Origin of the sequence: Streptomyces sp. NPDC006309, assembly GCF_040613095.1 — a bacterium.
GTDB lineage: Bacteria > Actinomycetota > Actinomycetes > Streptomycetales > Streptomycetaceae > Streptomyces.
On record NZ_JBEXRO010000013.1, the window covers coordinates 173,015 to 214,467 of the forward strand.

The following is a 41,453-nucleotide window of genomic DNA, read 5'->3' on the forward strand; positions in this document are numbered from 1 at the left end:
TGGGGGCCTCGGTGGTGCGGCGCGAGTCGAGCTGACCCGGAACCGAGGCCCTGTACGCGTTACTTCTGCGTCTCGCCCTGCTGGGCGGCGATGCTCTTGCGGACCTCGTCCATGTCGAGGCCGCGGGCCTGCCCGATGAGGTCCGTGAGGACCGGCGCGGGCAGGGCGCCCGGCTGGGAGAAGACCGCCACCTGGTCGCGGACGATCATCAGCGTCGGGATCGACTGGATGTCGAAGGCCGCGGCCAGCTCCGGCTGCGCCTCCGTGTCCACCTTGCCGAACACCAGATCGGGATTCTCCGCCGCCGCCTTCTCGTAGACGGGCGCGAACTGCCGGCACGGGGGGCACCAGGGCGCCCAGAAGTCGATGAGGACGAACGCGTTCTCGCTCATCGTCTGGTCGAAGTTCTCCTTGGTCAGCTCCACGGTGCTGCTCATGGCGTGATTCCCTCTTCCTGGTGTAGGGGTGTGCCGACGGCGGAAACACGGCCGCCGGTCCGCCTATTCCACGCGCGCACGCCCGTGTTCCGCGCGCGTACCCCTGTGGCCACGGCGCACACCACCCACCAGACTGACCCCATGACGGAAACGGAATCCATCGCCTACGACGTCGTGGTGCTCGGCGGCGGCCCGGTCGGCGAGAACGTCGCCGACCGCACCCGCGCGGCCGGCCTCACCACCGCGGTCGTGGAGAGCGAACTGCTCGGCGGCGAGTGCTCGTACTGGGCCTGCATGCCCAGCAAGGCCCTGCTCAGGCCGGTCATCGCCCAGGCCGACGCCCGCCGCCTGCCCGGGCTCCGCCAGGCCGTGCGGGGCCCGCTCGACACACCGGCCGTGCTGGCCCACCGGGACGAGTACGCCTCCCACTGGAAGGACGACGGCCAGGTCGCCTGGCTGGAGGGCACGGGAGCCGACCTCTACCGCGGCCACGGCCGGCTGGCCGGACCCCGTACCGTCGCCGTCACCGGACCCGACGGCACGGTCACCACCCTCACCGCCCGGCACGCCGTCGCGGTCTGCACCGGCACCCGCGCCCAGCTGCCCGACCTGCCGGGACTGGCCGAGGTCAGGCCGTGGACCAGCCGCGAGGCCACCAGTGCCAAGGCGGCGCCCGGCCGGCTGATCGTCGTCGGCGGCGGTGTCGTCGCCACCGAGATGGCCACCGCCTGGCTGGCCCTCGGCTCCCGGGTCACCCTGCTGGTCCGCGGCAAGGGTCTGCTGCCCCGGATGGAGCCGTTCGCCGGCGAGCTGGTCGCCGACGCGCTCGCCGAGGCGGGCGCGGACATCCGCACCGGCACCTCCGTCGAGTCCGTCACCCGCGAGAACGGCACCGTCGTGGCCCTCACCTCCGCGGGCGACCGCGTCGAGGCCGACGAGATCCTCTTCGCCACCGGCCGTACCCCGCAGACCGACGACCTCGGCCTGGACAGCGTCGGCCTGCGACCCGGTTCCTGGCTGGACGTGGACGACAGCCTGCGGGTCACCGGCACCGACTGGCTGTACGCGGTCGGAGACGTCAACCACCGCGCCCTCCTCACCCACCAGGGCAAGTACCAGGCCCGAGTCGCCGGCGCCGCCATCGCCGCCCGCGCCGCCGGGAGCCCCCTGCTGGACGAGCCCTGGGGGGCGCACGCGGCCACCGCCGACCACGACGCCGTACCCCAGGTCGTCTTCACCGACCCCGAGGCCGCCGCGGTCGGCCTCTCCCTCGCCGAGGCGGAACAGGCCGGCCACCGCGTCCGCGCCGTCGACGTCGAATTCTCCTCCGTCGCCGGGGCGGGCCTGTACGGCGACGGCTACAAGGGCCGCGCCCGCATGGTCGTGGACCTGGAGGACGAGATCCTGCGCGGCGTCACCTTCGTCGGCCCCGGCGTCGGCGAACTCATCCACTCGGCCACCGTCGCGGTCGCCGGCCGCGTCCCGCTCGGCCGGCTGTGGCACGCGGTCCCGTCCTACCCGACCCTGAGCGAGGTGTGGCTGCGGCTGCTGGAGGCGTACCGGGACAACTGAGCGGCGCCTACGGGAGGCGGAAGCCGAGGGCCTCGGCGGCCGTCTCCGGGGACGGCTGCGCCCACAGGGCCGCCACCGCCTCGTCGGTCGACAGGGACCGGATCTCGGCGCGGTCCAGGTACAGCGTGCCGTCGAGATGGTCCGTCTCGTGCTGGACGATCCGGGCGGGCCAGCCGGTGAACACCTCGTCCAGGGCGCGGCCCCGCTCGTCCTCGCCGCGCAGCCGTACCTCCGCGTGCCGGGCCACCACCGCCTGCCAGCCCGGCACGCTCAGGCAGCCCTCGAAGAACGCGGCCCGGGCGCTGCCGGCCGGCTCGTACACCGGGTTGACCAGGACCCGGAACGGCTGCGGGACCCGGCCCCGGACCACGGCGATCTCCTGCGGCACCGGCGCCGGATCCTCGATCACCGCGATCCGCAGCGGTACGCCGACCTGCGGCGCGGCCAGTCCCACGCCGGGCGCCGCGTGCATGGTGACGCGCAGGGCCTCGATGAACCGGGCCAGCAGGGCGGGGCCGAGCTGGCCGTCGTACGGCTCGGTGCCGCGCCGCAGCACCGGCCGTCCGGCCGCGACGAGGGGCAGGGGGCCGCCGGCGGCGAGGAGTTCCTCGACCCGCTCGGCGAGCGGTGCGTGTTCACGGGGAGGTGCCATCGCGTCAGGATGCCATGCCCGGGCACCGCTCCCCGTGGGCACACGTCACCGGGCCGGGCCGGGTTGGGAAGCCCGGGCCGGCCCGGTGAGAACGGCCGTGCTCCGTCTCGGCCGTCCGGGGCCTGGCCGTTCCCGGACGGAACGGCCGGTCCCCGTCTCCTGTCGTTCGGGGCCGGTCGCGTCATGCCTCCGGGAAGTCGCCCGCGAGCGCCGAGGCGATCCGCAGGTGCCGGCCGGCCTCCTCGTGCCGGCCCTGCCGCTGGAGGGTGCGGCCCAGCATCAGCCGGGCGTAGTGCTCCACCGGGTCCCGCTCCACGACGGTCCGCAACTCCGCCTCGGCGCGCCGCAGCTGCGCCGAGTGGTAGTAGGCGCGGGCCAGCAGCAGCCGGGGACCGGTCTGCTCCGGCGCCTCCTCGACCAGCCCGGCCAGCACCCGCGCCGCACCCGCGTAGTCCCGGGCGGCGAAGAACAGCCGCGCGCGCTCCCAGCGCTCGGCGGCGGTGCCGTGGTCGTAGTACGTGGTCTCCACCTGCGTCTCCACTCCTGGCCTCCTCGTCCCTCCTCGACGCGGCCATAACGGAGTGCAGTTGTTTAATATTCCACTACTTCGGCCGGGTGGCCCCGGCGAGGCCGCGGCAGCACGTGGCGTTCGGGGCGCCAGGTGGCGACGAGAGCCGCCGCCAGCAGCAGTTCGGCGATGTCACCCCCGTAGTACATGATCATCGCGCCGCCCTGGACCTGGGGGACGGGAGCGTGGACGTCCACCCAGAAACCGCCGTACATCAGCTGTGCGACGACCGCGTGCACGGCGATGGCGCACCCCAGGTACACCAGCCGGGTGCGCACACCGGGGCGGGCCGGGGCCGGGTCGGGGCCGGCGACGGCGTACGCGAACAGGCAGCCCGACAGCAGGAAGTGGGCGTGCAGCAGCCAGTGTCCGGCCGGGTGGGCCGTGGCGGTGCCGTAGAGCGGGGTGAAGTACAGGACCACGAGGCTGCCGGCGGACAGCAGCAGACCGGCCGCCGGATGGGCGAGCAGGCGGGCCGGGCCGCTGTGCAGGAACGCGGTGAGACGCCGGGCACGCGGTGCGGGCAGGGCGCGCAGCAGGAGCGTGACCGGCGCGCCGAGCACCAGGGCGAGCGGCGCGTACATGCCGATGAGCATGTGCTGGGCCATGTGGCCGCGGAAGTCCCGGTGGGCGAGGCCGGCGACGGGCGGCAGCAGCGCCGCCGCCAGCAGCACCAGGCCGGTGCCGAAGGCGGCGGTGCGCCAGGGGTTCCAGCCCCGGACCGGGTTGCGGCGGCGTGCCCGGCGGACCAGCAGCAGATATCCGCCCGCGCACACCACCAGGGCCAGCGCGGGCAGCACGGTCTCCAGCGGGCCGCCGCCCTCGTGGTGGTGCGGGTGACTCATGCCGGGGTGCGGGTGGAGCATCCCGGGGTGCGGGTGCAGGGTGCCGTCGTCCATCAGGCGGTGCGGTCCTCTCCGCCCGCGCGGGGGGCCACCGGATCGACGGGACGTGCACCACGTCGCAGAAGCCGGCCGCCGGCCAGCAGCAGCGCGCCGAGGGCCAAGAAGCCGATGTCCCACCAGACCTGGTACGGCCCGCCGTGCACGTGGTGGATGCCCAGGATCTGGTGATCCAGGAGGCCCTCGACCAGGTTGAACAGCCCCCAGCCGGCCAGGATCCAGCCCCACAGCACCCGTGAGGCCCACACCTGGCGCCGGCCGGTGGTCACCCGGGCGTACAGGACCGCGAGGCCGCCGAGGACGGCGAGCCAGCACACGGTGTGGAAGACGCCGTCCCACACGGTGTTCATCCGCAGCCCGGAGACGGTGTGCGGATCGTAGTACTTGACACCGATGTGATCGTGGTCGGTGCTGGTGAGCATGTGGTGCCATTGCAGCAGCTGGTGCAGCAGGATGCCGTCGACGAAGCCGCCGAGCCCCACCCCCAGCAGGATCCCCGGCAGTCGAAGGCCGGGCGGCGCGGTCCCGGTCCTGCTCTCGCGCACGATGGTCGCCATCGCTCCTCGTCTCGGTCGGTTTCCGGGTTCGTTCCCCGGGGGCCGGTTCCCCGTTTCGGCTGCCCTACCGACAGCTACCAGTTCCCGGGCTCCACCGCTGCGGCACACTCGGCCATCTGTGGGCCGCGTACGGCACCCTCGGCCCGTCCGGGCCGAGGGTGCCGTACGCGGCCCGGGTGGCGCCCTCGGCGGCCAGGGCGGTCGCGCCGGTCCGGCCGCGGTGCGACTCCCTCAGGCCGTCCGCCCGGCGAAGAACTCGCCCAGCGCGGACGCGAGCTCCTCGGGCGCCTGTTCGGCCACATGGTGCCCGGAGTCGATGCCATGGCCGCGCACGTCCTTCGCCCACCGCCGCCAGATCCGCAGCGGATCCCCGTGGAGGTACTCCAGATCGTCCCTGAGCGACCACAGCACCAGCGCCGGGCACCGGATCAGGTTCCCGGCGGCGCGGTCGGCCTCCTCGTGCCGCAGGTCGACGGTCAGCCCGGCCCGGTAGTCCTCCAGCATCGCCCGCACCACCTCGGGGTTCCTGGTGGCCTCCCGCCACTCGTCGTGGTTCTCCCGCCCCATGATCCGCGGGTCGCCGCGGTACCAGCTGTCCGGATCGGCGTTGATGACCCGCTCCGGGATGTCCGGCTGGGCGAAGAAGAACCAGTGCCACCACTGCGTGGCGAACTCGGTCGTCAGCGGCGACAGGTGCTCGCTGATCGGGAGGCAGTCCAGCAGCGCCACCCGGGAGACGGCGTCGGGGTGGTCCAGCGTCAGCCGCAGCGCCACGGCGCCCCCGCGGTCGTGCCCGGCGACCGCGAACCGGTCGTGGCCGAGCGCGCGCATCACCTCCACCACGTCACCGGCGACGGCCCGCTTGGAGTATCCGGCGTGGTCCGCCGTGGGCGCCGGACCACGCGAGCGGCCGTAGCCGCGCAGGTCGGGACAGACCACGGTGAAACCGCCGCGGACCAGCAGCGGGGCGACCCGGTGCCAGGTCGCGGACGTGCGCGGATGGCCGTGCAGCAGCACCACCGGCGGACCCTCGCCGCCCTGGCGTACGAAGACCGACGCACCGTCCGTCCGTACCGTGCTGACCTCGAAACCCTCGAACACGGACCACCCCTCCGCTCTTCCCGCCGACGCGTCGCGGAACGGCTCCGGCCGGCTCGCCGGGGCTGTTCCGCCCGGCAGGGGTACCCGCCCGCCGACGGGAAGAACCCGGCGCGCCCGCGGTACGGCGTGGACGTGCCCCGGCTCGGACGGAAGGCGGCTGATCACATGCCCGGGACCACGGACGGCCTCACCGACGACACGGTCGACCTCCATTTCATCGGCAACGCGACCGTGCTGCTGCGCTACGGCCCGCTGACCCTGCTCACCGACCCGAACTTCCTGCACCGCGGCCAGTACGCCTACCTCGGCTACGGGCTGCTGAGCCGGCGCCTGACCGAGCCCGCCGTGCAGCCGTGGGACCTGCCCCGCCTCGACGGGATCGTGCTCTCGCACCTGCACGGGGACCACTGGGACCGCCGGGCCCGACGCCACCTGGACCACGCGGTGCCGGTGATCAGCACACCGCACGCCGCACGCCGGCTGAGGGTGCTGCACGGATTCGAGCGGACGGCGGGACTGCGGACCTGGCAGGGACTCACCCTCCGGCAGGGCCGGGCGCAGGCCACGATCACGGCACTGCCCGGCCGGCACGCCGGGCATCCGGTGCTGCGCGGGCTGCTGCCGCCGGTGATGGGCAGCATGATCGAGTTCGGGCCGGTGGGCGGGCCGCCGCGGCTGCGGCTGTACGTCTCCGGCGACACGCTGCCCTACGACGGCCTGGACGAGATCACCCGCCGTTTCCCCGCCGCCGACCTGGCCGTGCTGCACCTGGGCGGCACCCGCCTCCCCGGCGGGTTCGTGGTCACCATGGACGGTGCGCAGGGTGCGGAGCTGGCCCGGCGCCTGGACCCCCGGGCCGTCCTGCCCGTGCACTACGGCGATTACACGGTGATGCGCTCGCCGCTGTCCGCCTTCCTGGCGGAGGCCGGCCGGCTCGGCCTCGGCGACCGAGTCGTCCACTGCCCGCACGGCAGCCGCGCCCGCCTGTCCGCGGAGCACGGGGCGGCCCCCGTCGTCACCTGACCGGGACCGGTGCCGCCCCGGCCGGTCGCGGTGCCGCCTCGTCCGGTCCCGGTGTCGGCCCGTCGCGGTGTCGTCCCGTCCCGGACGGAAGCCGGGACGGCACCGGGGCGGTCCGGCGCCCAGCGGGTCCTGACGGTGTTTCACGGCCCTTCCTGACGGCTCCCGCACGAGCCGTAGCGGCGCCGCGCGTGTGCTCAGCGGGGCACCACACGCGCGGCCATGCCCGTGCGCGCTCCCCGCGCGGCTCCCGTGCACGGCGACTTCACCGCGGCGATAGGTGAGCGTTCCAAGAAGTTCGGTCAGCACCGTTGACGCGGCGTACCGGCGCCCGCACATTACCTATCGGTAGTACCCGCGGTAATCCCGCGACCGCTACCTCACGGCCGTCGTCGTACGTACGCCTGCCCGGCCAGGCCCCGACGGCCGGCGCTCCCCCCGGCTCGAGCCGTCGCGTTCTCGCGCACCAGCACGCCTGCGGGCACCCCAGGCCCGCACGCTCCGTGTCCCCGCCACGAGAAGAGAGAGCACATGCCCCTGCCTGCCCTGCGCCCCGCCCCGCGCCGCCGTGTCCTCACCGCGGCCTGCGCGGTCACCGGCGCGCTGGCCCTCGGCCTCACCGCCGCCCCCACCTCCGCCCACGCGACGGCACCCCTCACGTACGCGGCCCTCGGCGACAGTTACAGCGCGGCCTCCGGCGTCCTGCCCGTCGACCCCACCAACCTGCTCTGTCTGCGCTCCACCGCCAACTACCCGCACGTCGTCGCCGCGCACACCGGCGCCAGGCTGACGGACGTCACCTGCGGGGCCGCCCAGACCAAGGACTTCACCCAGGCCCAGTACCCCGGAGTCGCTCCCCAGGCCGACGCCGTCGCCCCCGGCACCGACCTCGTCACGCTCACGATCGGCGGCAACGACAACGGCACCTTCATCAACGCCGTGGCCGCCTGCGGCACCGCGGGCGTGCTCAGCGGGGGCGCGGGCAGCCCCTGCAAGGACAAGTACGGCACCTCCTTCGAGGACGCGATCGACGCGAACACCTACCCGGCGCTGAAGACCGCTCTGCGCGCTGTACGGGCCAAGGCGCCCGACGCCCGCGTGGCCGTCCTCGGCTACCCCTGGATCACCCCCGCGACCGCCGACCCGTCCTGCTTCGCGAAGCTGCCGATCGCCTCCGGTGACGTGCCCTACCTGCGTTCCCTCCAGACCCACCTCAACGCCGTCGTCCGGCGCGCCGCGGAGGAGACCGGCGCGACCTACGTCGACTTCGCCCAGGCGTCCGAGGGCCACGACGCGTGCAAGCCCGTCGGCACACGGTGGATCGAGCCGCTGCTCTTCGGCAGCAACATCGTGCCGGTGCACCCCAACGCCCTCGGCGAGCAGCGGATGGCCGAGAGTGTCGTGAACGCCCTCGGCCTCGACTGAACGCCCTGGACCTCGTTCCCGGTTTCGACGGGCCCGACTGACGGACGCCGGCCCGCCGACAGGCGGGTCGGTCCGGCCGGCGGATCGACGGGTCCGACGGTCCGCCGGGTCCGACGGGTCCGCCGGTCTGCGGGGCGGATGGTCCGCGGCTCCGTCGGCCTGCGGGGCTGCCGGGTCCGCGGGTCCATCGGCCTGCGGGTCTGCCGGTCCGGCCGGTCAGCCGGGCCGCCGGCCCCTCGGGCCTGTCCGGTCGTTCGGTCTCCGGTCTCTCCGGCTCGTCCGGTCCGCCACCCCGTCCGGCCCGCCGGCTTCCCGGCCTCCGTGGCCGCGCCGCCGTCACTCGCCTGGTGGCGGCGCGGTCCTCCGTGCCCCCGGATGGCGGATCAGCCGCGCTATGCGGACGCGAACGGGGTAAGGGGACGGCGACCGGTCGACGAGTGTCTGTGACGAGGAGCGAACCATGACCGACGACGCCTACCTGTTTCTCGCGGACGACCCGGCCGACACGCTCGGCGTGCCGCCGGCCGCGACGGAACCGCTCGCCTGCATGGACACATCAGCGGTGCGCGCGTGGCTCGACGCGCAGGGCGTGTCGGCGACTTCCCCGCGGCTGCGGGTGGTGCCTCCGGAGGACACCACGGCCATTCCCGCGGAGGCGGAGCGGCTGCCGGTTCCGCTGAGCGAGGAGGAACTGAGCCGGCTGCGCCACCGTACGGCTCCCGAGACCCTGGCCGCGGTCGAGACCGACCTGCTCGCCTACCGCGACTGCGCGCACGGCCGCGACGAACTGCTCGCTCGCGCGGTGGCCGCGGGTGTCGCCCCCCACCGCATCGCCGAACTCACCGGTGAGGACCCGGCCGTGGTCCGGGCGGCGGCCGTCGGCTGAGCGGATGCCGCGCCGGCCGGGGGGGCCGGAACCTGCTCCGGGCACGCCTCCGGGAGCGCGTTCCGCCGCCCCGCGGTGTACCCCGTGCCGGGCAAAAGGCTGAGCAGCCATAACCTGTCCGGTTTCCCTTCCGTTTGCTCAGGTGCGGGTGAGTGCCCGCAACAGTGTCTGAAGGGCTGGGAAACCGATGAAACGGGCTACCCGTAACAGTGTGATCGCCTTCGCCGCCGTCTCCGGTGCGATGGCAGTGGCGGGGCCGGTGTACGCCGACTCCACCGCGAACGGGGCCGCGGTCGGCTCCCCCGGGCTGATCTCCGGCAACGGCATCCAGTTGCCGGTGGACGTCCCGGTGAACGTGTGCGGGAACACCGTGAACGTGGTCGGGCTGCTCAACCCCGCGATGGGCAACCGCTGCGCCAACGAGGGCGGCGCCAAGGCGGGGAAGGAAGGGGCCGAGTCGCAGGGCGGGGCCACGGCTCACGGTGCCGCGCAGAACTCGCCGGGCGTGGTGAGCGGCAACGGCATCCAGCTCCCGGTCGATCTGCCCGTGAACGTCAGCGGCAACAGCGTGAACGTGGTGGGCGTCGGCAACCCCGTCTTCGGCAACCAGTCGGTGAACGGGTCGGCCGACCGGCCCGACGAGCCGCAGCGCAGCACGCCGCCCCGTCACGAACCGCCGGTACGCTCCGAGCCCCCGCACCGGCCGCACGGCACGCCGCCGGTCCGCTCGACGCCGAGGCCGGCCCCCGTCGTACAGGAGCGCACGCCCGGCACCCTCGCGCACACCGGCACGGACGGCACCTGGGCACTGGCCGCCGCGAGCCTGGCCTCGCTGATGGGCGGAACGGTGCTGTACCGCCGCTCCCGCGTGAAGGCGTCCGGCCGACAGGGCTGACCGCACACCCGGCGAGACGGTCCGGCCGGCCGGTCCCCGACAGGACCGGCCGGCCGGACCGGCTCATCCACGGGCACCGAAACGGCCACGACCACCGGCACCCCGGGCCGTGGCCGCTTCACACCGCTACCGGGACCGTCACCTCGGCCGGGCTCCGACGACGGACGCCGGCGCGTCAGACTCCGGCGGGTGACATGAGTTCGTCCAAGGTGGGCAAGCGCCGGGCCACCGGGTCCCCGGTGAAGTCGCCGATCCATCCGTCGTCCTCCTCGAAGAAGCGGAAGACATGACCGACCTGTCGGCGGACATCGGCGTCATCGGAGGGTCAGGGCTGTACTCCCTCCTGGAGGACGCCGTCGAGATACGGCGGCCCACGCCCTACGGCCACGCCAGTGACGCCGTCACCGTGGGAGAGCTGGCGGGCCGGCGCTTCGCCTTCCTGCCCCGGCACGGAAGCCGCCACCAGTTCCCCCCGCACCGCGTCAACTACCGGGCCAACCTCAGCGCCCTGGACGCCCTGGGCGTGACCCAGGTCCTTGCGATCGGCGCCGTGGGCAGCCTGACGCCCCGCATCCGGCGGGAAGCCTGGTCGTCCCGGACCAGATCGTGGACCGCACCAGCGGACGGACCCAGACGTTCTTCGACGGCCCCGGCGCGGCTCACGTCTCCTTCGCCGACCCCTACTGCCTCACCGGGCGCAGACCCTCGCACTGCGTGGCTCCACCGAGGAGAGCCAGTTCAGCTGACCGGCGGACCCGGCCGTCCACGGGAGACGGTCCGACCGCTTCGGTCGTCCGTCTCTTCCGCCCGGCGGCGTCGTCCTCAGGCCGCCGCGCAGGGGGCCGGAAGGCCAGGGTCACCAGGGTCACGGCCGCGGTCACGAGGAACGCGGTACGCAGGCCGGAACGGTCCGCCACCGCCCCCAGCGTGGCGGGCCCGATCAGCGTTCCGATGCCGAGGGCGAGGACGGTGGCGCTGAAACCGGTCGACGGCTGCTCCGGGAAGACGCGGTAGCTCCACAGCGCGAGCAGCGACGACGTGGCCATGAAGGCCGGCCCGTACAGGCCGGCCGAGGCGACGACCGCGGGCAGGGCGCCGGGGGCCAGGCCCAGCAGCGCGATCGAGGCGGCCAGCGCCGTGAACAGCACGGCCTGGCCGAGCCGCAGCCCCAGGTGCAGGAAGAAGGCGCCGGCGAAGACACTGGTGATGCCCGCCAGCCCCATGAGGGTCCAGAAGAGCGGCGCCACGGGGGAGTCCTCGCCCGCCGCATCCGAGACGGCCTCCAGCGCGAAAGCCCAGTAGAAGGCCCCGATGACACCGTAGAACAGCGCGGTGAGATACAGCGGAACGGCCGCCGGGCGCAGGAACCAGCGCGGAGTGACGACACGCTGGTTTCCGTGGCCCGCGTGGCCCTCGTGGCGCCCGGCGGGCAGCACCCGTGCGGCGTACCAGGCCACCGCGAAGCCGAGCCAGGCGTACCGCCAGTTCGGTCCCCGGGTGAGCAGGGCGAGCGGCCCGGCCACGGTGACCCCGAAGGCGGTGCCGCTCGGGATCAGGGCCATGACCCGTTCGCGGGTGCGGTCCGGGAGCAGACGGTCGGCGGTGTCGGAGAACGGGGCCCACGAGAACCCCGACGCCATGCCCGCCACGACCAGGCCCGCGACGAGCGCCCAGGCGCTCCGGGCCAGCGCCACCGTCACCAGGCCGACGCCGGCCGACAGCCCTGCCGCGACCACCATGGGGCGGGGACCGAAGCGTGAGATGAGCGCCCCGACCAGCAGGAGCGCCACCAGATACCCGATGTAGGAGACGCTGTTGACCAGGCCCAGGACCGATGTCAAGAGGCCGAAGCGGTCACGCAGGTCGGGTAGGAACAGTCCGTAGCCGTACCGTGCGAAGCCGTACGCCACCACCTGGGCCGCTACTCCCACCCCGCCGACCTGCCAAGCCAGGGTGGGCGTCGCTGATCCACGCCGTCCGCTCACGTGGTCACTCGTCGTAGTCAGGACACGTCGGAAGCCCCGGTTATCCAGATCGCGTCCTCGTAGACCGGGCTGCGGAGGCCGGGTGTCAGCGCACCCGCCGGGCGAAGAATGATCTTCCGCCGTCCGGCCGATCGGCCGCCGCCCGGCCCGAACCCCCGCCGCGTCCTCCGTCTGCCGGGCTCCGCGCGCGCGGGGGGTGGGGTGGTGCCAGCGTGGGAGGGGCAAGGAGCGGCGCACGCGTCCGCTGACGCGGCCGCGACACCCCGGCGGGGTGCGTGCCTCGGGTCGTACGGACGGGACGGATCACATGTCGGCTGGCGATGAGCCGGGAACTCAGGCGTAGGCCGGCTCCAGCGGCTTCGCGCGACCGGGCCGCCGGTGCACCGAGAGTGCGCGCGCTCGACGGACTGCGCGGCCTGGCCGTGGCCGCGGTGCTCGCCTATCACGGCGGCATTCCCTGGGCATCCGGCGGCTTCCTGGGAGTCGACGCGTTCCTCGTGCTCAGTGGGTATCTCATCACCACCCTGCTGCTCACCGAGTGGGCGAGAACGGGCGGCATCGCCCTCGGTTCGTTCTGGGCACGCCGGATGCGCCGGCTCCTGCCCGCCTTGACGGCGATGCTGCTCTTGGTGTGCGTGCTCGGCCCGCACCTGATGCCCGCCGGAGACCTGGCAGGCACGCGCGGGGACGCCCTGGCCGCCCTGGCGTACGTCGCCAACTGGCGGATGATCTTTCACGGCACGGACTACTTCGCGCAGACGGCGGCACCGCCGCTGTTGCAGCACACCTGGTCCCTGGGCATCGAGGAGCAGTTCTACCTCCTGTGGCCGCTGCTGGCGGCCGGGGTACTGCGGGCCTGCCGCAGCCGCGGCGCCGCGACCAGGGTGCTCCTGCTGCTCACCGCGGGCGGCGTGCTCGCATCGGCCGCCGTGTGCCTGGCGCTGATCAGGGGGCCGGCCGGTCTTCCCCGGGTGTACTTCGGCAGCGACACGCGGGCACTGGCGCTCCTGCTCGGCTGCGCCGTCGCGGTCCTGCCGGCCCGCTCACCGGCCTCCACGGCGCGCGGGGCGCGTCAGCGAACCCTGGCGGGCACGGCGGCGCTGGGGGCGGTGGCCCTGGGGTGGCTGTGGTCGCACGCCGACGGCGCGGACCCCCGGCTGTATCCGGGCGGCCTCCTGGGGGGCTCGCTGGCGACGGCGGCGGTGCTGACGCACACGATCAGGGCGCCGGCCTCGGTCACCGCCCGGCTGCTGTCCCTGCCCCCACTGGCTGCACTGGGCCGCATCTCCTACGGCGTGTACCTCTGGCACTGGCCGCTGTTCGCCTGGATCGACGCCGAACGCACCGGGCTGCGCGGAGCCGCGCTGTTCGGCGTACGCGTCGTCGTCACCCTCGTGGTCGCGGTGGTGTCGTTCGTCGCCGTCGAACGGCCGGTGCAGCGCGGGCATCCGCGGTTCCTCCGCCGGCGGGCCCCCGCCCTGGCGGCCACCGCGACGTGCATGGCCGCGGTGGCCGCCACGGCCGTCGCCGCCCTTCCGCCCGGCCCGCAGCTCGCTCCGTCCACCACCGCACCGGCAGAAGCCACCGCGCCCGCCGAGCCCGGTCACCGCTCCGATCAGGTCCCCGACCGCTCGGCCGGCCGCCACCACCGGGCAGGCACACCCGTCTCCGCTGTGATCATGGGCGATTCGATCGCCTGGACCCTGGTGAACTACCTGCCGCCGACGCCGGACGTCACCCTTCACGACAGCACCCGGCAGGGCTGTGGTCTGGCGCTGGACAGCCCCTACCGCTACTTCGGCACCGAGCACCGCGTGTCCCGGGAGTGCCGGCACTGGCCGAGCGACCTCCGCCAGGCGGTGGCCCGCCACGACCCCGACACGGTCGTCCTGCTCTTCGGCCGCTGGGAAACCATGGACCGTGTGCATGACGGGCGCTGGACCCACACCGGGGAGAAGGCCTTCGACACGTACCTGCTCGCGCAGCTCGACCGGGCGGTCGGCATCGCGTCGGCACACGGCGCCAAGGTCCTGCTGGCCACCGAGCCGTACAACCACCGGGGAGAACGCCCGGACGGCGGCGTGTGGCCCGAGGACCAGCCGCAGCGCGTCGACCACTGGAACCAGTTGCTCCGCCAGGTCGCCGGCCGGCATCGCGGCACGGCCGACATCCTCGACCTGGGGCGCCGGCTGTGCCCGCACGGCGCCTTCACCTGGCAGGTCGACGGCGTACAGGTGCGCAGCGACGGCGTTCATCTCACCCCGGAGGGCGCCCGCTGGCTGCAACCCTGGCTGGTCTCCCGGATCGAGGCCGCGGCCCACTGAAGTCCGCCGGATGGGACCGCGGAAACGGGGGACACGGATACAGCGTGCCGACAGGCGTGCGGGCTGACCGGCGGGGCATACGCCTGATAGAGCCGTTGGCTCATTCACGTTGGAGGGACACCATGATCGCTCTCGGCGTTGTGCTACTCATCATCGGATTCCTGTTCCACCTGTCGATCCTGTGGACGATCGGAATCATCCTCCTGGTCATCGGCGCGATCCTCTGGATCCTCGGATCCGTGGGGCACGCCGTCGGAGGCCGACGCCACTACTGGTGAAGCAGCCGCTGCCACGGCCGGACGGCGTTCCGGCCGTGGCAGGCCGCGGAATCGGCCTGACACACCGTGCTGGCCCCGCGTCGGCGCACCGCTCAGGGTCAGTCCGTGGCGGTGCCGCCCAGCAGGCGCCGCACGGCAGTCCGGTCCACCTTCCCGCTCGCGTCGAGGGGGAGGGCGGCGACCGAGGTCAGCCTGGCCGGGACCAGGTACGGCGGCAGCCGGCGGCGCAGGGCGTCGCGGAGGTCTGCGGCTGAACCGGCCGTATCGTGGGCCGTACCGGCGGCGCCGGTGTGTGCGGACGCCAGTTCCACGCTGCCGTCCGGGGTCGGCACGGCGAGGACGACCGCGTCGAAAATCCCGGGCAGTCCCCGCAGGGCGGCCTCCACCCAACCGAGCTCCACCCGGTAGCCGTGCACCTGCACCTGCTGATCGACCCGGCCGAGATGGGACCGGGGCCGTGCCCGCGGGGAGCGGTCCGTCGGCGTTCCGAGGAGTCCGGGAGGACGGTCACGCGGTCACCGGCGCGGTACCGGTGCGCGTCGGTCAGCGGGGTCGCCGGGTCGTACGGTCCACAGTCGGCGGCCAGGAAGCGGCCGCGTTCTCGGCCGGATCGAGGCAGCCGGGGAAGCGCTGCGGGCGTGCGACGCTGGTCGTCGCCGCCCGCGCGGCCCTGCTGCGCCCGGTCCGGTTCGCCGCCACGCGTGCCCTGACGCACTGGAACTCGGTGCCGTCGGTGATTCCGCTGGCCGAACGACTGCGGGCGCTCAAGCCGGCAGCCTGCCCCGTCTGCGCCGCAGCGTGTTCTGCGGCGAGCCGCTGACCCTCCGCCAGGCGCGGGCCTGGGCCCTGGCCGCCCCGAACAGCACCGTGGACCACGCCTACGGGCCCACCGAACTCACCGTCACCTGGTGGCCGGGAGGTCCGTGGCCGCACCGGCGGAGCCGGCCGCACCGACCCCGGCGCATCGGCCACCGCCGACCCCGCCGACCCCGGCACGTGGCCCTCCTCCGCCATCGGCCCCCTGCACCCCGGGCTGGAGGGGCGCCTCCTCGGCGGCGAGCTGTGCGTCCGCGGGTAGGTGACCACCTGCTCCGGGTGCAGCACGCGAGGCTCGGGCACGAACCCCGTCCAGGGCCGCCTGATACTCGGGCAGGGCGAGTTGCGCCAGGTGGCCGTTGTGGCGGATGACGATCGGGTCCTCCGGCTCGCCGGCCGCGCCGCGCCCGGGACAACTCGGCGATCTCCGCACCGTCGTGCGCCGTGCGCGGCCGGTCGCCGTGACCGGGCGCGTCGATGACGGCGGCGTGGAAGCCGCAGCCGGTCACCAGGAGACGGGCGCGGCCGGCCGTCGCCGGGTGCTTCCTGTGGTTGCCGCCGCCATGGCCCTCAGGACCAGGGGCGCGCGCTCGGCGCCGGAAGCCGGCGACCGGAGGACTTCGGAGCCGCCGCCATAGGGGGTGAGACCCGTGAACGCTGTATCGACGGCACCCCTTCCTCCCGCCACTGATCACCACTTCGGGCAGTCCCTGGGGGGGTGGCGGTCGAAGTATTACGAGGTCAACTGCTGACGTGCGTTGCGACCGGTACCGGTGGAACTGACGGCGCGTTCGGGCCGGCTGATCTCGGCCCACACCGCGTCGAGGGAGAGGCCGAGGACATCGGCGATCGCCGCGATGGTCGGGAAGGCGGGGGTGGCCACGCGGCCCGACTCGATCTTGCGGAGGGTCTCCGGTGAGACACGTGCGTCGAGCGCGGTCTCGAGCATCGAGCGCTCTCCTCTGGCCCGCCGTAGGAGGGCGCCGAGGCGCTGTCCGCGTTCGACCTCTGCGGGGGTGAGCGGCAACCTGACCATGACTCCCATTCTAGTACCGGTATAGTATTCCCGGTATAGTTATTGGTCGCATGAGAAGGGCGCCGCATGATCGAGATCTTGAACCCCACCCTGCTGGCCCGGGCGAAAGACACAGGCGCCCTGGTCGCTGACATCCTCCAGACGCTGAAGAGCCGCAGCACGGTCGGCACGAGCCTTCTGGACATCGACCGGTGGGCCAAGACCATGATCGTCGAGGCGGGAGCGCAGTCCTGTTACGTCGACTACGAGCCGTCCTTCGGGCGCGGCCCGTTCGGCCACTACATCTGCACGGCCGTCAACGACGCCGTCCTCCACGGGCGGCCGTACGCCTACAAGCTCGCCGACGGCGATCTGCTGACTCTCGACCTCGCCGTCTCCAGGGGCGGAGTCGCCGCGGACGCTGCCATCAGCTTCATCGTGGGCGACGCGAAGCCGCCGGAGAGCGTCGCGATGATCGATGTGACCGAACGCGCGCTGGCCGCGGGGATCGCCGCCGCCGGGCCCGGGGCGCGCATCGGCGACATCTCCCATGCCATCGGCACGGTCCTCAGCGAGGCGGGGTACCCGATCAACACCGAGTTCGGAGGTCATGGCATCGGATCGACGATGCACCAGGACCCGCACGTTCCGAACACCGGGCGGCCCGGCCGTGGTTACACGCTGCGCCCCGGGCTGCTGCTGGCCCTGGAGCCGTGGGTCATGGCGGACACCGCCGAACTCGTCACCGATGCCGACGGGTGGACGCTGCGAAGTGCGACAGGCTGCCGGACCGCACACAGCGAGCATACGATCGCCATCACCGACGACGGAGCCGAGATCCTCACCTTGCCGAAGCCGGCGCGGCCGTGAGGCCGGAGTCTCGTGCTCCCCGACTCACCGACCCGACGGCGTCTCGACGTTGCTCGCTCCGTCGTCCAGGACGGGTGGCCGATCGTCGAGGCCCATCCGCGTAGGCCGCTGATACCGGTGGGGTCCCGGATGGCTGAAGGTGAGCACCCGCACGAGGTTCTACTCGTCGAGTTCGGCCCGTACGCGGCGTGACGGGCTGAAGGCGTAGAGGTCGAGGATGCCGGGTGGTTCGGTGAGGCCGGGGCCGCCGCCCTCGATCCAGGTGGCGATGTCGGCGCCGGCGTCGGAGTCGTTGACCAGGCCCAGCCAGACCGGGCGCCCGCCGGCTTCGCGGCCGGCGCGGGAGGGCTGGACCACGACCACGTTGGCGCGCTCACACGCGTCCAGGCAGTCGGTGACCCGCACGGTCGCCTTGCCGTCCAACGCCTGGCGCAGCTCGCGGAGTTGGGCGGCGTGGTCGAGGCCGGGAACCTTCGGCGTGCCGCAGCAGCAGCCGCGGCAGACGGTGACCATGGGCCGTGCCGCTCCTGCCCCGGCGGCTGGGGCGGGCGCGGCACGGCGGGAGCGTTTGCTCATGCGGCGCCTCCTCGGACGGGGTTGTGCCAGGCCGTTTCACGCAGCAGGCGCAGGCCGTTCAGGCCGACGATAACTGTAGAGCCTTCATGGCCGGCGACACCGAGCGGCAGGGGCAGGGTGGCGAGGAGGTCCCAGGCCACCAGGGCGGTGATGAACACGGAAGCGATGACGAGGTTCTGGACGACCAGGCGCCGTGCGGCCCGGGAGAGGGCGACGACCTTGGGGATGGTGGCGAGTTCGTCGCGGACCACGACGGCGTCGGCCGTCTCCAGGGCGAGATCGGAACCCGCCTTGCCCATCGCGATGCCTGTATGCGCGGCGGCGAGCGCGGGGGCGTCGTTGACGCCGTCGCCGACGACGAGCACCCGGCGGCCCTCGGCCTCTGCTTCCCTGACCGCGGCGACCTTGTCCTGGGGCAGCAGTCCGGCGCGGACGTCGGTGATGCCGACCTGGCCGGCCAGGTGCCGGGCGGCGCGTTCGTTGTCGCCGGTCAGCAGGACCGGGGTGCGGCCGGTCAGCGCGGTGAGGGCGGCGACCGTGGCGGCGGCATCCGGGCGGAGCCGGTCGGCGATGCCGATCACCCCGGCCGGGATTCCGTCGCGCAGGACCAGGACGGCGGTCCGACCGGCGCCCTCCAGGTCCGCCACGGCGTCGCGCACGCTCGCGCCGGGCTCCGCCACGGCGTCGCGCACGGTCGCGCCGGGCTCCGCCACGACATCGCGCACGCTCGCGCCGGGCTCCGCCACGACATCGCGCACGCTCGCGCCGGGCTCCGCCACGACATCGCGCACGCTCGCGCCGGGCTCGGGCAGGAGGCGGGCCGGGGAGCCGACCCGGACGGTGTGGCCGTCGATGGTGGCGCTCACGCCCCGGCCGGGGGCGGAGGCGAAGTCCAGCGCCTCCGGCAGCGGCAGACGGCGTACGCGGGCGGCGTCGACGACCGCGCGGGCGAGCGGGTGCTCGCTGGCGTGCTCCGCCGCCGCGGCCAGCGCCAGCAGCGTGTCGTCGGTCAGGCCGGTGCCCGGCAGGGGGCGGACGTCGGTGACGCGAGGGGTGCCCTCCGTCAGGGTGCCGGTCTTGTCCAGGACGGCGGCGTCGACCTGACCGAGGCGTTCCATCACGACCGCGGATTTCGCGAGGACGCCGTGGCGGCCGGCGTTGGCGATCGCGGACAGCAGCGGCGGCATCGTGGAGAGCACCACCGCGCACGGGGAGGCGACGATCATGAAGGTCATCGCCCGGAGCAGGGCGGGCTGGAGGGCGGAGCCGAGGGCGAGCGGGATCGCGAAGACGGCGAGGGTGGCGATGACCATGCCGATCGAGTACCGCTGCTCGATCCTCTCGATGAAGAGCTGAGTGGGGGCCTTGGTCCCGGAGGCTTCCTCGACCATCTTCACGATCCGCGCGATCACCGAGTCCGAAGGGTCGCGCTCGACCCGGACGCGCAGGGCACCGGTGCCGTTGACGGTGCCCGCGAACACCTCGTCCCCGTCCCGTTTGGCGACCGGCAGCGGCTCCCCGGTGATGGTGGCCTGGTCGACCTCGCTCGCCCCGTCGAGGACCTGGCCATCGGCGGCGATCCGCTCTCCGGGCCGTACCAGGATCGTGTCCCCGGCCTTCAGGGCCCCGGCCGGGACCGTCTCCTCGCCGCCGTCGGGCAGGAGCCGGGCCCCGGTGGACGGGGCGAGATCGAGCAGACCGCGCACGGAGTCCGCGGTGCGGGCGGTGGCGACGGCCTCCAGGGCGCCGGAGGTCGCGAAGATGACGATCAGGAGCGCCCCGTCGAGGACCTGGCCGATGACGGCCGCGCCGAGCGCGGCGACGACCATCAGCAGATCCACGTCCAAGGTCCTGTCCCTGAGAGCCTTCAGGCCCTCCCGTCCCGGCTCCCAGCCACCGGTGACGTAGACGGCGGCGTACAGCGGAGCCCACAGCCAGACCGGGGCGCCGAGGAGATGGAGCGGGAGGGCGGCGAGGAACAGGACCAGCGCGGCCAGCGCCCACCGGGCCTCCGGCAGCGCCAGCACCCGCGTACGCCTCGGTGCGGGCGCCGGACGCGGGTCGGCGGCGGCAGGCGCGGGCCGCTGGTCCAGGACAGAAGGCACGACGGGACAACCCTTCACCGGGGACGGAGCGATGCTCCCACAGTACAGGAACGTCTGAACAGGTCTTCATGTGTCATGGGTATGATGACCGCATGGGCCACGGAACCGACACCGCCACCAGCGCCACCACCCGCGAGCGCCTCGACGCCGTCGGCACCGCCGATGTCGCCGCCACCCTCCAGGCCCTCGCCACCCCCTCGCGGCTGTACATCCTGGCCCGGCTCCAGGAGGGGCCCTGCTCGGTCGGCGACCTCGCCGACGCCGTCGGGATGGAAGCCTCCGCCTGCTCCCACCAGTTGCGCCTCCTGCGCAATCTCGGACTGGTCACCGGCGAACGCCACGGACGCTCGATCGTCTACGCCCTCTACGACAACCACGTCGCCGAACTCCTCGACCAGGCCCTCTACCACGTGGAGCACCTGCGGCTCGGGGTCCGCGACGTCCCTGCCGACCTGCCCGCGCCCGCCGCCGCGGACTGAGGCGGGCGACCCGCCGCCGGCACTCGCCGAAGTCTCAGCCGGCCGGCGCACCGCCTGATGCCCCGGTCCGGTACACCTCGCTGACGTTCGGGCGCGGCGCCGGACGGTGTCGGGCGGCGGGGCCCCGCGCGAAGGCTCGCAGGGCGTTCTCCGTCGTGCGGGTCACGAAGGTACGGGTACGGGCATCCATCCCGTGGTCGCGGCCACCGTCGGGGGTGCCGGCCATGAGGGCCTCCACCCAGCGCATGGTGCCGGTGGCGAACACGCCCGCGCCGCTCGGGACCGTGTAGTAGGCCGAGTCGCTGTGGCTGCGGCGGCCACCGCACACCAGGGGAGAGTGGGCCGTTATCTCCAGTCGCCCGGGGACGGGCGCGGTGGGTGTGACCCGGTCGTACTCGACGCCGACCAGGTGGTCGAAGCCGTCGCCGGGCCGTACGCCCGTTCCCTCGTACAGCCAGTGGTCCGCCGCGTGGACGACGTACGGCGCGTCCGTCGGGAAGCCCTCGTAGAGGACTCCGGTGAGCGACGACTCGGGATCCGGCGCCGGAGCCTGGCGGAAGTCGGTGGTCACCAGGGCGGGCTGGGTGGTGTAGCAGGGATCGGCCCGGACGGAGGTCTTGTAGCAGACCACCGTACGGTCCGGCCGCGTCTCCCCCTCCTCGAGCCGGATCCGGCGGAAACAGGTGTTGGCACCGAGGAAGACCACGTTGGTGCCGGCGTCGCGGGCCTGCGTGACGTGCCGGCGCTGCTCGGAGGTCCAGTACTCGTCGTGCCCCAGACAGACCACGGAGGCCGCGCCCCGCAGGACCTCCGGGTCGCGGTGCACATCCGTCCCGGTGGTGTAGGCGAGGGGTATGCCGAGCCGTTCCGCCAGGACCACCGCCGTCCGTTCGTACACCATGAACTTCTCCGCGCCGTCGGCGTCGTAGGGCCGGTCGAAGCTGACGGCCAGGGAACGGGTGGCGTACGCGCCGGAGGCGCCGGCGTAGAGGCTGTAGCCGCCCCACCGGTTGTAGGCCTGCCAGGTGGCCGGGGCGTGGATCAGGACCGTCCGGCCCGCGCCGTGCGTGGAGCGCACGATCAGCGGGATGTAGCGCTGGTGGCCGCTGTCCGCCTCCAGCCGCAGCAGATACGCGCCCTCCGGCCAGCCGGCCGTGCCGAACGTGAGCGTGCGCGGCCAGTCCGCGCGGACGGTGCGGGTGTCCGCGAGGAAGCGGGGTTCGGGCTGGACGCGGCCCCGTACGCGCTCCGACGACCACACGAGCCGGGCCCCGGCCCCGCCGTACCAGCCGACGCGGAAGGCCGAGACCCGGAAGGACGACGCGGTCGTCGAGACGTACAGGCCGCACTCCTCGCCCGGCACCACGCTCACCCGGTCCGCGTAGCCGGCGACGGCCGGGGCGGGGCCCCGGGAGGTGATACGCCAGTCGGGTGTCCCCGGCCGGTCCCGTTCCGCTTCGGGCCGGTGGGGAACGGCCGCCCGGCGGGGTCCGCGCGGGGGAGCGGCAGCGTCGCAGGCGGCGGCCGTCACCGAGGCGAACCCCAGGCCGGCGCACGCTCCGAGGAAGCGCCTGCGCACCAGCCGCCCTGCGGGTGCCGTCCCCTCGTCCGGTATCCCTCGCCGGCCAGGACCCATGCCCATGTCGCCTCCCGCGCTCACCGCTAGCGTCACCCGCTCTCCGGGCCAAGGTGACACAGCGACGCGGGCCGCGCGCCCTGCTCCCGGCCGCCGGGCGTCATGGGGGGCGCGGGCCGCGGCACCCGTGACACCGCCCGGCCCGCTCCAGGGGGGGGCGGCGCCGGTCCGGCCGGGGCCCGGTGGACCTGCTGGTGTTCGCCGCCATCGCCGCCCCCGCGCAGGCAGGTCACCCCGGCCCCGGTGACTGTCCTATCGGCCCTCTGCGCTCAGCTGTAGTACGCGATCTTCTCGTCGAGGACCACCATGGCCCGGGACAGCGCCGCCACTCGCTCCTCCAGGGCGGCACGACGCTCGCGGAGGAAGGCGACCCGGTCCTGCGCGGGGTGCTCGGCGCGCAGGATGGCGACGAACCCCCGCAGATCCGCGATGCCGAGGCCGGCGTCACGGAAGCACGTCACCAGGCCGATCCAGAAGACGTCCTCCTCGGTGTACTCCCTGTGCCCGCCGGCGGAGCGCCGGATCGGGCCGATGAGCCCTTCCCGCTCGTAGTAGCGCAGCGTGTCGAGGGAGACTCCCGTGCGGTCGGCGGCCGCTGCCGGGGAGATGGTGGTCATGGGATCCCTTTCGTGACCGGCGCTACCGCGCTTCGGCGAAGCGCGCCAAGTGCTCGTCGCCGAGCGGCACATCGCGTGCGGCGAGCGCCTGCTCGATCTGCTCCACGCGGCTCGCGCCGACGATGGGATCGATCCCCTGCCGCATCAGCCAGGCGAGGACTACCTGGTTCCTCGTGGCCGAGAGTTCGCCGGCTATGTCGTCCAGGACCGACAGCACGCGGGTGGTCCCGGGATGACCGTAGGCTTGCGGAAGCGGCTTGTCCGCGCGCACGTAGGCACCCCACAGCAGCGCACTGTACGACCACACGGTGAGCCCTTCCGACCGCGCGAGGTCCATGTCCTCGGCGGTGAGCATGCGGTGACCGGCCTCCGGGAGCGGCGTGAGTGGGCGGGGCTGGACGAGTGAGTGGCGCAGTTGCAGGGCCGTCCACGGTTCCACGCCCTGCTCCCGCGCGAGCGACCTGGCGCGCTCGACGCGCCAGGCGGCATGGTTCGCCGCCCCGACCCGCAGCGCCGCCCCCTTCGCGACCAGCTCGCCGAAGGCGCCGACCGTCTCCTCCAACGGCACGGCGCGGTCCTCGGCGTGGGCCCAGAGCATATCGACGTGATCGACTCCGAGACGGTCCAGGCTCGCCTCGACGCCGGCGTGGACGGCGCGGGCGGACAGTCCTTCGGCGCTGTCCGGCCAGGAGTGCGGGACGAGCGGGTTCTGCCGGACCTTCGTCGCGATCCGCACCACGTCGCGCGCGCCCGGGCGGGCTCGGAGCCACGCGCCGATGAGGCGCTCACTGGCACCGCCGACGCCGCTGGGGTCGGCCCAGAAGGAGTAGCAGTTCGCGGTGTCGAGCCAGACACCGCCGCCGGCGACGAAGGAGTCGAGGATCGCGAACGCCTGGCCGGGGCTGACGCGGGTGCCGAAATCCATCGTCCCGAGGACGATCTGCGGGTGGGTGATGTTCATGCGCCCATGCTCGGATCTGGAGCGCACTCCAGGTCAAGCGCCATTGTGGGAACGGCTCGGAACCCGGCCTCCCGGGGGCCGGCGCCACGTGCGGCGGGCACGCGTGACGACACCCCGTGGACGGCGATCCTGGGGGAGCGGCCGAGTCACGACGGTGGTCGGGACCGGGGCTCCGTGGCGTGATCCGCCCGAGATGTACGGGCCGTTGCGCACGGCCCGGGAGCGGGTCGCCCGCTTGGGAGGCGGACGGCACTTGGCCCCGACGCTGCCGGCAGGGGGCGCCCGGCATGGCGGGCGCCGAGCGGCCTGCTGGCCGGCCCGGGGTCCGTCGGGTTCCGGGCCGGGCCTTTACGCGGGCGCGGTCTTCGTCAGTTTCCTGGTGGGCCTGCTCGCCATGCCCCCCTTCGCCCGGAGCGAGAGGGAGCCCGCGCCGGCGCTGGCCAGCGGTCTCGCCGCGATGGCCGTGGCCTTCACCCTCGTGGTGAACCTGCCGCGCGGCCGGCCCGTGCTGTCGGTGGTGGCCACGCTGCTCATCGCCGCAGGCCGGTGCGTCCGCTGCATGCCGGTGGGCCGGCCGGCCCACCGGCATCGGGGACGTGGAGGCCCGGGCCGAAGGGGCCTGACCGGAAGCGGACACACCGACCGGGAGCCGACGTACCGACCGTAAGTGAATGTACCGACCGGAAGTGTACGTATCGACCGGAAATGGACGTACTGACCGGAAGCGGTGCCGGGCGACGACTACGGAACGCGCCCCATCTCCGCGGTGAAGAGCACCGGATCGCTGTCGAAGCCCCGGATCATCTCGCGCAGCTCCCACGCTCCGGACGCGTTCCTGGTGAACTCGACGACCGTCGCGGCCGTGGCGTCGCCGACCTGCGCGAAGTCGTTCGCCAGCAGTTGCCGGTATCCCTCGACGACGACCACTCCGGCGTTGGAGATGTCACCGAACGTACGGGGGCCGCCGTCCTGGTGGATGGCCACCCCGGCCACCACCCGCCCATAGGCGGACGACAGCCGCTCGAACTCCAGCTCCATCGCCTCCACGAAGCCGAAACCCATGCCGGTTTCGCTGTGCCGGCTCATGTTGATGGTGCCGTCCGGCGACCTGCTGCCGTGGTGCACGACATACGCCGGCCGCCCGTAGAGGTCGTCCACCGGGTACGTCGCCGCGACGATGTCGAGATGCCGGGGCGGCTCCCCGTACGGACTCGGGTCCCACCGGAGCCGCACCTCGACCCTGCCCAGCCCCTCACCGACACCGCTCACCTTGCCGCTCCCCCCGCAGAACCGCCGCGGGACATTCCCGCATAAGTCAAGTATGTGTTACCGGCAGCCCTTTGAAGCATTCTCGGCGCTCTTCCCCCACCGCCCGGTCTCGCCACGCCGATCGGGTGGGAACCGCCTCCGCCGTAGCGCGGGTCGCTGCTGCCTCAGCCGAGGAACCAGGCCCTGACGGCCAGGACGGTGAGGACGAGCAGGACGGGGCCCAGGGGACGGCCGCGGTCGGGGCGCGCGGCGGGCCAGACGGGCCGCAGCTCCGGGTGCGTGGGGGAGGGCGGTGACCTCCTGGACCATGCGAACGTACGACGGATACAGGTTGAGGCGACGTTCCGCCTTGGGCAGGCCCACGCCCCGGAGCCGCCAGGTACCGCCGTCCGACATGGCTGTCTCCACGCTCCCTTCCGCTGTGTAACGGACGGCCCGCACCTGTTCCCAGGGGACGTGCTGCACCTTCCACGCCCCTGCGAACCACAACCCGGAACTGTCCGCCGTGACACGCCAGTTGAGCTGCACGGCAGCGGCGTCGGCCAGCGTCAGGGGGCCGAGCAGGAGCAGGGCTTTCCAGCCGAAGCCCTCCGTCACGAGCAAGTGGGCGCCGAAGGTGACACCCGCGATCATGAACACGGTCATGGCGAGGCCGCTCGTGCGTGCCAGAGCGCTCGGTCCCCAGCGCAGAGGAAGTTCCGCCCGGGACAGGAACAGGGACGTGGACAGGGGCGTGGGGACGCGGCCGCCGCGGACGGCTCCTGTGGGCCCATGGCCGCGGAGGCGGTTCCCGTCTCCGGGGTGGCGAGTGCCGGCCCCTTGCCGGGGCGGGGCAGCCGGACGGGGCCGGTCGTGCGGATGACCACCGGCCGGCCGTCCCTGCCGGTGGTGGCGAGTACCAGTTCGCCGCCTTCGTGCGGGGAGCCGAACATGACGGCTTCGCGCAACCGGGTGTCCACGACGGGCGGTTCTTCTTCGTCCGCTTCGTCGTCGCCCTGTTCCGCCCCGGGCTCGCCCGCGTAGGTCCGATCCGCTGCGAACCGGCCGACGAGGACCGGTGAACGGGCGGCTCGGTCATCGCCCGCGTAGATCCAGATCCACCCGTCATCGTCGATGCGTTCCAGCACCCGCAGGATTGGCGCCGGCGCACGGTGCAGTGCGGCGGCGCGGCGGCGGGCCAGGAGACCGGTGAGCAGCATGGAACCCCCGGGCAGGCCGGCGGCCAGGGTGAACAGCTGCCAGCCGAAGGCGTCGTAGGGCTCGGCCGCCAGGCGCCGCCACCTTCCGTCCTCCAGCACGGTCACCACGCCGCCCACCCGGTGATCCTCCGGGGAGGAGGCGTCGACGGTCAGGCGCCGGCCGTCGTCGGTGCGCACCCGAACCGACTCCTCGCCCCGTCCGACCACGGCCGCGGTGATGCGCGCGGCACGATCCGCGTGGTGCTGGTCCGCGCGGACGCCATCGAGTCCCTTAACGGCGGCGAAGACGGCCACCCCGACAAGAACCAGCCCTGCGGTGACCGGGATGATCCCGCGCCGCAGCCGGACGGCCGGCTGGGGCAGCGGATGCCGGACGGCCGCGGCCCGTTCCGCCCGGCCTCGTTGCCGGCGACGGGCGGCGACGCGGGCGCAGGCGGCTGCCCAGCCGAAGGCCGGCGCCACGAGGACGCAGGAGTTGGCGACCACCGCCACCGGCCCGCTACCGGGCAGTTCTCACCCGCGCGACGACGACCGCCAGGACCGGCGCGGCGGTCAGCGCGAGTTCCGGCAGCCGGACGAGCCAGTACAGGAGCCCTGCGGACAGACCCGTCTCCGTCATGCCGAGCCGGTCCGCACCGCACGGAGCGGCACCGCCGCACGGCCGGTCCGGCGTCGCCGCGCTCGCCCGGACGACGGTGATCAGCAGTGCCGCGCCGACCACAGGGGCCGCGCCCAGGGCGCGCTGCGGGCGCGCGTCCATCGGGCGGCGGCGCCGGAGGACCAGACGGCCGTGCCCGGGGGCACGGAGCCGGACGGTATCGGGACGGGAGGCTCGGACATCCGAGGATTATGCGGGTGCGGACTCCTCGCGGCACTGCCGGTGTACGGCGATGTCCCGCGCCCGGTTCGTGACGTACCGACGCGTGCTCATCCCCGGGGGATCACCACACCCACCCAGACGCTTCCTCCGCCCGCCCGCATGATCCATGTCACATAAGGATCGTGTGAGGCCCGGGCAACTCTTCGGGGTGTCCGTGGGTCATGTGTGCGAGCACATTGGTCACTTCTGCCCCTGAGGTTCGTATGAAGCTTCGCCGTTCCCTGGCCCTCGCCGCCGCGACAGCCGCCATCGCCCCGGTTGTCCTGCTGGCGGCCCCGGTCGCCTACGCGTCGGATGACAACAGCGCGTCGCCCACCGTCACCGAGACGACCCCGACCGAGGAGGAGTCCACGCCGGCGGCCGACGACACCACCCCGGCCACCGACGAGACGACCCCGGCCGGGGAGGAGTCCACGCCCGCGACGGGCGACACCCCGGGGACCGGCACGTCCAGCCCGACCGCTTCCGAGACGGCCACACCCAACGCTTCGGCCTCGATATCGGCCTCCCCCTCGACATCGGGTTCCCCCTCAACCTCCCCCTCGGCCTCGGCCTCTCCCTCCGGGTTCCCCACCGAGTGCGCCGACAGTGACGAGCCGAAGACCGACAACGATCTGCACACCACCCTCTCCGGCCTGCCGTCGAAGATCGTGGCGGGCAGTGGCTTCCACGGCTTCGAGCTGAACGTCAGCAACAGCGGCCCTCACGCCTACCAGCGCGTCGACCTCGGCGTGTTCACCGCCCAGATGGACGAGAAGAACTACTTCGTCGACACCACTCACCTCGTCCTCCAGTACAAGGACCCGTCCTCCCGCAAGTGGGTCGACATCTCCCTGGACGAGAACGACGAGGGCGCCGGTTACCTGGGTTACACCGATGTCAAGGCCAAGGAGTCCTTCTCCATCGACCTGCGCCTGGCCGTGGACAAGACCGCCCCGGCCGGCCTCGGTTACGCGATCAGCATCGGCATGTACGCCGACGACGCGGGCAACTGCGTCTTCTCCGGCGACGACAGCTTCTACGAGTTCGACATCCTCAAGGCCGGCTCCGCCCCCAGCGAGCCCGGCGACGCCAAGCCGCAGGGCGGCAACAAGCCGCTGCCGCGGAAGCCCGCGGGTGACAACAAGATCGAGCCCCAGGGCCACCTCGCCCAGACCGGCTCGAACTCCGCTCTCCCGGCCATCGCCCTCACGGGCGGCGCCGCGGTCGCGGTCGGCGCGGGCGCGGTGTTCCTCGTGCGCCGCCGCAGGGCCTCCGGCTCCGGTACCGCCGTCTGACCGACGGCATGCTGCGGGCGGGAGCGCCTGGGCAGCGGTCTCGCCTGTACGACGGTGCTGTACGACGGTGATCACGATCCTGCCCCGGCTGCCGGCCGACGGCGCGGTCACCCGGGAACGGGCTGGCCGCTCCTTCGCCTTGACCCCGGCGGCGACCAACAGGCCCAGGCCGCCCGCAGGATGCACAGGGTGCTGGACGCTGAGCGGGCCAGAGCGGCCGTGCTGACCAGCTTCGTCACCGGCCTCGGCCCCGACGACGAACGGCTGGTACGCGAACTGCTGAGCCTGCCCCGCAACGAAGGAGAGGCCTGACGCCTCCTCGGGCGCAGCACCGTGATCCGGCGCCGCACATGGTGGCCGGCACGGCCCAACTGCCCGACAGACACAACGGGCTCGCCGGGCCGGACGTCGTTCGCGCCGGCCCGGCATCCCAAGGCAGGGGTCGGTCAGAGGTCGAACTCGTGCGGCGGCAGGTCGAGCGTGAAGCAGGCTTCGCGGACCACGGCCTGCTCGGTCTTGTCGAAGTCGCCGTCGGCGCCGCCGATGACGATGCCGATCTGGATGACAGCGCGGGCCTCGGCCGGCTTCTTCTTCGCCTTGGCGATCTCCTGTAGCACGCTGACCTTGCCGAAGGCGAAGTCAGCGGTCAGCTTATTGAGGTTGTCCTCGAAACGGCGCCGCAAGTCGTCCGCGAGGAAGTTCTGGAGCACCTCATTGGTGGCGATCAGCTGGGCCACACGCTGCCGCTCGGATGGATCGATGGTGCCGTCGGCCGCTGCGACCAGCGCGCACATCGCCATGCTCGCGTCGCGGAAGGCGCCGCTCTTCAGGTCGTTCTTCCTCGCCACGAGCTGGGTCTGCATCGTCGATGCGGACTCCTTGAAGCGGTCCCACAGGGCCATTGAGCACTCCATAAGGGTTGTGAGGTGTGCCCGGCCGGGGGAGCGGCCGGAGCGGCACAATCTCGTACAACAACGCAGAAACCATCAGGAAGGGGCATTGAGCCAGGGCTCCTCCCCCTCCTGTCTACGAACGACGGCCCCTCGATGTTCCGGCTCAGCCCCGTCTTCATCGTCGCTTCCGAAGAAGTCTCCGACCGCGTCGAAGACTTCACCCGCCATCACGCCACCGACGACACCACCCGCCGGCCCGACGGCGCCCGTCGGGCCGGCGGTACCCGTGCCGGACCCCGGCTCCTGCGAGGCCGCGTGGATCTCCATGCCTGGCAGACGTCACCGGCCACCAGCCCTACACGGGGCGCGGCCGCAAACTCGGCCGACCGCTGGTCATTCCGCTCGACGAGCCTGATGTCGTTCCGGCGCGGCCGCATCGGGGATCGACCCGGTGCAGCAGGGCGCGACCGTCGGTCGCACGGTACCGGCCTGGGACCCAGGGCGCGGCGTCCCGTCGGACTCAGCGGGACAGCACGGGGACACGTGGTCCCCGTGCGGTGCAGCCCGGGAGGCGGTGGCCGGGCACCGGCCCCGCGAGGAGGCCGGCCCACCCGGCAGGACGGCCCGGCTCCGGAGCGCGGCGTCAGAGCGCGGCGTCAGTGGGCCATGCTCGGCACCGACACCTTGTCGGGGTCGTCGCTGTGGCTGTTCCTGCCCTGGTGGCCGGTGTTGATGAGCGTGAAGGCGGTGGCCGCGGCCAGGGCGAGGATGCCGGCGGCCCACCAGATGGCTGTGGAGAAGCCGTGGACCATGGCCTGGAGCCGGAGCAGGTGTCCGGCTGCGGGGGTGGTGGCGCCGCGGGCATGGCTGGTGGCGTAGTCGTGGGTGGCGCTGGTGGCGAGGGTGGACAGCAGGGCGGTGCCGATCGCGCCGCCGATCTGCTGGGACGTGTTGACCATGGCGGAGGCGATGCCTGCGTCGCGGGGCTTCACGCCGCGCGTGGCCAGGCTCATGGCGGGCATGAAGGCGGTGCCCATGCCCAGGCCCATCAGGAACAGACCCGGCAGCAGCACGGTCGCGTACGAGCTGTCCACCTTGATCTGGGCCAGGATCACGAGCGCGCCCGAGGCGAGCAGGAAACCGGGGCCCATCAGGAAGCGCGGGGCGACCCTCGTCATCAGACGGGCGCCGATCTGGGTGGAGCCGGTCATCATGCCGACCACCATCGGCAGGAACGCGACCCCGGAGATCACGGGACTGTAGTCCAGCACCACCTGGAGGTAGTAGGTCAGGAACAGGAACAACCCGAACATGCCGACGACTGCCATCCCCAGGGACAGGTAGGCGCCGCCGCGGTTACGGTCGAGGACCACCCGCAGGGGAAGCAGTGGTGCCTCGACCCGTGACTGGACGACGACGAACAGGGCCAGCAGCACGGCGGCCGCGGCGAACAGGCCTCCCGTCGTCGTGGACCCCCACCCGTCGCTCTCGGCGCGGCTGAACGCGTACACCAGCGCGGCCAGGCCACCGGAGGCCAGGAGTACTCCCGGCAGGTCGAGGCGGTCCCGGTTGCGGGCACCGGCCGGCTCCCGCACCTCCATCACTGTGCCGGTGATCGCCACCGCCGCGAAGAAGATGTTGACGAGGAGGGTCCAGCGCCAGTTCGCGTACTCGGTGAGCACTCCGCCCAGGAGCAGACCGACCGCCGCGCCACCGCCCGAGATGGCGCCGTAGATCCCGAATGCCTTGGCGCGCTCCTTGCCCTCGGTGAACATCACCGTGAGCAGCGACATGGCAGCGGGCGCGAGCAACGCGCCGAACGCGCCTTGCAGCGCACGCGCGCCCAGGAGCATTCCGGTGTTCAGTGCGGCGCCGCCCAGTGCGGACGCCAGCGCGAAGCCGGTCAGTCCGGTCAGGAAGGCCCGCCTGCGGCCCCACTTGTCCGCGATCCGCCCGCCGAAGAGCAGCAGACCGCCGAACGTCAGCGCGTACGCGGTCACCACCCACTGGCGGTTGCCGTCGGAGAAGTGCAAGGCGCGCTGCGCCGAAGGCAGCGCGATGTTCACGATGGTGCCGTCGAGCACGACCATCAACTGCGCCAGGCAGATGAATATCAGCGCCTTCCAGCGCCGGGGATCAAGGTGTGGTGTCGGAGACGACATGAGAGCGATCACCTATCGAATCGAAGAAGGGAAGGGGCCGGGGCGACAGCCCGGAGAGAACGGGTGCCGCCCCGACGGGGGCCGGCCCGGCCGCGGAGGCCGTACTGGTCACGGTGCGATCCGGTCCGCCGAGTGAGGGCGGGCGTCCGGGGCCGCCGGCGGGAACGGGGCCGTGGCCAGGGGCAGTATGACTTCCTGGATCACACGTCCGGCGAACGCGGAGTCGGCAGGCATACCGCTGAGAAGCACCCGCTGGAAGATCAGGGCGGGAAACAGCCCGGCCAGCAACTCGATGTCGCGCTGCGGGGCGACCTCCCCGCGCTCGACCGCCCGCCGGAAGACCGCCTCGAACACCCGTCGGCGCGACCTTTCGAAGTGCTCGACGAACACGTCGCGCAATCCGGTGTCCTGTACGACCGCGGAGACGAGTCCGACCATCACCTTGGTCTCGAAGGCGTCGCCGCCCGCACCGAACGCGCAGGCGATCGCCTCCAGGTCGCCGCGCAGGGAGCCCGTGTCCGGTTCGACCAGCGGGCCCTTGAGGCGGCTGACGGCCTCGACCACGAGTTCGGCCTTGCCGGACCACCGTCGGTACACCGCGCCCTTGCCGGCGTGCGCACGAGTCGCCACCGCGTCGACCGACAGCCGCTCGTAGCCGATCTCGGCCAGCAGCTCAAGGGCCGCCCGGCACAGCTCGTCGTCCCGTGACGGGTCCCGGCGCCGGCCTACAGGGCGGCGATCCGCCTTCTGCTCCGCGGCGCCGACGGCACTCGGCTCGGGGGGATGACCCACGAGACACCTCCTCAATGCGGTACGCATCCGTTCCGGAACTAGACCGTACCGTATACCACCGGACGACTAGTCGACTTAAGTGAAGGCTAAAGAAAAGCCGGTTCACCTTCTTGACCGAGTCGTGAGGGCCAGGCATGGTTCCGGAGAGCGCTCTCCCGCCCGTTCCCTCCGACTTCGCTCTAGGAGACGACTTCGTGTCCGCTCTCGGTGCAAGGCTGGTGACACCGCCACGAACAGGACGCCCCGCCCGAGTGGCAGGCGCCACCGCGGGTGCGCTGCTCACCGCACCCGTCGGCACTCTGTCCGTACGTGTGCCGGCCGCTGCCGCACAGGCCGCTCCCGTACTGCTGTCGCAGGGCAAGCCCGTGCCGGCGTCCAGTCAGGAGAACCACGGGACACCGGCCTCCGACGCCGTGGACGGGAAGCGCGACAGGCGGTGGTCGAGCGCCGTGGACGGGAACCGCGACAGGCGGTGGTCGAGCGCCGCCTCCGACCCCCAGTGGGTCCGGATCGACCTCGGCGCCGCGACCTCCGTCAGCCAGGTGCTGCCGCGCTGGGAGGCCGACTACGCCAAGGCCTGCCGGATCGCGCTCTCCACCGACGGCACCAACTGCGACACGGCGTACTCCACGACGCCCGGCGCCGGGCACCTCGACGCTCCCGTCCACCGTCGTCTCCACACCCTGATCCCGCGCCCCGGGGCCGCGCCGTCCTGAGCGCGGCCCCGTGCACCCACTCCCTCCGGGCCGGCCGAGCCCGCCCCGCACACCGGCCCGGAGGGACCGCACCCGCACCGCACCGACCCGTCAGGAGCATCAGTGTCCAGACCACCTATAACGATCACCCCCCTCCCACGCCGCGCCGGCGTGTCCCTTCTCGCGCTCGGCGCACTCCTCGTGTCCTCGCTCACCGTCGCCCTCGCCCCGAGCGCGCACGCGGCCGACGCCCTGCTGTCCCAGGGCAAGACCGCCACCGCCTCCTCGCAGGAAGGAGCCGGCTACTCGGCCGCCGCCGCGGTGGACGGCGACCTGACCGGCACCCGGTGGGCCAGCCAGTGGAGCGACCAGCAGTGGCTCCAGGTCGACCTGGGCCAGATCTCGAACCTCAGCCGTACCGTCCTGACCTGGGAATCGGCCTACGGCAAGGACTACGAGATCCAGGCATCCGACAACGGAACCGACTGGCGCACCCTGAAGACGGTGACCGGCGGCGACGGCGGCACCGACGACCTCACCGTCTCCGGAACCGGCCGCTACGTCCGCATGCAGGGCCTGGCCCGGTCCGGTGGATACGGGTACTCGCTGTGGGAGTTCCAGGTCTACGGTTCCGCCGGCGGCACCACCCCGCCGCCGGCCCCGGGCGGCGCCGTCAAGGTCGAGGGCACCCAGGGCAACTGGCGCCTGACCGCGGGCGGCCAGCCGTACACCGTCAAGGGCGTCACCTGGGGGCCGGCGGTCTCCGACGGCGCCAAGTACCTGCCGGACGTCAAGGCCATGGGGGCCAACACGATCCGCACCTGGGGCACCGACGCATCGAGCAAGACGCTCCTGGACGCCGCGGCGGCCAACGGGATCCGCGTCATCAACGGTTTCTGGCTCCAGCCGGGCGGCGGCCCGGGCGCCGGCGGATGCGTGAATTACGTGACCGACACGACGTACAAGAACAACTCGCTCACCGAGTTCGCCAAGTGGGTGGAGGCCTACAAGAGCCATCCGGCGACGCTGATGTGGAACGTCGGCAACGAGTCGGTCCTCGGACTCCAGAACTGCTACAGCGGCAGCGAACTGGAGACCCAGCGCAACGCCTACACCAGCTTCGTCAACGACGTCGCCAAGAAGATCCACAGCATCGACCCCGACCACCCGGTCACCTCCACCGACGCGTGGACCGGCGCCTGGCCGTACTACAAGCGCAACGCGCCCGATCTCGACCTGTACGCGATGAACTCCTACAACAACGTGTGCAAGGTCCGCCAGGACTGGACCGACGGCGGCTACACCAAGCCCTACATCATCACCGAGACCGGTCCGGCCGGCGAGTGGGAGGTGCCCGACGACGCCAACGGCATCCCCGACGAGCCGACCGACGTGCAGAAGGCGGACGGCTACACCAAGGCATGGAACTGCGTCACCGGCCACCAGGGCGTGGCCCTGGGCGCCACCCTCTTCCACTACGGCACCGAACACGACTTCGGCGGCGTCTGGTTCAACCTCGTGCCCGACGGGCTGAAGCGGCTGTCGTACTACGCGGTCAAGAAGGCGTACACCGGCTCCACGGCCGGCGACAACACGCCCCCGGTCATCAGCAACATGACCGTCACCCCCGCCTCCTCGGCGCCGGCCGGCGGTGAGTTCACCGTGCACGCCGACGTCCGCGACCCCGACGGCGATCCCATCACGTACAAGGTCTTCCTCAGCGGCAACTACGCGAGCGGCGACAAGCGGCTCGTCGAGGCGCAGTGGCGCTCGACCGGCAACGGCAACTTCGCCGTCACCGCACCCCAGAAGCTCGGCGTGTGGAAGGTCTACGTCCAGGCCGAGGACGGCCACGGCAACGCCGGCATCGAGACCAGGTCCGTCAAGGTCGTCGCCCCGCCGGTGGCCGGCACCGACCTGGCGCTGAACCGGCCCGCGACCGCGTCCTCCTCCCAGCAGTCCTACGGCGACTGCCCCTGCACCCCGGCACTGGCCGTCGACGGCCGCTCCGAGACCCGCTGGGCCAGCGACTGGAGCGACCCGCAGTGGTTCCAGGTGGACCTCGGAGCCTCCAAGGCCCTGCGCAAGCTCCAGCTCGTCTGGGACCCGGCCTACGCCAAGTCCTACGAGGTGCAGGTCTCCGACGACGGCAGCAACTGGCGTCCGGTGTACTCCACGACCGCCGGCGACGGTGACGTCGACACCCTCGACGTCTCGGCCACCGCCCGCTACGTGCGCCTACAGCTGACGGCGCGCGGCACGAGTTACGGCTACTCCCTGCACGAGCTGGGGATCTACAGCTGACGGCTGTGCCCCGGACGACGGCGGCGGCACCCGCACCGGTTCCGCCACCACCGCACCACCCGCGCGACGCACACCCGCGTGCGCGGGCGCCCTTCCCACCCCCCATGGGCAGGAGACCCCCATGAGATCGAGTCCGAAACGACTCCCCGCACTCCTCCTCGGCACCGCACTGCTCGCCGGCGTCCTCGGCGTGGGCACCATCGCCTCCGCCGCCACAGACACCGGCGGCACGGCAACCGCGGCCGTCGCCCGCACCGGGCACACGATGGCCGTGTCCACCCAGGCGTCCGCCGACGACCCGGACGGCGACGGCTACATACCGGCCGTCCCGCAGGTCACCGGTGTCACGCCGTCCACGGCCACTCCGCCGCCGCGCTACTTCCACGAGTTCCAGGCGAACTGCTCGGTCACGCACACCGCCCCCGACGACCCGATCGTCTACCCGGGCCAGCCCGGCAAGTCCCACGACCACACCTTCATGGGCAACACCTCGACGAACGCCAACAGCACCACGGCTTCGCTGTACGGCGGCGCCACCACGTGCAAGGCGCCCGCCGACGCCTCCGCGTACTGGATGCCCTCGCTGTTCAGGGGCGACCAGAAGATCCTCCCCGCCGGTCCGCAGACCATCTACTACAAGGCCGGCGTCACCGACTACACCAGCGTGCGGCCCTTCCCCAGGGGGCTGCGGTTCGTCGTGGGCAGCCCGATGCAGAGCGCCGACGAGTTCCGCCACCTCAAGGGCTTCGTCGAGGGCTGGGAGTGCGGTGACAGCTACTTCAACACCGACTTCCCCGCGACCTGCCCCAACCGGGCCGACGTCCAGCTCAACATCCGTTTCCAGGCCCCCAGTTGCTGGGACGGAAAGTACCTCGACACACCGGACCACCACAGCCACATGGCCTACCCGGTCGTCAAGCCCGGCACCAACGACAACATGTGCCCCGCCGACCACCCGGTCGCCGTGCCGATGATCGAGTTCAAGATGGCGTTCCCGGTCAACGGCGACATGTCGCAGGTGCACCTGGCCAGCGGCCGCGGCTACTCCTTCCACTACGACTTCTTCAACGGCTGGGAGGAGCGCACGCTCAAGGCCATGGTCGACCACTGCATCGTGGGCGGCCTCCAGTGCGACGCCCGCGGGTACGACCAGACGCACCCGGAGGCGGGCGCGGCCCTGAACCAGGACTACCGGCTGCCCTGACCGGCGGCCCGTTCCGCTCGGCCCGGCCTGTCCCCGTGCGCACCGCGCGGGGACAGGCCGGGCCCTCGGCCGTCTCCCCCCGGCGGGAGACGGCCTTCACCGTCACATCATGGGGTGGGGATGAACGACGACGTCGACGACGACATGATCGGCCGGCTGATCGACAAGCTGAGCCCGGCGCAGAAGGTGCGGCTGCTCACCGGCGCCACGACCTGGCGCACCGAGGCGGAGCCGGACATCGGGCTCAGGCAGATCGTCCTGTCCGACGGGCCGGCGGGTGTGCGCGGTGAGGGCTGGGACGAGCGGCTCACCTCCACGCTCCTGCCCTCGGCCTCGGCCCTCGGCGCGCTGTGGGACGAGGAACTGCTGACGGACCTGGGCAGGCTGCTCGCCACCGAGGCCGTCCGCAAGGGGGTGGACGTCGTCCTCGCTCCCACGCTCAACCTGCACCGCAGCCCGCTGGGCGGCCGGCACTTCGAGTGCTTCTCGGAGGACCCGGAACTGGCCGGGCGCACCGGCGCCGCGCTGATCCGCGGCGTCCAGGCGCACGGAATCGCGGCCACGGCCAAGCACTTCGTCGCCAACGACTCGGAGACGGACCGGCTCACGGTCGACGTCCGGGTCGGCGAGCGGGTGCTGCGCGAGGTGTATCTCGCGCCGTTCGAGGCCGCCGTCGAAGCCGGGGTGTGGCTCGTCATGGCCGCCTACAACAGCGTCAACGGCACGACCATGACCGCCAGTCGGCTGCTCGGGGACGTCCTCAAGGACGCGTGGGGTTTCGACGGGGTCGCCGTCTCCGACTGGGCCGCGGTGCGGACGGCGGAGGAACCGGCCCGCGCCGCGCTCGACCTCGCGATGCCCGGCCCGCACAGCCCGTGGGCGGAGTCCCTGGCCGACGCGGTGGCGGGCGGCCGGGTGCCCGAGAAGAGCGTCGACGACAAGGTACGGCGCCTGCTCCGGCTCGCGCACCGCGTGGGCGCCCTCGGCCCCGGCTCGCCCGGCCGGCCGCCGGCGACACCCGTGCGCGACCCCCGTACGCTGCTGCGTCGTGCCGTCGCGGCCGGCTGCGTGCTGGTGCGCAACGCCGACGAGGTCCTGCCGCTGGATCCGGCCGCGCTGTCGACGGTCGCCGTGATCGGAGCGCACGCGGCGACGCCCCGCGTCCAGGGCGGCGGCAGCGCCGGCGTCCATCCCTCGGGCGTGGTCACCCCGCTCGACGGGATCCGCACCCGGCTGCGCGGCCGGGCCCGGGTGCTCCACCTGCCCGGTCCGTCGCTCGGCCTTCCCCCGGCGCCCGTCGACGCGGACCGGTGCACGGACCCCAGGTCGGGCGCCCCCGGGGTGCTGGTGCGGCTGCTGGACGAGCAGGGCCGGGAACTGCACGCCGAACACCGCCTTTCCGGGCGCCAGTTGGAGCCCACGCTCGTCCCCGGCGCGCACACCGTGGAGATCAGTGCGCTGCTGCGGCCCGGGAACGCCGGTGAATGGGCCCTCGGCGTCGGTGGGTTCGGCCGGATGACGCTGAGCCTCGACGAACGGGTGCTGCTGCGCGGCGACTTCCCCTGCCGGATCGACGACCCGGCGGTCGTGCACGTCACCCCGCCCCTGCACACCGTCCGTGCCACCCTCTTGTCGAAGCGGCCCGTGCGCCTCGTCGCCAGGCGCGAACTCGCGGACGGCACCGGACGGGCCACGGTCCTCGCCGCCGCCCCGCCCGAGGAGGACCCGCAGGCGGCGCTCGCCACCGCGGTCGACGCCGCCCGGAAGGCGGACGCGGCGGTGGTGTTCGTCGGCACCACCGAGCACAGCGAGACCGAGGGCCATGACCGCACCGGCCTGTCCCTCGGCGGCCGGCAGGACGAACTCGTGCGCGCCGTGGCCGCGGCCAACCCGCGCACGATCGTCGTCGTCAACAGCGGAGGCCCTGTCGAGCTGCCGTGGCGCGAGGAGGTGGGGGCCCTGCTGCTCACCTGGTTCCCCGGGCAGGAGGCGGGCGGGGGCATCGCCGACGTCCTCTTCGGCCGTGTGGAGCCCGGAGGCCGGCTGCCCACCACCTGGGCGGCGTCCCTGGCGGACGCGCCCGTCACCGACACCCGGCCGGCCGGTGGCCGGCTGGACTACGCCGAGGGGCTGCACATCGGATACCGGGCCTGGCTGCGCTCCGGGCGCACGCCCGCGTACTGGTTCGGTCACGGCCTCGGGTACACCACGTGGGAGTACGAGAGCGTGGACGCGCCGGCGCGGGTCCCCGCGGGCTCCCCGTTCACGGTCCGGGTCGGGGTGCGCAACACCGGGCCGCGGCCGGGACGCGAGGTGGTCCAGGTCTACCTGGCGCGCCCCGACTCCGCCGTGGAGCGACCGGAGCGCTGGTTCGCCGGCTACGCCGCGGTACGCGCCGAACCGGGCGGGACGGCGACCGCCGAGGTGGTCGTGCCGGCCCGCGCCCTGCGGCACTGGTCGCAGGCGGACGGCGTCTGGCGTACGGAGACCGGGACGTACCGGCTCATGGCCGGACGCTCGGCGGGGGATCTGCGGGGGGAGACGCCGCTGACGGTCACCGAAGCACCGTGAACGGGTGGGCGGGGCGTCCGAGGAGGGCGCCCCGCCCGTCGCGCCGGCCCGGCAGTGGGCGCGGCACGGCGGACACCACGCGTGCCGTGCCGGAGAGGGCCGCCTCCGTTTGCCGCCGCGGCGCCGGGCTACCCGGGCGAGGACCGGTCGGCCCAGGTTGCGGGAGGCCCATGGGACCGAGATCTCGTGCTGCCCGACGGCCCGGACATCCCCGGTTCGCGCAGGCGCGCGTTGACACCGCGATGTCCCGGCGCCGGGGTACCGGAGAGCCGGCCGCGACAGGAGGCGACACATGACCAGCGAGCTTCCCGACGTGCCGTACGCCGAGTACGCCCAGATCCCGGGCCTGAAGGGCAGCTACTGCGACAAGCCGAACAACGTGGGGAAGGCGTGGGGGGAGGCCCTGGCCTCCGAGGTGCCGGTGGTGCTGGCGTGCAAGGCCGGCAACGAGATCGCACCCATCCCACCGCACATCGTGGGTGCGCAGGGCGAGAAGGCCGCCAAGGCGGCCGTGCACGACCCGGAACGTGCGGGCATCGCCGCCAGGGGAGCGAGCCAGAAGCCGACCGAGACCGCCGAACAGCCGCCGGGACGGCACTCGTGAGCGGCGACAGCGCGGGAGCCGGACCGGAGCTGGGTCCGCTCGCCGTCGACGCGGTCGACGTGCACGCCTTCACGGTGCCGACCGACGGTCCGGACGGGAAGGAACAGGACGGCACTCTGGAGTGGGACTCCACGACCATGGTCCTGGTCCAGGTGCACGCCGGTGGCCGCACCGGGACGGGTTACACCTACGGCGACGTGTCGGTGGCCTCGTTCATCGACTCCGCACTGGCGCCCGTGGTGCGGGGACAGAGCGTCTGTTCGCCGCCGAGCCTGTGGCAGCGCATGGGACAGCGGATACGGAACGCCGGCCGCCCCGGCGTCGGGGCCATGGCGGTCTCCGCCGTCGACGTGGCCCTGTGGGACCTCAAGGCGAAGCTGCTGGGCCTGCCGCTCATCCACCTTCTTCCGGCCTGTCACGACCGGGTGCCGGTGTACGGCAGCGGCGGCTTCACGAACTACCCCCTCGACCGCCTCGCCGACCAGCTCACCGGTTGGGTCGAGCAGGGCATCCCGCGCGTCAAGCTGAAGACCTCCCGCGAGCCTGAACGCGATCCGCGGCGCCTCGCGGCCGTACGGCAGGCGATCGGCGACGGGCCCGAGGTCTTCACCGACGCCAACGGGGCGCTCCGCCGCAAGGAGGCGCAGTACTGGGCGCGCCGGTTCCACGACGAGTGGGACGTGCGGTGGTTCGAGGAACCCGTCAGCTCGGCCGACCTGGACGGCCTGCGGATGCTGCGGGAGCGAGGACCGGACCGGATGGAGATCGCGGCGGGGGAGTACGCGTTCACCCTGCGGGACTTCGTCAACCTCACGGTGGGTCCCGCCGTCGACTGCCTCCAGGCCGATGTGACCCGGTGCGGCGGCATCACGGGCGTGCTGGAGGTGGCAGGCCTGTCGGCGGCCCAGGATCTGGACCTGTCGGCCCACTGTGCGCCGGCGGTCTCCGCCCACGCCTTCTGTGCCGTGCGCAGGCTGCGGCACCTGGAGTACTTCCACGATCACGTGCGCGTGGAACGCCTGCTGTTCGACGGCACGTCGACGCCCGACGGCGGTGCGCTGTGCCCCGACACCGGCCGCCCCGGCCTCGGGCTGGACGTCAAGTGGGCGGACGCCGAGCCCTACCGCGTCCACGGCACGCGAACCACCTGATCCTGCGGCTCCCACAAGGAGAGCAGGGACCCGAGGGCGATGCCGTCGCCGCACGTGGTCTGCCACCGGCTCGGCGTGCCCGCGAACTGACCTCGCTGGAGGAAGCCCCCTTGAGGACTGTCCAACGTTTCGACGAGCTTCGAAACGTTGGTGGGTCCTTCCGGACGGGTCCTACCTTGAGTCCACCGGGATTGACCGCCCGGGACGAAGCGCCGCTACGGCACCACTCAGCGGCACACACATGGGGAGAGAAACATGCGTTCACGTTCCCTCAAGGCTGCCATGCTCGCGGTCCTGGCGACGGCGGGGCTCTTGGCCACCACCTCCCAGGCGATGGCGGCGCCGCAGGTGTCGCGCACGCCCGCATCGGCCTCCACCTACAACCTGACCACCGTCATCGACCAGTGGACGCACTGGAGCCCCGACGCGAACACCTCGTCGCACGCGGGATGGCTGTACAAGGGCACCAGCTACTTCTACTGCTGGGGCTACGGAGCCATGTACACCAACAACGGCCACACGGACAACATCTGGCTCCTGACCGACGACGACACCGGGAACCGGGGCGTCTGGGTGAGCGACGTGAACCTCGACTCCTGGGGCTGGCACAACGACCAGAAGGTCCTGCCGCAGTGCTAGGCACTCCCGCCCCAGGGTCGCAACGTCCGGCCGGCGCGCTGCGCCGGCCGAGCACGCGACGGTCCTGACGCCGGCGCCCGCTCCAGTTCTCCGCCGGCACCTGGCGCGCGTACGGCGGCACCGCCTACGCCCCGAC

General features: G+C 73.0%; 39 protein-coding genes and 3 pseudogenes (1 of these 42 cut by a window edge). 20 read left to right on the forward strand and 22 right to left on the reverse strand.

What is annotated here, in order from left to right; all coding sequences use genetic code 11:
• On the forward strand, positions 1 to 35 hold the final stretch of the coding sequence (locus ABZ117_RS19135) for a LacI family DNA-binding transcriptional regulator (RefSeq protein WP_356822211.1). The gene continues 979 nt to the left of window position 1, outside the view; the window shows 35 of its 1,014 coding nt (coding positions 980-1,014); the start codon falls outside the window, past its left edge; it ends in the stop codon at positions 33 to 35.
• A 24-nt stretch (positions 36 to 59) separates the two neighbouring features.
• Here the strand turns inward: ABZ117_RS19135 and ABZ117_RS19140 are convergent, their stop codons facing one another.
• Positions 60 to 437, reverse strand: a complete 378-nt coding sequence (locus ABZ117_RS19140; protein WP_121785650.1) for a thioredoxin family protein — start codon at positions 435 to 437, stop codon at positions 60 to 62.
• A gap of 141 nt (positions 438 to 578) precedes the next feature.
• On the opposite strand from ABZ117_RS19140, the gene ABZ117_RS19145 reads away from it, so the two are divergent.
• Positions 579 to 2,009, forward strand: a complete 1,431-nt coding sequence (locus tag ABZ117_RS19145; RefSeq protein ID WP_356822212.1) for an NAD(P)/FAD-dependent oxidoreductase — start codon at positions 579 to 581, stop codon at positions 2,007 to 2,009.
• A 7-nt stretch (positions 2,010 to 2,016) separates the two neighbouring features.
• Here ABZ117_RS19145 and ABZ117_RS19150 read toward each other — a convergent pair whose 3' ends face one another.
• The 5 genes from ABZ117_RS19150 to ABZ117_RS19170 all read right to left on the reverse strand — a co-directional run bounded on the left by ABZ117_RS19150 (position 2,017) and on the right by ABZ117_RS19170 (position 5,789).
• On the reverse strand, positions 2,017 to 2,661 hold the full coding sequence (locus ABZ117_RS19150; protein WP_356822214.1) for a peptide deformylase: 645 nt from the start codon (positions 2,659 to 2,661) through the stop codon (positions 2,017 to 2,019).
• Positions 2,662 to 2,842: 181 nt separating this feature from the next.
• Positions 2,843 to 3,190, reverse strand: coding sequence for a tetratricopeptide repeat protein (locus ABZ117_RS19155; RefSeq protein ID WP_356822281.1), 348 nt, complete (start codon positions 3,188 to 3,190; stop codon positions 2,843 to 2,845).
• Positions 3,191 to 3,252: 62 nt separating this feature from the next.
• Positions 3,253 to 4,074, reverse strand: coding sequence for a cytochrome c oxidase assembly protein (locus ABZ117_RS19160; RefSeq protein ID WP_356822283.1), 822 nt, complete (start codon positions 4,072 to 4,074; stop codon positions 3,253 to 3,255).
• Positions 4,075 to 4,127: 53 nt separating this feature from the next.
• Positions 4,128 to 4,688: a DUF2243 domain-containing protein gene (locus ABZ117_RS19165; RefSeq protein ID WP_356822216.1), complete on the reverse strand. Its 561-nt coding sequence runs from the start codon at positions 4,686 to 4,688 to the stop codon at positions 4,128 to 4,130.
• Between the two features lie 231 nt (positions 4,689 to 4,919).
• Positions 4,920 to 5,789: an alpha/beta hydrolase gene (locus ABZ117_RS19170; RefSeq protein WP_356822218.1), complete on the reverse strand. Its 870-nt coding sequence runs from the start codon at positions 5,787 to 5,789 to the stop codon at positions 4,920 to 4,922.
• 165 nt (positions 5,790 to 5,954) lie between these two features.
• Between ABZ117_RS19170 and ABZ117_RS19175 the strand changes: the two genes are divergently transcribed.
• The 5 genes and pseudogenes from ABZ117_RS19175 to ABZ117_RS19195 form a co-directional block, all read left to right on the forward strand.
• A complete protein-coding gene (locus ABZ117_RS19175) occupies positions 5,955 to 6,812 on the forward strand; it encodes an MBL fold metallo-hydrolase (protein ID WP_356822220.1) in 858 nt (285 codons plus the stop codon).
• Positions 6,813 to 7,340: 528 nt separating this feature from the next.
• Positions 7,341 to 8,234 carry an SGNH/GDSL hydrolase family protein gene (locus ABZ117_RS19180; RefSeq protein ID WP_356822221.1) on the forward strand — a complete coding sequence of 298 codons (894 nt, stop codon included), beginning with the start codon at positions 7,341 to 7,343 and terminating at the stop codon, positions 8,232 to 8,234.
• 460 nt (positions 8,235 to 8,694) lie between these two features.
• Positions 8,695 to 9,120, forward strand: a complete 426-nt coding sequence (locus ABZ117_RS19185) for a DUF6003 family protein (protein WP_356822223.1) — start codon at positions 8,695 to 8,697, stop codon at positions 9,118 to 9,120.
• Between the two features lie 211 nt (positions 9,121 to 9,331).
• Positions 9,332 to 10,015: a chaplin gene (locus ABZ117_RS19190; protein WP_356822225.1), complete on the forward strand. Its 684-nt coding sequence runs from the start codon at positions 9,332 to 9,334 to the stop codon at positions 10,013 to 10,015.
• A 286-nt stretch (positions 10,016 to 10,301) separates the two neighbouring features.
• A pseudogene (locus tag ABZ117_RS19195) lies at positions 10,302 to 10,717 on the forward strand (MTAP family purine nucleoside phosphorylase); the annotation flags it as partial.
• Here the strand turns inward: ABZ117_RS19195 and ABZ117_RS19200 are convergent.
• Positions 10,696 to 11,946: an MFS transporter gene (locus ABZ117_RS19200; protein WP_356822285.1), complete on the reverse strand. Its 1,251-nt coding sequence runs from the start codon at positions 11,944 to 11,946 to the stop codon at positions 10,696 to 10,698. The pseudogene ABZ117_RS19195 and the gene ABZ117_RS19200 overlap by 22 nt on opposite strands.
• A gap of 443 nt (positions 11,947 to 12,389) precedes the next feature.
• Here ABZ117_RS19200 and ABZ117_RS19205 point away from each other — a divergent pair, with 443 nt between their 5' ends.
• Together ABZ117_RS19205 and ABZ117_RS19210 are read left to right on the forward strand one after the other, a co-directional pair.
• Positions 12,390 to 14,324: an acyltransferase family protein gene (locus ABZ117_RS19205; RefSeq protein WP_356822227.1), complete on the forward strand. Its 1,935-nt coding sequence runs from the start codon at positions 12,390 to 12,392 to the stop codon at positions 14,322 to 14,324.
• A gap of 122 nt (positions 14,325 to 14,446) precedes the next feature.
• Positions 14,447 to 14,602: a DUF6131 family protein gene (locus ABZ117_RS19210; protein ID WP_356822229.1), complete on the forward strand. Its 156-nt coding sequence runs from the start codon at positions 14,447 to 14,449 to the stop codon at positions 14,600 to 14,602.
• 98 nt (positions 14,603 to 14,700) lie between these two features.
• Here the strand turns inward: ABZ117_RS19210 and ABZ117_RS19215 are convergent, their stop codons facing one another.
• The 3 genes and pseudogenes from ABZ117_RS19215 to ABZ117_RS19225 all read right to left on the reverse strand — a co-directional run bounded on the left by ABZ117_RS19215 (position 14,701) and on the right by ABZ117_RS19225 (position 16,454).
• Positions 14,701 to 15,024: a hypothetical protein gene (locus ABZ117_RS19215; RefSeq protein ID WP_356822230.1), complete on the reverse strand. Its 324-nt coding sequence runs from the start codon at positions 15,022 to 15,024 to the stop codon at positions 14,701 to 14,703.
• Between the two features lie 695 nt (positions 15,025 to 15,719).
• Positions 15,720 to 16,037: pseudogene (locus ABZ117_RS19220) on the reverse strand (alpha/beta hydrolase); the annotation flags it as partial.
• Between the two features lie 114 nt (positions 16,038 to 16,151).
• Complete coding sequence (locus ABZ117_RS19225) at positions 16,152 to 16,454, reverse strand: helix-turn-helix transcriptional regulator (RefSeq protein WP_356822232.1); 303 nt, start codon at positions 16,452 to 16,454, stop codon at positions 16,152 to 16,154.
• 66 nt (positions 16,455 to 16,520) lie between these two features.
• Here ABZ117_RS19225 and map point away from each other — a divergent pair, with 66 nt between their 5' ends.
• Complete coding sequence (gene map / locus ABZ117_RS19230) at positions 16,521 to 17,303, forward strand: type I methionyl aminopeptidase (protein WP_356822234.1); 783 nt, start codon at positions 16,521 to 16,523, stop codon at positions 17,301 to 17,303.
• 159 nt (positions 17,304 to 17,462) lie between these two features.
• Here map and ABZ117_RS19235 read toward each other — a convergent pair whose 3' ends face one another.
• Positions 17,463 to 17,879, reverse strand: coding sequence for a (2Fe-2S) ferredoxin domain-containing protein (locus tag ABZ117_RS19235; RefSeq protein WP_356822236.1), 417 nt, complete (start codon positions 17,877 to 17,879; stop codon positions 17,463 to 17,465).
• Positions 17,876 to 19,984: a heavy metal translocating P-type ATPase gene (locus tag ABZ117_RS19240; RefSeq protein WP_356822237.1), complete on the reverse strand. Its 2,109-nt coding sequence runs from the start codon at positions 19,982 to 19,984 to the stop codon at positions 17,876 to 17,878. The genes ABZ117_RS19235 and ABZ117_RS19240 overlap by 4 nt, the downstream gene beginning before the upstream one ends.
• Before the next feature lie 92 nt (positions 19,985 to 20,076).
• Here ABZ117_RS19240 and ABZ117_RS19245 point away from each other — a divergent pair, with 92 nt between their 5' ends.
• A complete protein-coding gene (locus ABZ117_RS19245) occupies positions 20,077 to 20,463 on the forward strand; it encodes a metalloregulator ArsR/SmtB family transcription factor (RefSeq protein WP_356822239.1) in 387 nt (128 codons plus the stop codon).
• A 34-nt stretch (positions 20,464 to 20,497) separates the two neighbouring features.
• Here the strand turns inward: ABZ117_RS19245 and ABZ117_RS19250 are convergent, their stop codons facing one another.
• From ABZ117_RS19250 to ABZ117_RS19280, 7 genes are all read right to left on the reverse strand, one after another.
• Complete coding sequence (locus ABZ117_RS19250) at positions 20,498 to 22,099, reverse strand: N,N-dimethylformamidase beta subunit family domain-containing protein (protein ID WP_356822287.1); 1,602 nt, start codon at positions 22,097 to 22,099, stop codon at positions 20,498 to 20,500.
• Between the two features lie 269 nt (positions 22,100 to 22,368).
• Entirely contained in the window at positions 22,369 to 22,716 is a 348-nt protein-coding gene (locus ABZ117_RS19255) for a MerR family transcriptional regulator (RefSeq protein WP_356822241.1), read from the reverse strand.
• Positions 22,717 to 22,738: 22 nt separating this feature from the next.
• Positions 22,739 to 23,677, reverse strand: coding sequence for an aldo/keto reductase (locus ABZ117_RS19260; RefSeq protein WP_356822243.1), 939 nt, complete (start codon positions 23,675 to 23,677; stop codon positions 22,739 to 22,741).
• Between the two features lie 348 nt (positions 23,678 to 24,025).
• Complete coding sequence (locus ABZ117_RS19265) at positions 24,026 to 24,211, reverse strand: hypothetical protein (protein ID WP_356822245.1); 186 nt, start codon at positions 24,209 to 24,211, stop codon at positions 24,026 to 24,028.
• Positions 24,212 to 24,418: 207 nt separating this feature from the next.
• The gene (locus ABZ117_RS19270; RefSeq protein WP_356822247.1) at positions 24,419 to 24,946 is read right to left on the reverse strand and encodes a TerD family protein; all 528 of its coding nucleotides are present in this window, start codon (positions 24,944 to 24,946) and stop codon (positions 24,419 to 24,421) included.
• 641 nt (positions 24,947 to 25,587) lie between these two features.
• Positions 25,588 to 26,637 (reverse strand): hypothetical protein, encoded by a 1,050-nt coding sequence (locus tag ABZ117_RS19275; protein ID WP_356822249.1) that lies wholly within the window; start codon positions 26,635 to 26,637, stop codon positions 25,588 to 25,590.
• A gap of 7 nt (positions 26,638 to 26,644) precedes the next feature.
• Entirely contained in the window at positions 26,645 to 26,905 is a 261-nt protein-coding gene (locus ABZ117_RS19280) for a hypothetical protein (protein WP_356822251.1), read from the reverse strand.
• 323 nt (positions 26,906 to 27,228) lie between these two features.
• Between ABZ117_RS19280 and ABZ117_RS19285 the strand changes: the two genes are divergently transcribed.
• Positions 27,229 to 28,302 carry an LAETG motif-containing sortase-dependent surface protein gene (locus tag ABZ117_RS19285; protein ID WP_356822253.1) on the forward strand — a complete coding sequence of 358 codons (1,074 nt, stop codon included), beginning with the start codon at positions 27,229 to 27,231 and terminating at the stop codon, positions 28,300 to 28,302.
• Positions 28,303 to 28,363: 61 nt separating this feature from the next.
• Positions 28,364 to 28,614, forward strand: a pseudogene (locus ABZ117_RS19290) (BlaI/MecI/CopY family transcriptional regulator); the annotation flags it as partial.
• A 134-nt stretch (positions 28,615 to 28,748) separates the two neighbouring features.
• Here ABZ117_RS19290 and ABZ117_RS19295 read toward each other — a convergent pair.
• The 3 genes from ABZ117_RS19295 to ABZ117_RS19305 form a co-directional block, all read right to left on the reverse strand.
• Positions 28,749 to 29,204 carry a TerB family tellurite resistance protein gene (locus tag ABZ117_RS19295; protein WP_356822255.1) on the reverse strand — a complete coding sequence of 152 codons (456 nt, stop codon included), beginning with the start codon at positions 29,202 to 29,204 and terminating at the stop codon, positions 28,749 to 28,751.
• 647 nt (positions 29,205 to 29,851) lie between these two features.
• Positions 29,852 to 31,357 carry an MFS transporter gene (locus tag ABZ117_RS19300; protein WP_356822257.1) on the reverse strand — a complete coding sequence of 502 codons (1,506 nt, stop codon included), beginning with the start codon at positions 31,355 to 31,357 and terminating at the stop codon, positions 29,852 to 29,854.
• 108 nt (positions 31,358 to 31,465) lie between these two features.
• Entirely contained in the window at positions 31,466 to 32,149 is a 684-nt protein-coding gene (locus ABZ117_RS19305; protein WP_356822259.1) for a TetR/AcrR family transcriptional regulator, read from the reverse strand.
• 134 nt (positions 32,150 to 32,283) lie between these two features.
• On the opposite strand from ABZ117_RS19305, the gene ABZ117_RS19310 reads away from it, so the two are divergent.
• The 7 genes from ABZ117_RS19310 to ABZ117_RS19340 all read left to right on the forward strand — a co-directional run bounded on the left by ABZ117_RS19310 (position 32,284) and on the right by ABZ117_RS19340 (position 41,317).
• Positions 32,284 to 32,865, forward strand: a complete 582-nt coding sequence (locus ABZ117_RS19310) for a discoidin domain-containing protein (protein ID WP_356822260.1) — start codon at positions 32,284 to 32,286, stop codon at positions 32,863 to 32,865.
• 102 nt (positions 32,866 to 32,967) lie between these two features.
• Complete coding sequence (locus tag ABZ117_RS19315) at positions 32,968 to 35,148, forward strand: discoidin domain-containing protein (RefSeq protein WP_356822262.1); 2,181 nt, start codon at positions 32,968 to 32,970, stop codon at positions 35,146 to 35,148.
• Positions 35,149 to 35,269: 121 nt separating this feature from the next.
• The gene (locus ABZ117_RS19320) at positions 35,270 to 36,352 is read left to right on the forward strand and encodes a DUF1996 domain-containing protein (RefSeq protein ID WP_356822264.1); all 1,083 of its coding nucleotides are present in this window, start codon (positions 35,270 to 35,272) and stop codon (positions 36,350 to 36,352) included.
• Between the two features lie 120 nt (positions 36,353 to 36,472).
• Positions 36,473 to 38,923 (forward strand): glycoside hydrolase family 3 C-terminal domain-containing protein, encoded by a 2,451-nt coding sequence (locus ABZ117_RS19325; RefSeq protein WP_356822266.1) that lies wholly within the window; start codon positions 36,473 to 36,475, stop codon positions 38,921 to 38,923.
• A 292-nt stretch (positions 38,924 to 39,215) separates the two neighbouring features.
• A complete protein-coding gene (locus ABZ117_RS19330; RefSeq protein WP_356822268.1) occupies positions 39,216 to 39,527 on the forward strand; it encodes a hypothetical protein in 312 nt (103 codons plus the stop codon).
• On the forward strand, positions 39,524 to 40,678 hold the full coding sequence (locus tag ABZ117_RS19335) for an enolase C-terminal domain-like protein (protein ID WP_356822270.1): 1,155 nt from the start codon (positions 39,524 to 39,526) through the stop codon (positions 40,676 to 40,678). The genes ABZ117_RS19330 and ABZ117_RS19335 overlap by 4 nt, the downstream gene beginning before the upstream one ends.
• Before the next feature lie 255 nt (positions 40,679 to 40,933).
• Positions 40,934 to 41,317 carry a hypothetical protein gene (locus tag ABZ117_RS19340; protein WP_356822272.1) on the forward strand — a complete coding sequence of 128 codons (384 nt, stop codon included), beginning with the start codon at positions 40,934 to 40,936 and terminating at the stop codon, positions 41,315 to 41,317.
• The last annotated feature ends 136 nt before the right edge of the window (positions 41,318 to 41,453 follow it).

Bases quoted from the DNA above. Each gene is read 5' to 3' on its own strand.
- ABZ117_RS19140 (WP_121785650.1), bottom strand. From the start codon at position 437: ATGAGCAGCACCGTGGAGCTGACCAAGGAGAACTTCGACCAGACGATG.
- ABZ117_RS19145 (WP_356822212.1), top strand. From the start codon at position 579: ATGACGGAAACGGAATCCATCGCCTACGACGTCGTGGTGCTCGGCGGC.
- ABZ117_RS19150 (WP_356822214.1), bottom strand. From the start codon at position 2,661: ATGGCACCTCCCCGTGAACACGCACCGCTCGCCGAGCGGGTCGAGGAA.
- ABZ117_RS19160 (WP_356822283.1), bottom strand. From the start codon at position 4,074: ATGAGTCACCCGCACCACCACGAGGGCGGCGGCCCGCTGGAGACCGTG.
- ABZ117_RS19165 (WP_356822216.1), bottom strand. From the start codon at position 4,688: ATGGCGACCATCGTGCGCGAGAGCAGGACCGGGACCGCGCCGCCCGGC.
- ABZ117_RS19175 (WP_356822220.1), top strand. From the start codon at position 5,955: ATGCCCGGGACCACGGACGGCCTCACCGACGACACGGTCGACCTCCAT.
- ABZ117_RS19180 (WP_356822221.1), top strand. From the start codon at position 7,341: ATGCCCCTGCCTGCCCTGCGCCCCGCCCCGCGCCGCCGTGTCCTCACC.
- ABZ117_RS19185 (WP_356822223.1), top strand. From the start codon at position 8,695: ATGACCGACGACGCCTACCTGTTTCTCGCGGACGACCCGGCCGACACG.
- ABZ117_RS19210 (WP_356822229.1), top strand. From the start codon at position 14,447: ATGATCGCTCTCGGCGTTGTGCTACTCATCATCGGATTCCTGTTCCAC.
- ABZ117_RS19225 (WP_356822232.1), bottom strand. From the start codon at position 16,454: ATGGTCAGGTTGCCGCTCACCCCCGCAGAGGTCGAACGCGGACAGCGC.
- map (WP_356822234.1), top strand. From the start codon at position 16,521: ATGATCGAGATCTTGAACCCCACCCTGCTGGCCCGGGCGAAAGACACA.
- ABZ117_RS19235 (WP_356822236.1), bottom strand. From the start codon at position 17,879: ATGAGCAAACGCTCCCGCCGTGCCGCGCCCGCCCCAGCCGCCGGGGCA.
- ABZ117_RS19245 (WP_356822239.1), top strand. From the start codon at position 20,077: ATGGGCCACGGAACCGACACCGCCACCAGCGCCACCACCCGCGAGCGC.
- ABZ117_RS19250 (WP_356822287.1), bottom strand. From the start codon at position 22,099: ATGGGTCCTGGCCGGCGAGGGATACCGGACGAGGGGACGGCACCCGCA.
- ABZ117_RS19255 (WP_356822241.1), bottom strand. From the start codon at position 22,716: ATGACCACCATCTCCCCGGCAGCGGCCGCCGACCGCACGGGAGTCTCC.
- ABZ117_RS19260 (WP_356822243.1), bottom strand. From the start codon at position 23,677: ATGAACATCACCCACCCGCAGATCGTCCTCGGGACGATGGATTTCGGC.
- ABZ117_RS19265 (WP_356822245.1), bottom strand. From the start codon at position 24,211: ATGAGCAGCGTGGCCACCACCGACAGCACGGGCCGGCCGCGCGGCAGG.
- ABZ117_RS19280 (WP_356822251.1), bottom strand. From the start codon at position 26,905: ATGGACGCGCGCCCGCAGCGCGCCCTGGGCGCGGCCCCTGTGGTCGGC.
- ABZ117_RS19285 (WP_356822253.1), top strand. From the start codon at position 27,229: ATGAAGCTTCGCCGTTCCCTGGCCCTCGCCGCCGCGACAGCCGCCATC.
- ABZ117_RS19295 (WP_356822255.1), bottom strand. From the start codon at position 29,204: ATGGCCCTGTGGGACCGCTTCAAGGAGTCCGCATCGACGATGCAGACC.
- ABZ117_RS19300 (WP_356822257.1), bottom strand. From the start codon at position 31,357: ATGTCGTCTCCGACACCACACCTTGATCCCCGGCGCTGGAAGGCGCTG.
- ABZ117_RS19310 (WP_356822260.1), top strand. From the start codon at position 32,284: ATGGTTCCGGAGAGCGCTCTCCCGCCCGTTCCCTCCGACTTCGCTCTA.
- ABZ117_RS19320 (WP_356822264.1), top strand. From the start codon at position 35,270: ATGAGATCGAGTCCGAAACGACTCCCCGCACTCCTCCTCGGCACCGCA.
- ABZ117_RS19325 (WP_356822266.1), top strand. From the start codon at position 36,473: ATGAACGACGACGTCGACGACGACATGATCGGCCGGCTGATCGACAAG.
- ABZ117_RS19330 (WP_356822268.1), top strand. From the start codon at position 39,216: ATGACCAGCGAGCTTCCCGACGTGCCGTACGCCGAGTACGCCCAGATC.
- ABZ117_RS19340 (WP_356822272.1), top strand. From the start codon at position 40,934: ATGCGTTCACGTTCCCTCAAGGCTGCCATGCTCGCGGTCCTGGCGACG.